General features: G+C 59.8%; 51 protein-coding genes (2 of these 51 running past the window's edge). 13 read left to right on the forward strand and 38 right to left on the reverse strand.

The window, feature by feature from the left end; translation table 11 throughout:
- A protein-coding gene (locus F591_RS27150) for a WIAG-tail domain (protein WP_040740736.1) crosses the window boundary here: on the reverse strand, positions 1–2,229 show its 5' end (the start). 4,152 nt of this gene lie to the left of the window's left edge; the window shows 2,229 of its 6,381 coding nt (coding positions 1–2,229); the start codon lies at positions 2,227–2,229; its stop codon lies beyond the left edge, outside the window.
- Between the two features lie 209 nt (positions 2,230–2,438).
- A complete protein-coding gene (locus tag F591_RS0101645; protein WP_019532839.1) occupies positions 2,439–3,599 on the reverse strand; it encodes a glycosyltransferase family 4 protein in 1,161 nt (386 codons plus the stop codon).
- A 218-nt stretch (positions 3,600–3,817) separates the two neighbouring features.
- On the opposite strand from F591_RS0101645, the gene F591_RS0101650 reads away from it, so the two are divergent.
- Positions 3,818–4,933 (forward strand): YheC/YheD family endospore coat-associated protein, encoded by a 1,116-nt coding sequence (locus F591_RS0101650; RefSeq protein ID WP_019532840.1) that lies wholly within the window; start codon positions 3,818–3,820, stop codon positions 4,931–4,933.
- On the opposite strand, the gene F591_RS0101655 is transcribed toward F591_RS0101650, so the two are convergent.
- The 9 genes from F591_RS0101655 to F591_RS0101695 all read right to left on the reverse strand — a co-directional run bounded on the left by F591_RS0101655 (position 4,888) and on the right by F591_RS0101695 (position 14,652).
- A complete protein-coding gene (locus F591_RS0101655) occupies positions 4,888–6,333 on the reverse strand; it encodes an ArnT family glycosyltransferase (protein WP_019532841.1) in 1,446 nt (481 codons plus the stop codon). The genes F591_RS0101650 and F591_RS0101655 overlap by 46 nt on opposite strands.
- 22 nt (positions 6,334–6,355) lie before the next feature.
- Positions 6,356–7,126 (reverse strand): glycosyltransferase family 2 protein, encoded by a 771-nt coding sequence (locus F591_RS0101660; protein WP_019532842.1) that lies wholly within the window; start codon positions 7,124–7,126, stop codon positions 6,356–6,358.
- Positions 7,127–7,201: 75 nt separating this feature from the next.
- Positions 7,202–8,356 carry a glycosyltransferase family 61 protein gene (locus F591_RS0101665; RefSeq protein WP_019532843.1) on the reverse strand — a complete coding sequence of 385 codons (1,155 nt, stop codon included), beginning with the start codon at positions 8,354–8,356 and terminating at the stop codon, positions 7,202–7,204.
- Positions 8,357–8,392: 36 nt separating this feature from the next.
- Positions 8,393–9,610, reverse strand: a complete 1,218-nt coding sequence (locus F591_RS0101670) for a glycosyltransferase family 4 protein (protein WP_019532844.1) — start codon at positions 9,608–9,610, stop codon at positions 8,393–8,395.
- Positions 9,611–9,664: 54 nt separating this feature from the next.
- Complete coding sequence (locus F591_RS0101675; RefSeq protein WP_019532845.1) at positions 9,665–10,459, reverse strand: carboxypeptidase-like regulatory domain-containing protein; 795 nt, start codon at positions 10,457–10,459, stop codon at positions 9,665–9,667.
- Positions 10,449–11,276: a glycosyltransferase family 2 protein gene (locus tag F591_RS27155; RefSeq protein WP_019532846.1), complete on the reverse strand. Its 828-nt coding sequence runs from the start codon at positions 11,274–11,276 to the stop codon at positions 10,449–10,451. The genes F591_RS0101675 and F591_RS27155 overlap by 11 nt, the downstream gene beginning before the upstream one ends.
- Before the next feature lie 87 nt (positions 11,277–11,363).
- Positions 11,364–12,473 carry a glycosyltransferase family 4 protein gene (locus F591_RS0101685; RefSeq protein WP_019532847.1) on the reverse strand — a complete coding sequence of 370 codons (1,110 nt, stop codon included), beginning with the start codon at positions 12,471–12,473 and terminating at the stop codon, positions 11,364–11,366.
- Between the two features lie 33 nt (positions 12,474–12,506).
- Positions 12,507–13,412 (reverse strand): NAD-dependent epimerase/dehydratase family protein, encoded by a 906-nt coding sequence (locus tag F591_RS0101690; protein WP_019532848.1) that lies wholly within the window; start codon positions 13,410–13,412, stop codon positions 12,507–12,509.
- On the reverse strand, positions 13,393–14,652 hold the full coding sequence (locus tag F591_RS0101695; RefSeq protein ID WP_026326311.1) for a class I SAM-dependent methyltransferase: 1,260 nt from the start codon (positions 14,650–14,652) through the stop codon (positions 13,393–13,395). The genes F591_RS0101690 and F591_RS0101695 overlap by 20 nt, the downstream gene beginning before the upstream one ends.
- A gap of 171 nt (positions 14,653–14,823) precedes the next feature.
- On the opposite strand from F591_RS0101695, the gene F591_RS0101700 reads away from it, so the two are divergent.
- The 4 genes from F591_RS0101700 to F591_RS33485 all read left to right on the forward strand — a co-directional run bounded on the left by F591_RS0101700 (position 14,824) and on the right by F591_RS33485 (position 17,901).
- On the forward strand, positions 14,824–15,948 hold the full coding sequence (locus tag F591_RS0101700) for a glycosyltransferase family 61 protein (RefSeq protein WP_019532850.1): 1,125 nt from the start codon (positions 14,824–14,826) through the stop codon (positions 15,946–15,948).
- Positions 15,949–15,963: 15 nt separating this feature from the next.
- The gene (locus F591_RS0101705) at positions 15,964–16,755 is read left to right on the forward strand and encodes an FkbM family methyltransferase (RefSeq protein WP_019532851.1); all 792 of its coding nucleotides are present in this window, start codon (positions 15,964–15,966) and stop codon (positions 16,753–16,755) included.
- 196 nt (positions 16,756–16,951) lie between these two features.
- A complete protein-coding gene (locus F591_RS33480) occupies positions 16,952–17,335 on the forward strand; it encodes an ABC transporter substrate-binding protein (RefSeq protein ID WP_425414337.1) in 384 nt (127 codons plus the stop codon).
- Positions 17,332–17,901 carry an ABC transporter substrate-binding protein gene (locus F591_RS33485; protein ID WP_425414338.1) on the forward strand — a complete coding sequence of 190 codons (570 nt, stop codon included), beginning with the start codon at positions 17,332–17,334 and terminating at the stop codon, positions 17,899–17,901. The genes F591_RS33480 and F591_RS33485 overlap by 4 nt, the downstream gene beginning before the upstream one ends.
- A 98-nt stretch (positions 17,902–17,999) precedes the next feature.
- Here F591_RS33485 and rfbG read toward each other — a convergent pair whose 3' ends face one another.
- Genes rfbG through F591_RS0101755 form a run of 9 tightly spaced genes read right to left on the reverse strand, consistent with a single transcriptional unit; the run spans position 18,000 to position 27,632 of the window.
- On the reverse strand, positions 18,000–19,079 hold the full coding sequence (rfbG, locus tag F591_RS0101715; protein ID WP_019532852.1) for a CDP-glucose 4,6-dehydratase: 1,080 nt from the start codon (positions 19,077–19,079) through the stop codon (positions 18,000–18,002).
- 19 nt (positions 19,080–19,098) lie between these two features.
- Entirely contained in the window at positions 19,099–20,205 is a 1,107-nt protein-coding gene (locus F591_RS27165; protein ID WP_019532853.1) for a glycosyltransferase family 61 protein, read from the reverse strand.
- A complete protein-coding gene (locus tag F591_RS0101725; RefSeq protein WP_019532854.1) occupies positions 20,202–21,503 on the reverse strand; it encodes a glycosyltransferase family 4 protein in 1,302 nt (433 codons plus the stop codon). Before F591_RS0101725 ends, F591_RS27165 begins: the two co-directional genes overlap by 4 nt.
- Positions 21,500–22,543, reverse strand: coding sequence for a glycosyltransferase family 4 protein (locus tag F591_RS0101730; RefSeq protein WP_019532855.1), 1,044 nt, complete (start codon positions 22,541–22,543; stop codon positions 21,500–21,502). The genes F591_RS0101725 and F591_RS0101730 overlap by 4 nt, the downstream gene beginning before the upstream one ends.
- 7 nt (positions 22,544–22,550) lie before the next feature.
- Complete coding sequence (locus F591_RS0101735; RefSeq protein WP_019532856.1) at positions 22,551–23,654, reverse strand: glycosyltransferase family 4 protein; 1,104 nt, start codon at positions 23,652–23,654, stop codon at positions 22,551–22,553.
- Between the two features lie 16 nt (positions 23,655–23,670).
- A complete protein-coding gene (gene rfbF, locus F591_RS0101740) occupies positions 23,671–24,444 on the reverse strand; it encodes a glucose-1-phosphate cytidylyltransferase (protein ID WP_019532857.1) in 774 nt (257 codons plus the stop codon).
- Entirely contained in the window at positions 24,441–25,616 is a 1,176-nt protein-coding gene (locus tag F591_RS0101745) for a glycosyltransferase family 4 protein (RefSeq protein WP_019532858.1), read from the reverse strand. Before F591_RS0101745 ends, rfbF begins: the two co-directional genes overlap by 4 nt.
- Positions 25,617–25,629: 13 nt before the next feature.
- On the reverse strand, positions 25,630–26,589 hold the full coding sequence (locus tag F591_RS0101750) for a GDP-mannose 4,6-dehydratase (protein ID WP_019532859.1): 960 nt from the start codon (positions 26,587–26,589) through the stop codon (positions 25,630–25,632).
- Positions 26,589–27,632, reverse strand: a complete 1,044-nt coding sequence (locus F591_RS0101755; protein WP_019532860.1) for a mannose-1-phosphate guanylyltransferase — start codon at positions 27,630–27,632, stop codon at positions 26,589–26,591. Before F591_RS0101755 ends, F591_RS0101750 begins: the two co-directional genes overlap by 1 nt.
- Positions 27,633–27,849: 217 nt before the next feature.
- On the opposite strand from F591_RS0101755, the gene F591_RS0101760 reads away from it, so the two are divergent.
- The gene (locus F591_RS0101760; RefSeq protein ID WP_019532861.1) at positions 27,850–28,707 is read left to right on the forward strand and encodes an NAD-dependent epimerase/dehydratase family protein; all 858 of its coding nucleotides are present in this window, start codon (positions 27,850–27,852) and stop codon (positions 28,705–28,707) included.
- A gap of 164 nt (positions 28,708–28,871) precedes the next feature.
- Here F591_RS0101760 and F591_RS0101765 read toward each other — a convergent pair whose 3' ends face one another.
- From F591_RS0101765 to F591_RS0101805, 9 genes are all read right to left on the reverse strand, one after another.
- On the reverse strand, positions 28,872–29,906 hold the full coding sequence (locus tag F591_RS0101765; protein ID WP_019532862.1) for a glycosyltransferase family 4 protein: 1,035 nt from the start codon (positions 29,904–29,906) through the stop codon (positions 28,872–28,874).
- A gap of 119 nt (positions 29,907–30,025) precedes the next feature.
- Positions 30,026–30,304, reverse strand: a complete 279-nt coding sequence (locus tag F591_RS0101770; RefSeq protein ID WP_019532863.1) for a hypothetical protein — start codon at positions 30,302–30,304, stop codon at positions 30,026–30,028.
- Positions 30,301–32,799, reverse strand: coding sequence for a glycosyltransferase (locus F591_RS29370; RefSeq protein WP_019532864.1), 2,499 nt, complete (start codon positions 32,797–32,799; stop codon positions 30,301–30,303). Before F591_RS29370 ends, F591_RS0101770 begins: the two co-directional genes overlap by 4 nt.
- Positions 32,800–32,829: 30 nt before the next feature.
- Positions 32,830–34,380: a glycosyltransferase gene (locus F591_RS27170; RefSeq protein WP_245580964.1), complete on the reverse strand. Its 1,551-nt coding sequence runs from the start codon at positions 34,378–34,380 to the stop codon at positions 32,830–32,832.
- A 248-nt stretch (positions 34,381–34,628) separates the two neighbouring features.
- Positions 34,629–35,045: a hypothetical protein gene (locus tag F591_RS0101785; RefSeq protein ID WP_019532866.1), complete on the reverse strand. Its 417-nt coding sequence runs from the start codon at positions 35,043–35,045 to the stop codon at positions 34,629–34,631.
- Positions 35,038–35,715, reverse strand: a complete 678-nt coding sequence (locus tag F591_RS27175) for a glycosyltransferase (RefSeq protein ID WP_019532867.1) — start codon at positions 35,713–35,715, stop codon at positions 35,038–35,040. Before F591_RS27175 ends, F591_RS0101785 begins: the two co-directional genes overlap by 8 nt.
- On the reverse strand, positions 35,712–35,966 hold the full coding sequence (locus F591_RS0101795; RefSeq protein WP_019532868.1) for a hypothetical protein: 255 nt from the start codon (positions 35,964–35,966) through the stop codon (positions 35,712–35,714). Before F591_RS0101795 ends, F591_RS27175 begins: the two co-directional genes overlap by 4 nt.
- 233 nt (positions 35,967–36,199) lie before the next feature.
- Entirely contained in the window at positions 36,200–37,171 is a 972-nt protein-coding gene (locus F591_RS33205; RefSeq protein ID WP_019532869.1) for a hypothetical protein, read from the reverse strand.
- Positions 37,161–38,402, reverse strand: coding sequence for a glycosyltransferase family 4 protein (locus F591_RS0101805; RefSeq protein ID WP_019532870.1), 1,242 nt, complete (start codon positions 38,400–38,402; stop codon positions 37,161–37,163). The genes F591_RS33205 and F591_RS0101805 overlap by 11 nt, the downstream gene beginning before the upstream one ends.
- A gap of 238 nt (positions 38,403–38,640) precedes the next feature.
- Here F591_RS0101805 and F591_RS0101810 point away from each other — a divergent pair, with 238 nt between their 5' ends.
- The 6 genes from F591_RS0101810 to F591_RS27185 all read left to right on the forward strand — a co-directional run bounded on the left by F591_RS0101810 (position 38,641) and on the right by F591_RS27185 (position 46,055).
- Positions 38,641–39,939, forward strand: a complete 1,299-nt coding sequence (locus F591_RS0101810) for a nucleotide sugar dehydrogenase (protein WP_019532871.1) — start codon at positions 38,641–38,643, stop codon at positions 39,937–39,939.
- A 57-nt stretch (positions 39,940–39,996) separates the two neighbouring features.
- Positions 39,997–40,968 (forward strand): NAD-dependent epimerase/dehydratase family protein, encoded by a 972-nt coding sequence (locus tag F591_RS0101815; protein ID WP_019532872.1) that lies wholly within the window; start codon positions 39,997–39,999, stop codon positions 40,966–40,968.
- Between the two features lie 6 nt (positions 40,969–40,974).
- Entirely contained in the window at positions 40,975–41,889 is a 915-nt protein-coding gene (locus F591_RS0101820; protein ID WP_019532873.1) for an NAD-dependent epimerase/dehydratase family protein, read from the forward strand.
- Between the two features lie 417 nt (positions 41,890–42,306).
- Complete coding sequence (locus F591_RS0101825) at positions 42,307–43,395, forward strand: GerAB/ArcD/ProY family transporter (protein WP_019532874.1); 1,089 nt, start codon at positions 42,307–42,309, stop codon at positions 43,393–43,395.
- Between the two features lie 6 nt (positions 43,396–43,401).
- Positions 43,402–44,919 carry a spore germination protein gene (locus tag F591_RS0101830; RefSeq protein ID WP_019532875.1) on the forward strand — a complete coding sequence of 506 codons (1,518 nt, stop codon included), beginning with the start codon at positions 43,402–43,404 and terminating at the stop codon, positions 44,917–44,919.
- Positions 44,919–46,055 carry a Ger(x)C family spore germination protein gene (locus tag F591_RS27185; RefSeq protein ID WP_019532876.1) on the forward strand — a complete coding sequence of 379 codons (1,137 nt, stop codon included), beginning with the start codon at positions 44,919–44,921 and terminating at the stop codon, positions 46,053–46,055. Before F591_RS0101830 ends, F591_RS27185 begins: the two co-directional genes overlap by 1 nt.
- 38 nt (positions 46,056–46,093) lie before the next feature.
- On the opposite strand, the gene F591_RS0101840 is transcribed toward F591_RS27185, so the two are convergent.
- From F591_RS0101840 to F591_RS0101870, 7 genes are all read right to left on the reverse strand, one after another.
- The gene (locus F591_RS0101840) at positions 46,094–47,608 is read right to left on the reverse strand and encodes a sulfatase family protein (RefSeq protein ID WP_019532877.1); all 1,515 of its coding nucleotides are present in this window, start codon (positions 47,606–47,608) and stop codon (positions 46,094–46,096) included.
- 293 nt (positions 47,609–47,901) lie between these two features.
- Positions 47,902–48,621 carry a glycosyltransferase gene (locus F591_RS0101845; RefSeq protein WP_019532878.1) on the reverse strand — a complete coding sequence of 240 codons (720 nt, stop codon included), beginning with the start codon at positions 48,619–48,621 and terminating at the stop codon, positions 47,902–47,904.
- A gap of 15 nt (positions 48,622–48,636) precedes the next feature.
- Entirely contained in the window at positions 48,637–49,479 is an 843-nt protein-coding gene (locus tag F591_RS0101850) for a dTDP-4-dehydrorhamnose reductase family protein (RefSeq protein WP_026326314.1), read from the reverse strand.
- Positions 49,476–50,462: a polysaccharide biosynthesis protein gene (locus F591_RS0101855; protein ID WP_019532880.1), complete on the reverse strand. Its 987-nt coding sequence runs from the start codon at positions 50,460–50,462 to the stop codon at positions 49,476–49,478. Before F591_RS0101855 ends, F591_RS0101850 begins: the two co-directional genes overlap by 4 nt.
- Positions 50,463–51,545: a non-hydrolyzing UDP-N-acetylglucosamine 2-epimerase gene (wecB, locus tag F591_RS0101860; protein ID WP_019532881.1), complete on the reverse strand. Its 1,083-nt coding sequence runs from the start codon at positions 51,543–51,545 to the stop codon at positions 50,463–50,465.
- 27 nt (positions 51,546–51,572) lie between these two features.
- Positions 51,573–53,168 carry a glycosyltransferase family 4 protein gene (locus F591_RS27190; RefSeq protein WP_051109074.1) on the reverse strand — a complete coding sequence of 532 codons (1,596 nt, stop codon included), beginning with the start codon at positions 53,166–53,168 and terminating at the stop codon, positions 51,573–51,575.
- Positions 53,169–54,035: 867 nt separating this feature from the next.
- Positions 54,036–54,602 (reverse strand): DNA-3-methyladenine glycosylase I, encoded by a 567-nt coding sequence (locus tag F591_RS0101870; RefSeq protein WP_040740744.1) that lies wholly within the window; start codon positions 54,600–54,602, stop codon positions 54,036–54,038.
- Between the two features lie 334 nt (positions 54,603–54,936).
- On the opposite strand from F591_RS0101870, the gene F591_RS0101875 reads away from it, so the two are divergent.
- Positions 54,937–55,827 (forward strand): EcsC family protein, encoded by an 891-nt coding sequence (locus F591_RS0101875; protein WP_019532883.1) that lies wholly within the window; start codon positions 54,937–54,939, stop codon positions 55,825–55,827.
- A 10-nt stretch (positions 55,828–55,837) separates the two neighbouring features.
- Here the strand turns inward: F591_RS0101875 and F591_RS0101880 are convergent, their stop codons facing one another.
- Together F591_RS0101880 and F591_RS0101885 are read right to left on the reverse strand one after the other, a co-directional pair.
- Positions 55,838–57,484, reverse strand: a complete 1,647-nt coding sequence (locus F591_RS0101880; RefSeq protein WP_019532884.1) for a b(o/a)3-type cytochrome-c oxidase subunit 1 — start codon at positions 57,482–57,484, stop codon at positions 55,838–55,840.
- A gap of 124 nt (positions 57,485–57,608) precedes the next feature.
- Positions 57,609–57,671, reverse strand: the final stretch of a protein-coding gene (locus F591_RS0101885) for a cytochrome c oxidase subunit II (RefSeq protein ID WP_019532885.1). Its footprint extends 408 nt past the window's final position; 63 of the gene's 471 nt are visible here — the last part of the coding sequence; its start codon lies beyond the right edge, outside the window — the gene reads right to left on this strand; its stop codon occupies positions 57,609–57,611.

Raw genomic sequence — 57,671 nt, forward strand, 5'->3', positions numbered from 1 at the left:
CACGGCACCCGGCGCCAGCGCTTCGGCGGTGACCGCGCCTTCTGCCAGCGCCTTCTGCGTTACGGCGCCCGGCGCCAGCGCCGCGGGAGTCACCGCTCCGGCCGCTAATATTTCCGCCGTTACCGCGCCCTCGCCCAGCGCTTCCGGCGTCACCGCGCCCGGCGCCAGCTTGTCGGCGGTCACAGCGGCGGCCGCAAGGTGATCCGAGGTGATAGCTCCTGCGGACACGTGCCTGCTGTCGATCAAGCCGTCCGCCAGATGGCCGGAGCGAATCGTTCCCTCCGCCACATGAGCGGGCATGATGCTGCCGCTGGCCAAATGCACGGGGCCGACGGACTGCGGCGCCAACTTCTCTGACGTCACCGCGCTGTCGGCCAGCTTCTCGGCGGTTACGGCGGAGGTGGCGAGCTGAGCCGATTTGACGATGGCTTTCCCGAGATGCCCTGTCTGTATAGCGCCAGGGGCAATATGGTCGGCGAGAACGGCTTCTTTGCCGATTTTATCCGTCGTAACGCTGCCTGAAGCCAGTTTGGCCGCCGTTACGGCCAGGTTGGTCAGCTTGTCGGTCGAGATCGATTCGCTCGATATTTTGGAGGTCGTTACACTGTGATTCGCCAAATGATTCGTTTGAACGGCGCCTTCCTGCAAATGCTGCAATTGGACAGCGCCTGCGGCCAGATTCTCGGCGGTCACCGCCCGGTCCTGCAGCTTGCCTGTCGATACGGACCGGTCCTGCAAATGCTCGGCGCCGACGCTGCGGTCCCCCAAATGCCCGGATAAAATCATGCGGTCCCCGATATGCGACGATCCGATGACCCCCGGAGCGATATGCGTGCCTTGCACCGCGTTTTTGGCCAGCTTGGCGGACGTCACCGCCTGATCCGACAGCTTCAAGCTGTCCACCGCACCCGCCGACAGATGCGTCGTCTCGACGCAGCCTGCGGCCAGCTGCTCCGCCTGGACGCTGCCTGCCTGAAGATGCGAGGTCGATACGCTCCGCGGCGACAAATGCCTGCCCTCCACGGCCGATTCATTCAGGTGCAGCGCCGTCACCGCGCCTTTGGCCAGCTTTTCGCCTGTTACGGATCCGCTCTTCAGGTGCGCGGCCTGGATCGATTCGTCGGCCAGATGGTGGCTTTCGATCTGCTTGGCGGCAATATTGTCGCCGCGGATCAAGCCTGGAGTCAGATGATCGTGAACGATCGATTTCAGCTGCAGATGCTCGCCGGACACGCTCCAGGGAGCCAGCTTCTCCTCCGTCACCGATTGCGGTCCCAGCTTGTCGGTCGTCACTTCTCCGTCCGCCAGCTTCGCCGCCGTCACCGCCCGGTCCCTGATTTTATCCGCCGTCACCGCGCCGTCGGCCAGTTTGGCCGTATTGATGGACTGATTCGCCAGATTGTTCGTATGAATCGCGCCGCTTTTAATTTTTTCCGACGTAATGGACTGGTTCATGATCAGTTCGCCGGAGATGGCCTCGTCGGCCAAATGCTTGGCCTGGATCGATCGTTCCGCGATTTTGACCGAATCGATCGTCTTGTCTGCAAGCTTATCGGAAGTAATGCTGTTGTCCTGCAACTTGTCGCCGCTGATGGCCCGTTCCTGAATTTTGTCGCCGGTTATCGTTCCCGTGGCGATATGCTCCCCCGTGATGGAGCGCGGAGCCAGCTTCTGCCCGTTCACGCTGTGATCGGCCAGCTTCGCCGTATCGACGGCGTAATCGGCCAGCAGCTCTCTGCCGATGCTGCCGCGCCGGATATGGCCGCCGTGAATCGCCTGGCGGGCGATCTTCTCCCCCGTCACCGATTCGTCGGCAAGATCGTCCGTATAGATATAACCGGAAGTGCCGGCCGACAGCTTGCGTTCTTTGAGCAGCTGCTTCGGCGCCGCTTCGGAGCGCGTCGGTTCCTCCGGCCTGGACGCCGCTTCCTTGCGCGCCGGAAAGATTGGCGCCATCAAGGGTTGCGGCTCCTTGGGCTGCTTCGTCTCTCCCGCAAGCGGGGCTTCCTGCTCCGCTTCCGGCTTAGCCGTCCGCTCGGGACTTGCCGGCGGCGAATCGTCCTCCTTCTCCGTGGCTAACATCGTATGATTGATGACCGCTTCGTCCTCGCGAAGCTTCCTCGCATTGTCAGGATCGTCGTCCAGCCATCTCAATTCATTGATGAACGAATCGAGCTGTTTGGGACGCAGCGGCTTTTTGCCGGAATTCCGGCGGCTTTGTTTCTTCATGCCTGCTCCTCCTCTTATATCGTTCATGGAAAGGATCTGTGGCTTGATCTGAAGATGGAATATCTTACAATAGTCATTTGCAGCATATGCATTAACCCAGAAGGAGGTCATACGCCCGCCCGAAATTAGGCGGAACTCGCTCGCCGCCGGCAGCAAACAAAAAGCGCCGTCCGCGGCCTGCAAGGCCGAAAAAGGCGCCAATAACGGCCCTAGCGGACCGCGAGGTAATAATCGTTCAGCCATCTCCTGGCCATGCTTTCCCAAGTAAAAAGCTCCCCGGCCAGACGCCGCCCGGCTCCGCCCATGCGCAGAGCCAGCTCCCCGTCAGACAGCACCTGCGCAATTCGCGCCGCCAGCTCCTGCTCCAGCCGCTCCTGCGATAAGAGATACCCGGTTTCTCCGTCCCGCACAATCTCCTTGATGCCGCCCGCATCCGCGGCAACGACCGGCAAGCCCGAAGCCATCGCTTCCACGTTAACGAGGCCGAACGCCTCCCTCGGACCGGAGGGAACGGCCAGACAGTCCGCCATCGCATACAGATCAGCCATCCGGCAATGAGGCACGAAGGGAATAAAGCGGACATGCTGCGGCATCTGACCGCCCATCCGATGCAGCTTCCGCACATATGGCGTAATCCTGCGGGAGCCGACGCGGGCACTGCCTACCACCACAAGCACCGCCTCGGGCACCCGCTCTGCAATTGCCGGCATGGCGGCCAGCAGATGATGCACGCCTTTGTCCGGAACAAGACGACCGGCGTACAGCACGATTTTTTTGTTCTGCAGCCCGAGCTTTTGCCTGACGGAATGATACAGCGCCTCCCCCTGAGGGGTCCACCTCGGATAATAGCTGGCCAAGTCGACCCCCAGATGATTGACGGCGATTTTGGACAAGCAGCCGGGCGCCTTCCGGCTCAGCTGCTCCTTCATAAAGCGGCTGTTTACTACAATGCGGTCGGCGGCCTCCAGACAGCGCTTCAGCTCGGCCGGCCGGATATGCTTGCCGGAGACGAACGTCATCGAATGGAGCATCAGCCAAATCGCGGCTTGCGGATGACGCTTGCGCAAATAACGAACGTAGCGCGGGCGGTTATCCACCTGAATAAGCTTCGGCTTGAGCCGGAGCAGCTTGCGGCTGACGGCGCGGATATAAGCCGCAGGGCTCGGCGCGGGAACGCGAATATAAGTGATCCCTCCGCGCGACTCGGCCGCCGGCAGCCTCCCTTGACGACCCACAACGGCTACCTGCAGCTGGCCGATCTCATGCAGTTGTCTGGCAAGCCGCTCGATAACGATTTCCACGGAGCTGCTCTTTCCGGAAGGAATCGCGAACGTGCCCGGAGTGATGATCGCCGCGTCCGGTCGGATCATGGCAGATACCCTCCTTTTGTTATACGACATAACCGCTCCTGTCCCAGTGTATTCATCCGGGGCCGGAAAGAACCCGGCAGGGGCCGGCGAAGGCCTATCCATTTTTTTGCAGGGCGCACCGCACCTGACTATACGCATGTACGCCTGCGGACATATCATATCCTAGCAATCCGAATGCCCTGAACGAATGCCATAGATCTGGAATGGGGTGTGCAATCATGAATCGTCCTTACGTAGGAATTCTGGTAGGCGAGAAGCTGTATCAGAGCATTCCGAGCGGCCGTACGGGGCACGAGAACCTCTCATTCTATGTCGAGTCGGCGCAGCGATACGGCTTCGTTCCCTGTTTTATCCGCATCGGCGATCTCATGCCGGGACAAACGCAGGTCAAAGCTTACGTTCCTGCGCACGGCAAATACGTTCATACCACGGTCCCGGTCCCGTCCGTTGTTCATAATCGGGGAATTTTCACCAAAAAAAGCGATGAGCGCAAGCTCGCAGCTTTGACCGCGGGCGGCTTGCGCCTGTATAACCGGCGGAACCGTTACGGCAAGCTGATGATCCACCGTCTGCTGATGGAGGACCATGAGCTCAGGCCGCACCTGCCGGGCACGGTCGCGGCCAGCCCGTCAGCGCTCCGCATGATGATGGATATGTACGACGCGCTCATCATTAAGCCTGACAGCAGCAGCATCGGCCGCGGCGTCATGAAGCTGGAGCGCCGCCAATCCGGATGGCGGCTCACTTATCCCGCTTCGGTCAGCACCAGCAACCGATCGTGGAAAACTTTGCTGTTCCGAGGCGCTAACATCCCGGCTCTGCTGCTCGGAAGAATGCGCCGCCAACGGTATATTATTCAGCAGAGGCTGCCCTTGGCGACATACCAGGGGCGCCCATTTGACATCCGCGTCTCCGTGCAGCGCGGCAGAGAAGGACACTGGAAAGTGACGGGCATGGTGGCGAAGGTCGCGGCCCGCGGCGCTTATATCACGAATGTCGCCCAAGGAGGGTCCGTCTGTGCGCTCGAGCGCATCCTGCAGGAGGAATACCCGGAGCTGCCCGCTGCGGAGATTATGAATGGCATCGCCATGTTCTCCCTGCGCATCGTCGATCGGCTGAGCGCCGGCCTGCCGGAGCTGGCCGACGTCGGACTGGATATCGCCATAACGCGGGACGGCTTCCCCATGTTCATCGAATGCAACGGCAAGGATCAGCGCTACAGCTTTCACTTGGCGGGCATGCACGAGGCCTGGAAAGCCACCTACGACAATCCGATGGGCTACGCCCGCTATTTGCTCGACCAGCTGCCCGGCGAATCGTCCCGCAGCCAGTAAACGGGATAGCCGGGAATCGGCTCGCGCTTCTCGTAATGCCGCTCCAGATACTGCCTGAGCGTTCCGTCATCCCCTTCGATATAGCCTTTCAGCGGAACGAACAGGACGGCCCCCCGCCGAATGTACTCCCCCAGCTCCCCGATCGGATCGTCCGGCCTTTCGTTGCGCAGCCGCCAGCCCTGGCGCTGCGCGGCATTGAGCAGCGAAGGGTCGTTGATGCCGGTTACGATCAGTTCGCTGCGGCCTGCGACCCGGCGAACCGCCTCCCCTTGCCGCAGCATGTCCCATTGCTGCGCATGAACGAGCGGCCCGACAGTATGCCAGCTCTGCACTGCCAGGCAGGCGGCGGCCAGGGCTGCGGCGGCCGCTCCGAGCGGACCCGGCCGCTGCGTCCAGCGGGCGAGCAGATAGCCGGCGCATAAAGCGACAGGAGGGCCGAGAAAGATCAAGTAATAATCGAAGCGGATGACGGCGACAATCGCCGCAAGCTCAAGTCCCATCGCCCCAAGCCAGAACGGCAGCGGCTGCCGCTCGCGTTCGCGCAGCAACAGCAGCGCCCCCGCGGCGCCGAGCAGCAGCCCGGAGGCCGTGAGCATTCGGGGAAGCTGCTCGGCGAAGAACAGCCGCGCTTCCTCGGAAGCGGCCGCGCTCCACATCTTCGGCCATATATGCTTGGCTGCAATGCCGGAGACAAAACGGTGCTCGGCGACGCGGCCTATCCAGGCAAAATAGAGCGCGGGCGGAATGGCGGAGACGAAGGCGAAGAGCCACAGCTGCGGCATCGCAAGCATTTTGCGGCCGAGCTCACGGCAAGCCATCAGGAACATGGCGACGCCGATGAAAGCGGCGGGAAGCTTGATCAGGGCGGTCATCGCCAGACATCCGGCCGCAAGCAGCAACAGCCGCAGGCGGCGCTCCTGCAGCCAGCGGGCAAATAGATAGAAGGCGGCGGCGGAAAAAAACAACGCGGCCGACTCCGGCATAATCGCCCGGGAGAAGAGCACGTTGACCGGCAATATTCCGTACAGCAAGAGCGCCCATCCGGCGGCGGCAGGCGTCATGTACAAGCGGCCGATGGCGTATACGAATGCCGCCGAGCCCATGAAGAAGGCGACGGGAACGATGCGGGCCAGCGCATAATCGGGACCGAACGCCTGATACAAGAGAGCAATCAGCCATGTGGTGAGCTGCAGCTCGAGCTGCGCGTAATTCGGCAGCGGCCCGTCGTAGTTGAGCTGCGGGATCAGGCCGAGGCCGTGCTCGGCGAACAGCCGGGCGATCGCTTCCGTATCCGATTGCCTCCACGACTGATACTCGAAGGGCGAATCGGACAAATATGGCAGCCTTAAGGCGAAGACAACGGCAAAAATCGATAGCGTCAGCCATGCGTGTCTGGACATGCCTTCTTCCGTTCCCTCTCCCTCATCTTGCGGTCCCGGGCGGCTTCGGCAGCGCTCTCATCTCGCCCAGCAGCCGGAAATAACCGCGGATCGTTCTGGCCGCATGCATCTTGCTTGGTCCGGTCTTAAGGTCGTACCTGAGCACCAGCGGAACTTCCCCTGCGCGCACGCCGACCCGGCTGAAGCGGGCCAGCAGCTCGGCCATGCACTCGAAGCCGCTGCCGGTGATCAGCTCGCCGCCCCACTGCGTCGATACGCGCTTCAAATAACCGATGCGGTAGCAGCGAAAGCCGCTCGAATAATCCCGAACGTGCGTGATCGGAAAAAAAAGCGTGAAAAACAGCGCAGCGCCCCGGCTGTACATGCGGCGACGCCAGGATAAGCCGCAGACCTCGCCTCCCGGCGCAAAACGGGAGGCGATCGCTACGTCCAGCCGCCCTTCATTCATCTTGGCGACGAGCGACGGGATCAGGTGCGGCGGATGCGTATTGTCGGCGTCCATCGTCACCAGCAAATCGGCGGAATCGTAATGGCGCACGACGTATGACAGCAGCGTGCGGACCGCCGCCCCGAGCCCTCTGTTTCGCTCGTGTTCCACATAGCGGACGAACGGATAAGCGCGGCAGTAAGCGTAAACGATGTCGGCGGTTCGGTCAGTGCTGCCGTCGTTCACGACCACGATTTCGAGCCGGGCTCCGAAGCGCCTCCGAAGCCCGATCAGTTGGTTCAGCAGCGGGCCGAGGCTGTCCTCCTCGTTATAAGCGGGCAGGCCGACAACAATGCGGGAATGCATAGGCTCGCTCCTTCCCGGTAAGTAATGGCACCCTATGCTTTCATTGTACGGCCGTTTGCGATTTTTAGAACGATGTCACGCCTCCATTCCGGCCCGCCTCATCATTTGCCCGAGGCGATCCAGATCGACCTCGATATCGAGCTGCTCCCGGTTCTTTCCCTGCATTTTCTCCATCTCGAACAAGCTCCTCGGCCTCGGTCTTTTGCTGCCCAGCACATAATAGTAGTCGAGCCGGGCATGGTTGCTCAGCACCCAATAGATCGCGTTGATATAGTGCGGCGAGAAGATTTCAAGCACCTGCGCCCCCGGCCGGCAGAACAGCAGATTGGTCAAGTTGGAGCCGTGGGGGGCGACGATCCTGCGGGCCGACGCGAAGATATGGATTTGCTCCTTGACCGTCCATTCGCTCGGCACAATCTTCTTGTAGCCGTATTTCGCCAGAAAGTCCGCGACCTGCTCCTCGTTGGTAACGTTGCGGTATTGGGCGTCCTCCCGGCTCACATAAATTTTCGCGAATTCGCTGTCTTGCGGCTCGTTCATATAAGCAGCGAACGCCGCGCGCACAGAGGCGATCGCCCACTCGGGATAATGGGAGCGGACGCCGATCAAGGAAGGCACCAGCAGCCGCTCGGCCTGCAGATGATCTTGACCGCTCATCACGACCCTGGCCTCCGGAGGAATGCCGATCATCGCCAGCGTCTCGTCCTGAAAGGGCAGCAGCGAAGCCGCATGCGTATTGACGACGTACTTGTCGGGCGCGATGCCGGTTTGGCGGATCAATGCGATGCGGGGAAGCACGTCGAGCATCCAATGAAAATAAAAATCGCTGGCCGTATAAGTCAGGACGCCCCACGTCTCGCGAAAGCGGCGGACCGGGGGCAGGCCTGGCTGGCGGAATACGGAATGCCGCTCCGGCTCCTCTCCCCACAGCTCCAGAGACACGTCGAACAGCAGCCGATTGTCCGGGGCGATCACGGCTCCCTTCGCTCCCCACAGTCTGCCGCCGGGGATGACGGCGACGAACGCGCTCTGATGATCTCGATCATGGAATTCCTGCGGGATTTCGTCGTCGAGCCCCACAGGCCTGCGAAAAGCGCTGCGATGCGTCTTATAAAGCTCCAGATAGGCGGCCTGAGCTTCGTTTCCGCGCGGGCTCCAAACGGCCGCCCATTCCTCCGTCGTCCGGTAATAGCCGGCCGGCAGCGGCAACGGCTTATCCGATATCGTCAACGTAAGTCCCCCCTATCTACAGCCGGAAATTTGTCGTTATTGTCCGTGCTTCATGCCGGCGGCCTGCTCGTATACGCGCAGCGTCCTCTCGAGCATGTTGCGCGGGTGCCAATATTTGCGCGCCCACGCTTGCCCGGTTGCCGCCAGGCGGCGCCTCCGCTCCCCATCGTTCATCAAGGACCGCAGCGCCTCAAATAGCTGGTCCGCGTCGGCCGGGTCCACCAGCACCCCGGTATGATCCGGCACGATCAGCTCGGAATTGCCGCCGGCGCGCGTCGCAATGACGGGCAGCCCGGCGAGCTGCGCCTCCATAATCGCCAGGGAATGGTTCTCTACTAACGTCGGCAGCACGAAGAGATCGGCCTGCTTGTACAGGCGCATAATATCGCTGCGGTTGCCCAAAAACTGCACATGCCGCTTAAGCCCCAATTCCTCGGCCAATCGCGCGAGCTCTTCCCGGGCGGGGCCGTCGCCGGCGAACTGGCAGACGAAATCGTCCCGTTCCCGCTTCAGCTTGCCCAGCGCCTCGATCAAATAGCGCTGGCCCTTGTAAGCGACCAATCTCGCAGGGCATATCATCAGCGTCTTGCCGCTCTGCCTCGGCTCCCGCGGGATGCGCTCCAGCTCCGCGATGATCGCCTGCGTATCCAGCCCGTAAGGAATGACGGTCAGCCGCTCGCCGGGCGCGCCGATGCGGTTCATATATTCCCTGTGCAGCCATTCGCTGGGCAAGATCGTTATGTCCGCGGACGAAGCTCCAAGGCGCTCCTCGTTCAGGCTGTAGCGCCATCTTATCGAGTCTTCGCCCACAATTTCCCCTGTAACGAGATACTCCTCCAGCAGCAGGCCGTGAATGGTCGCGACATGCGGCATCCCTTGCGGCTTGACGCGGGCGATCGCTCTGGTTGACAAAATATCGTGCGTATGAATGAGATCGTAGCCGTCAAGCCCGAACTGCGTCGAGACAAGCTCGAACGTATACCGCTCGGCTTCCCGATAGCGAATCCATGAGTCCGCTTCCGGCACGCACTTGTCGAAATGATCCATCAACAGCTCATGCAGCGGGAACAGCACCGGTTTTTTGGCGAGCTTACGCCGCCCGTTCAGCAAATAAAGATGGTTCATATCGGGATGGTGCGCGCACACGTCGACGCGATGCCCGCGCTGCTCCAGCCCTTTGGTCAATACCTTCAAATACGTATCCACGCCGCCGACATGCGGCAAATACCAGAAGGTCGCCAGCAAGATGTTCATAGGATTCCCTCCCGCCCGAAGAAGGCCCTTCCGGGCCCCCGATTGTTGGACCGCTCACGAGAGTGGAAGCAGCGGAATATGGATCGTGCGGCGGCCCTCCCGGGCGGCGACAACGATCGTCTGCTCTCCGTAACCTTCCGCTCGCGCTGTCACGATGCATTCGCCGGGCGGCAGGCCGCCGAACGCGTACTCTCCTTGCCGGTTCGGCTTCGTCTCCCGAGCCGGCGCGCCGCCGCGAACGATCAGCCGCACGCTCCCCTCGCCGACCGGCCGCCCGGAAAACTTGTCGTACAGCATGCCGCTGACCGTGCCCGCTGCGGCGGCCCGCGCCTTGCCGCCTGGCAGCGGCGGGGCCTGAAGCGGACTCAGCAGCTCCCGGTCGGGAATGCGATAGGCGGGGTCCAACGCGAAGACGATCCGATCCCACAGTTCTTCATCCATATAGTAAATCATTCTTCCCGGCTCGAAGTCGAACAAATGCTGATACGGATTAATCCAGTCGGGCATATCGGGAATGACGATATCGTCGAGCAGGAAGGCCAGGCTTCTCACGTCCTCGTTCAGGCCGATCTCCTTCGGAACGAACGTTGCGCTGGAGACGACCTCCAGCTTTCCTCTGGCCAGCGGCCCGATCGTCGCCTGTATCGTGAATTCGCCTTCCTCGACCTCTGCCTGTCCAACCAGCTCGCCGTTCACAAACAGGCTTACCGTGAGCCGCTCCGGCCAAGGATACCGGCGTCCGTAAAGCACAAGCGGCGACGGCTGCCGGATGCCGCGCAGCGTCGCGACAAACCGTCTGGACACCCATCCGTCCATGTAGCGTCCCGTAAATTCGTCTTCATGACTCATCCGCGATCCCCTCCAGCTCCGACGGCGTCAGAGCGATGAATTCATCGTCCGCCCAGCGGCTCCAGAAAAGGCGGTACGATTGCTGCTCCTCCGCATGCCACGCCGCAGGCTTGTCTGCCAGCGTCATGCCCCGCGTCGACCCTTCGTCATGGATCGCTGCCGCCCGGCCGCAATAGACGACCCTCCAGCCGGCCTTCCTTGCGCGAAGACAGAAATCGACATCCTCGTAGGACAGCGGATAGTCCTCGCTCAACAATCCGATGTCGTCCGTTACTTCGCGGCGAACCAGCATAACCGCTCCGGTCACGGATACCGCGTTGTAGCTGAGGCCGGCCTCCGGCGCATCGGCAGGCTTGCCCCTGTGCAGATGAATATGCCCCTCCTCAAGGGACAGCGCGCCACCGCCGTGCTGTATCGTCCAATCCGAATAGAGCAGGCGACAGCCGACAATGCCGACCCTCCGCCCCTCCCGCATCGTCTGCAGCATCGCATCCAGCCAATCCGGTTCGTGGAAATAAATATCGTTGTTCAGCAGCAAGAGATGCTGCCCGGCCGCTGCGCGCAGCCCGGCATTCACCGCCCTGGCGAAACCGCTTCGCCGGGGCAGCTCGATCAGTCTGCTGCCATAGGCCGCAGCAAGCGCGCGCAGCCGCTCCTTCTCCTCCTCCCCGCTGCCGTCGTCAACGACGATCAGCTCGCAATCGATCCCCTGGACGGTGCGGGCGAAGCTGCTGAGACACCGCTCCGTCAACCTGGAGCCGTTCAGCGTCGGGATGACGACGCTGACCAGAGGACGGGCCACCGGTTGCTGTTCCATAACACTCCCCCCTTGCTGTTTCTCCTTCTATAAATATATTATTCGGAGAAACGGCAAGAGACACGGCACCCGTTCCCTCGGCCAGCATCAAACGAGACGAAGGCCTGTCAGCCGGCAAACAGCCGCCGCGATATCTTCCGCCGCCTTCCGCCGCGTCAAATGCTGTTCGACATAGCTTTGCAGCATCGCTCCTTTGGCAACCGCCTCCTCGTAATGGTCGAGCACGTGCTGCATCTGCCGCTTCAAGCCGTCCAGCGAAGGCTCGGCCCACAGCTGATCGGACCGGTAACCGTAGTAATACGGCTGCGGCGGCACGGGAACGAGACGATAGGGCACAAGAAAGCTGTTGCGCTCATCCAGAAAATCCAGATGCCCGCCCCAGCCGGTCGCGATGATCGGCAGCCCGCGGACGGCCGCATCAAGCATCGGATAGCCGACCCCTTCCCCGCGGGTAGGCAGCACGAAGGCGTGGCAGCTGCGGTACAAAGCGTCCATCTCGGCCTCGCTCCGAATCTGGGTGTCCACATAGACGGGAGCGGTGTCGGCGGGAGCCTGCAGGCGGGCTTTCAGCTCATCGATCTCATGGCCGAGCTTTGCCGAGCCGACCGTTTTGATCACGAGGGCGACGTCGTCTCTGCCGGCGAACTGCTCCCAGAACGCCTGCAGCAGCACGTCGCAGCCTTTGCGCTGAATCCACGAACAGACGGACAAGAAGCGGAAAGGCGGCAGCTTCGCCACATAACCGGGAACCGCGTCCGCAGAAGCCGGATTCGGGCGCGACAAGCAGGGACGAATATGGAAGAGAGGCGCCTGCACGCCGGATTGCCGGAATACGTCGATATTGTGCCGGCTCGGCAAAAATACCGCGTCGACGGCCTGAATTTTGCGCGTCCATTTGGGCGGAATGCGCGACGTCTCCCAATAGGTGAAGCCGATCGATATATCGGCCCCCGTCTCCCAATAATCCGGAAGGTCATGCGAAATACAGACAGTTCGTCCGCCCGCTTCCGGCTTCTCCATCAAGGTCCGAAGCACCTGCTCCTCGCCTGCAGGCAGCTCGACGGAAAGCAGATTGTTCGGGTCCGGTTCGATTTTGACATCGACGCCCAGCTCGTGCAGCCCCAAAATATATTCTCTGGCTGCCTTGCTGTATCCGGTAAAGTCCATAATGCTCCCGTTCCAGACGATTTGCGTCATGATCCCCCCCCTTTCCGCGGCATAAAAAGATCTTCACCCCAGGCCCAGCATGCGCCGGATGCCTTCTTCCAGCTCCGTCGCCGGCTGCCAGCCCGGCAGCCGCGCTCCCCGGCTCCAATGGACCATCGCTTCGCGCGGCCGGTAAGGCAGCGCGCCCCAATCGACCGCCAGCTTCCGGCCCGACACCCGCTCGAAGACGGCGATCAGCTCCTTCAGCGTAACCGGCTTGCCCGAGCTGACCGCATAATGCTCCAGGCCGGCGGCGCCTGCGCTCAATAGACGCTCTGCCGCAACCAGATACGCCTCCGCCACATCGTCGATATAGACCATATCCATCCACTGCCCGCCCGGCGACAGCGGAAGACGGGCCCCATCTTCCCGGTGCAGCAGGGCAGGCAGCAGCTTCGGCCGGAAATCGCCGGGCCCGTACGTATCGTACAGCTTCAGCGTGATGGCCTTCAGCGGCGTCGTCTCCGCATAGTATACGAGCAGGGTCTCGAACGCCTGCTTCGTGGCGGCGTACAAGGTAGCGGGATTGTAATCGCTGTTGCCCCAATGCTGCGATGCCGTCCCCGTATTGACGAGGCAGTGAACCCCGCTAGCCGTCATCGCCTCTACTAGCTGGGTGCCGAATACGATATTGCTGCCGAGCATCGGCACGATATGCTCAGGCCTGTGCTGCAGGATGCACGAAGCGGCCAGATGGAACACAACGTCCGGGCGAACCCGGTCCACCGTCTTCAGCAGCGCCTCTGTCGAACCGTCATGGATGTGAACCACCGCCCGGGGCAGGATGTCCTGCAGCGGCTCCAGCTTCGACTGCCGGCGGACGATCAGATGGACGTCCCAGCCTGAACGAATGAGCCGTCTGGCGACATGCGAGCCGACATATCCGCTGCCGCCCGTAACGAGCGCCGTCCTAGCGCCGCCCCGGCCCATCGGCAGCCTCCGTCACGGCGATTCTCGGAATGGCGGTAACGAATTTGCCGCCCCAATCGCGAATGCCGCCCATCTGCTCCATAATCTCTTCCTTCAAATTCCAGGGCAAAATAAGCACATAATCCGGCTTCGTCTCCATGATCGCCTCCGGCGGCTTGATGGGAATGCGGGAGCCTGGCAAGTACAGCCCCTGCTTATGCGGGTTGCGGTCCACCGTATATTCGATATCGTCAGCCCCGATTCCGCAGTAATTGAGCAGCGTATTGCCCTTGGCCGGAGCGCCGTAAGCGGCAATGCGCTTGCCGGATCGCCGCGCCTTTATGAAAAATCGCAGCACGTCCAGCCGCGTTTCCTTGACCTTGCGGTGGAAGTCGGCATAGCGTTCGAGCTGCAGCAGGCCGAAGCGGACCTCCTTCTTCACCAGATCGGCGACATGGCGCGTTGCCGGCTTGCCCGTGTCCCGCCGATGCTTGGCGAAGATGCGCAGCGAGCCTCCGTGCGTAGGAAGCTGCTCGACATCGAAGACCGCCAGCTCGTGGAACTCGAAAATGCGGATGAGCACAAGCAGCGAGAAATACGAGAAATGCTCGTGATAGATCGTATCGAACTGATTGCCCTGCATCAGCTTCATCAGATGGGGAACCTCGATCGTGATGACGCCATCCGGCTTGAGCAGCAACTTGAGCCCCTGCACGAAATCGTGCAGATCGGGGACATGCGCCAGCACATTGTTGGCTACGATCAGGTCGGGGCGAATGCCCTCGGCAGCGAGCCGCCGGGCTGTCTGCACGCCGAAGAAGGCGACATCCGTTCGAATCCCTTTGCGCTCGGCTGCGCGGGCGACGTTGGCGGCCGGTTCGATGCCGAGCGCCGGAATACCGCGCTTGCTGAAGTATTGCAGAAGATAGCCGTCATTGCTGGCAATTTCGACGATTTGCGATTGAGCGCCGTAGCCGAAGCGCGGGATCATCATCTCGACATATTGCCGGGCATGGTCCAGCCAGCTGTCCGAATACGAGCTGAAATAAGCGTAATCGCCGAAAATCGTCTCGGGAGGCTCGAACGCCTCCAATTGAACGAGAAAGCATCGATCGCAGACGAAGGCATGTAGCGGGTAATAAGCTTCCTTGTCCTTCAGCGCTTCCGGACGCACATACGAATTGGCGAGCGGAGACATGCCCAAATCCGCAAAGCGATGCGTCAGCGGATGATGGCAGAAACGACAGCGTGACGCGGACACATCCATCACCTTTTTTCATGAAAGAATATCAATGCAGTATATGGCCGCAGAGCGCAGCTTGCCACTGACAAGCATAGAAAATAGATGGGCGAGGCAGCCGCCCTGTCAATCGTTGGGGTTCAGGAATACTATGCATGATAGATTGATAGACTGCGCTGCGAGGTGAAACGGATGGACGATTCCGGGAAGAAACGTCAGCCTCCCGACGGATACTATCTTGAGACCAGGGAATGGGTCCGGCAATCCGCAGCCGGCGCCTCCCTGGAGCAGGACTTGCTGATGCCGCTCTATGAGGACGAAACGGTCCTGCTCGCGGAGCCTGAAGGCATCGACCCGCCCCAGTGGCAGGGAGAGTTTCCCGTTCGCCAGGCCTTCGTCGCCATCGTTCCGAACGGGCGGGTGTGGGGGCTGAACGGAAGCGTGATCAGTCCCGACAACAAGCTGTTATGGGACGTATCGGATGCCAGGCCGCCGGAGAGCAACGAGGTATTCCACGCGGCGGAGCTGCCCCCTGTTGTCCGCAGCGAGGAAACGGTGGCGACGCTGGCCTGGATTTCCTACAACAATTATGCACACTGGCTGTTCGATATTTTGCCCCGCCTTCATCTGCTGCAGAGGAGCGGCATCGCCATTGGCCAATATATCGTAAACGGCGGACTGGCCCATCCGTACCAGCTGGAGACGCTGAGGATGCTCGGCATACCGGAAAGTCAGATCGTCTTTACCAGCGATACGTTTCATTTGGAGGCCAAAAGGCTGGTCGTCGCTTCGATTCCGAACCGGCTCGGGTATCCGGGATGGGTGTTCGATTTTTTGCGCCGATCATTCCGGGACAGCCAGAAGATCGCTCCGCTGGCCGGATACGATCGAATTTACGTCAGCCGGGAAGATTCCGCATACCGGCATGTAGTGAACGAGGACGAGGTAATGCAGGCGCTCGGCCCCCTCGGCTTCCGCAAGGTCGTGCTCGGCCCTTTATCATTCAAAGACAAAATGAGACTCTTCGCCTCGGCCCAGGTCATTGTCGCTCCGCTTGGCGCCGGGCTGGCCAATGTCGTGTTCTGCCGCCCGGGAACGAAGGTGATGGAGTTTTCCAACCGCTCCTTCGTCTCCACCGATTTCTGGAAATTCAGCCGATACGCCGGCTTGCAATACTATCACATGATTTGCGAGGAAGAAACCGCGCAGCTGCCGGATTTGCCGAAGCTGCATTTGGATTGGCACATCTGGACGAGAAACATTCGGGTCGATCCGGCCAAGCTGCTGCGCTTGCTGGCGCATGCCGGCATCCGCTAAAGGAGATGAACAAGCATGAGCTTGAATGAGATGGTGATTCATAAAAACGGAGCCCAATTTAAAGTGAAGCCCAAAAACGATTGGGGCATGTGGGTGTGGCACGAAATGCTGAGAAACTCCTGGGAGGAGGATACCTTTGCCATCTTCGACCGTTTCCTTCATCCCAAGCGCCCTTATCTCGATATCGGCGCCTGGATCGGTCCGACCGTGCTGTACGGCGCTCAAAGGGCGAAGCATGTATTCGCCGTAGAGCCCGATCCCGTCGATTTTCAGGAGCTGCAGGAAAACTTGTCGTTAAACCCCGATATCCAGCCGAAGGTAACGTGCATTCATGCCGCCGTGTCTGCCGTGTCCGGAACTGCGCGGCTGTATAAGCGGGACGCCTTCGGCAGCTCCCAATCCAGCCTGCTCTCCACCCTCTCCGACGAATATTACGATGTTAGAGCGGCTACGATCGAGGAATTGCTGGCGGAGCACAGCATGCACGACGTTAACTTCGTCAAGATGGATATCGAGGCGGGGGAATACGTGTTGGTTCCGGCCATGCACGCTTATTTGAAGAGCTGTCGACCGACGCTGTATTTATCGCTCCATCCCCAATTTCTGAACGATCATCTCCGCTCGGCAGCGGCGCAAGGCGCAGGAGGGGAGGCGCCCGGCGATCCGCGGGCTTTAACGGAAAATGTGCTGGTTCACCTCGATTTCTACAAATATATATACGATACTGCCGGAAAGCCGGCAAGCAAAGACGACATCTTGAAGGTGCCGCAGTTCGGGCAGTTCGTGTTCACGGATAAACGGTGGTAGTCCGCCAGGCAGGGCTGCACGTCGGGCACAACCTCCCGGAATGAGCTTCGCAGCACAACGATCGCGAACAATCGCCGGGATTGACATCCAGCAGCGAATCTACTAGAATGAAACTCGGATTGTTAATGATAATCATTATCATTGATTCGCATTGCCCGAAATGCCCGAATGGCCCGATAGGAGGACATATGTACCCATGAACGTTAAACCATCCTTCATGACGAGTATCGCCTTGCTGCTATTGGTCGTCATTGCGAGCGCGTGCGGCAAGGCTGCGGACTCTTCCTCTTCTCCGGGAGCCAACACGCCGCAGCCGGCCGCCAACGAGACATCCGGTACGCGCACTTACGAGTCCGAGACAGGTCCGCTCGAAATTCCGGCCAATCCCCAGAGAATCGTCGCCCTCGACTATGGGACGAACGTTTACTCGCTGGGCGGCAAGCTGGTCGGCGTGGATGAGTGGACGATGGGGAACAAGCTGTTTTCTGAGCAACTGAAAGGGGTGGCCGTCGTCTCGGAGACTAATCTGGAGAGCGTCATGGCGCAAAACCCCGACCTGATTACGCCGGCGCGCACATGAAAAATCTCGAGGAGCTCGGCAAAATCGCACCGACTGTCGTGTACACGTGGGGCAAGCTGGACTACCTTGAGCAGCAGCGGGAGATCGGCAAGCTGCTGAACAAGGAGGCGGAAGCGCAGCAGTGGATCGACGCTTTCAAACAGCGTACCGCAGCGATGGGCCAAGAGATTAAAGCCAAATTCGGCGACGATGTGTCCGTGACGGTGTTCGAAGCGGGCCCCAAGGAATTCTATGTGCTTGGCAACAATTGGGCGCGCGGCACCGAGATTCTGTACCAGGCGATGGGCCTGGCCATGCCGGAGAAAGTCAAGCAGGATGCGCTTGGCCCCGGCTACTACACGCTGTCGCAGGAAGTCATGCCCGAGTACGCCGGCGATTTCATTGTCCTTAGCAGAAGCGCGACAGGCACAAACGAATTTATGAACAGCGAGATCTGGAAGAGCATTCCGGCCGTCAAAAACAACCGCGTCATCGAGATCGATACGGAGTCATCCAGCTACAGCGATCCGATTACGCTCGATTATTTGATGAACATCTTCAGGGACGGTTTCCTTGGCAAGCAATAAACCGGCAATCAATGGCGCGCACAGCCGACCGGCTGTGCGCGCCATTTGCGGTTTCAGGAAGCGGCGCGGGCATGCCGCCCGCCATATCCATATATCGCTTACGCATCGTATTCCGCAATTTGCGCCAGACAAAGCTCTCTGGCGTCTTGACCAGCTTGATACGCCTTCGTCCACTCTACCGTCTTGCGGATCGCCTGATCCAGGCGCCATCTCGGGGACCAGCCGAGTTCGCTTTTCGCCTTGGAGCAGTCCAGCTTGAGCGCGTGCGCTTCGGGCGGATGCTCCCCTGGCTGAACGGAGTAAGCGGTGCCCGCCCCCCACATCTCGCACACCTTGCGCACGACGCTTTCGACCGGCTGGACGTCCTGATCGTCGGGGCCGAAATTCCAGCCGCCCGAATACGCAGGGCCTTCCTCGTACAGCCGCTGCGCCAGCAGCAAATATCCGGAGAGCGGCTCCAGCACATGCTGCCACGGCCTGGTAGCCCCGGGATGGCGAAGCTCGATAGGCTCGCCGCATGCCAGCGCGCGAAGGCAATCGGGAAGCAGCCTGTCCGCCGCCCAGTCGCCGCCCCCGATCACGTTGCCCGCCCTTGCCGAGGCGACGGCGACGCCGTGGGAGGCATGTGCCGCCGGAGAAAAATAGGAGCTGCGGTAACAGGCGGCAATCAGCTCGGAGCATGCCTTGCTGCTGGAATACGGGTCGTGCCCGCCCAGCGGATCGCTCTCCCTGTAGCCCCATGGCCATTCCTGATTCTCATAGCATTTGTCGGTCGTCACATGGACGACGGCCTTGATTCGCCGCTTCCCGTTGGCAACGATCCGCACCGCTTCGAACAGATGGACTGTCCCCATGACATTCGTCTCGTACGTCTGCACCGGCATCCGGTAGCCTGTTCTGACCAGCGGCTGGGCGGCCATATGGATCACGATGTCCGGGTTCGCTTCGTCCATCGTCCGCACAAGGCGTTCGAGCTGCCGAACGTCCCCTGTAACGGTTCGCGTACAGCCGCCTACCCTACCGGCTTCGAACAGGCTGGGGCGGGTCGGCGGAGCTAGCGAATAACCCGTCAGCACGGCGCCTAACGAATGGAGCCACATGCTGAGCCAGGAGCCCTTAAATCCGGTATGTCCAGTCACAAATACACGTTTTCCTTGCCAAAATTGCCTGTCGATCATCCTCTATCACCTCGCAATGCTACGAAGTCGCCGGCGGCCGTCCTGCACAATCCAGCGTCTGCAGCAGCCTGGCGACATCGACGACGATATCGTCCAGCTGCGGCGCCTCCTTGGGCGGATATTGCGCGTCGCAGACCAGGTTGTAGTAATCGAGCCGCATATGATGGCTGAGTATCCAAAAATGAGTGCTCGTCGCCGAGTTTCGGGCCAGCAGCTCGACGACCTTCGTCCCCGGGCCGCAGAAGACCAGATTGGCCAATCCCGCGCCATGCGGAGACACGATCCATTCGGCAGAATGGAATAGGCGAACCTGCTCCTCGAAGGGCAGCGAACCGAGCACTACTTTTTTAAACCCTCTCGCGATTAACGGCTGCAATACTGCTTCCTCGTTAACTACCTTCCGCTTGGGGGAATCGTCCCGGCTTATATAAATGCGCGCGTATTCGCCGCTTTTCGGCAAGCGCGACGGCAGCAGCCGGCTGCGCACATAATCGCAGGCCCATTTCGGGCAGATGCCGAGCCTTGCGGGCAGGGCGGGAACGACCAGCTTGGCGGCGCGGCAATGAAACTGATTGTTGCCGATTTGAACGATTCGGCTCTCCGGGATGCCTAGCAAAGACAGCGTATCGAGCTGGTAGCGGAGAGGAAGGATGCCGAAGACGTACTTGTCAATCGTCAGGCCGCTCTCCTCCAGCAAATGCAGGCGCGGCAATATATCGATAAGCCAATGATAGTAGTTGTACTGCAGCGGCGAGACGAGAACGGCCCACGTTTCCTCGAAGTCGGCAAGCCGCGGCAACGGGGAACGGACGGGAAGACTCCACCACTCGGGAAAGCCCGCATCCATGAGCAGCTTGTTGTCCGGCGTGACGACTTCCCCCGACCACACCTCCGCATGCATCGGCGCCCCTCCCCAAATGCGACCTTCGGGCATCACGGCAACGTAAGCCGGGCGATACCGGAACTCCGCAGGCCAGCGGAAGGCAAAGGGCCCCTTCGGCTGCGGCGGGCAAACGGTCTCGGCCGGATACACTTCCCGATAACTGCCGCCGCTGCCCGCGCCGGATTGCTCGAACCATTCCTTGGCCGTCTCATATACGCCGTCCGGAGGAAGTGCCGGCTTCATTGGTCTTCCTCCTTATATGCTTCGGTGGACGTATCCTTGTACGCATCCATGCGTGTGTCCTTGTACGCACCCATGCATATATCCTTGTACGCATCCATGTTCGTGTCCTTGTACGCATCCTTCGCAAATTGAACGATTTGCCGGGCGATCCGCTCCCCGTCGAAAGCCGTCCGCGCATACCGCCGCGCCTTCGCAGCCAGCCGCTTGCGGTATCGGCTGTCGTCCATCAACGCTTGCAGCGCCTGCCTGATGGAGCCGATCTCCTCCGCGTCGACCTTGATTTTGATCACGGTATCGTCCGGCAGCTCCGAGAACCAGCCGATGTCCGACACGAGGCAAGGCTTGCCGGCCGCCATGGCCCGGACCAATGCGGCGGATGTCTCTCCCATATAAGGATATCGCAAATTAATGACGACTTCGGCGCTGAGCAGCAGTTTATCGAATTCGCTTCTCGGCGCGTAGCCGGTAAGGATGACATACTCGTTCAGCTGAAGCTCATCGACCAGACGCCGCGTATAATCCCAGTCGCCGACGATGAAATATTTGAATTTGTAATCGTTCCGCAGCTCGGACAGCGCATAGAGCACCTGGTGAATGCGCTTGTTTGGCGTAATATAGCCGAAGGAGGCGAGCATCGTCTCACCCTCCTGCAGCCCGTATTTGCTGCGGATTTGCCGCGCGATCGGTTTGACGCGCCTTGACTCGAGCGGCCGGGCAAAATGAATGCTCATGCACCGGACGTCCGGCCTCACATCCATGACCATTCGTTTCGTATACTCCGAATGAACGAGTATTCCTTTCGCCGCTTCGATGGCCCTTCTGTTCAAAGGATGGTTCTGGGGCGTGCGGTATTGCAGCGGCGGCAGCGGGCCTGCCAAAATGCGCAAGCCTTCCTCATATCCCTCCTGTCCGCCGTTATATCGCATCTCCTCCAGAAACAGCTCCTTGCTGTTCCTCACATCGAGACAATATCCCGCAAGCAAATAAAACAGCACAAAATCGTGCAGGATGACGACGCCGGGATACTGCAGCAGCACGTCGTATATCGCGGCATGGTAGCCGGGATTGTTGCCCAGGTTGTAAATGATCGCATCGTATTCGCTCAGCCGGGCGAGCTGCTCACGATCGGAATAATCGACCACGCGGCAGGTTTGCCTGATCTCAGGGCTCGCCGGCTCGTATCCGTGCACCCAAACATCCACCTCGCATTCCCGAACGAGGAAGCGGAGCAGCTGCTCGGAGTAATCGGATATGCCGCTGCGCTGCGGGCTCAATGGGCTGAAATAAGCAAGCTTCATTGCAACAACCTCGCAATCGCATGATCCCAATCGATATGGAGCTGCTTCATTAATTTCCCTCCCTGCTCTCCGAGCCGCTCAGCGAGCGCCTTGTCCTCATAGAGCCGGTCCAGCGCCTCGGCGATCGCCCGGGGATCGGGAGCGACGACGCAGCCGTTTATGCCGTGCCTGACAAACTCCAGCGGTCCGCAGGAATCGGGATGCGTAATGACCGGCTTGCCGGAGAAGAAGGCCTCGAGCGTCACATATCCGTAATCCTCCTGGAACGGGCCGTAATATACGCAAAGCGCGTTCGCATAATATTCCGCCTTCGCGTCTTCGCTAATATAGCCAAGCAGCTTGACCTTGTCCTGAAGCCCGTAGGCGTCGATGAGCGAGCGGAGCATGCCGCCGTAGCGCGGGTCTCCCTGTCCGGCGATCACGATGCGAACGGGCGTCTTCGTATACCGCGCGGCTTCCACCAGCAGATGCTGCCGCTTCAAGGAATCGAGCCTGCCCGGCATAAACGCGTAGTCGCCGAAAGCGGCGCAGCGAAGCTGCTCATACCCGCCGGGAGGATGGTATAAGGGAAGCGACGCAATGCCGTTGTACTTGCGCAGCCGGTCCGACACCGTCGCCGAGATCGTGTACAGCCCCCGATGCTCCGGGAGATAGCGGTTGTCGCAGCGGACGATCGTCCGGCGCACCTGCTCGCCCCGCTCCATTTTGTCCAAATCGCCGTATTCCGTGCCGAACAGCTCGTAAGCCTGGCGATGCTGGTGCAGCAACCAGAGCACTTTGTTGTCATGCTGCGTGTAGTAGATAGGGAACTTGAGGCAAATGACCCGATCGACGGGAAGTCCGTTCACTTCCGTCAAATCGATCAGCCGCGCTGCCCGGATGCAGTTCAAGATCGTCCGGGCGGGGTACCACTTGAACGGCATCGTCACGATCTCCGCCTCATGCCCGCGAACGATGAGCTGATGCTTCAAATTTTCCGCCAAAATCTCCGCGCCTCCCCGGATAAAAGGCACCTGCACCGTCGCAATCGCCACTCTCATTTATGCGTCACCTGCCGTTTTGCAAGGATTGGATGAGCTCCAAAAAGCGCTTCTCGAGCACCTTCGGCGCAAATCGCGATTGATAATTGCTCCAGCCTTGATCCGCAAGGCTGCAGGCCAGCTGCTCATTCGTTGCAACGGCATGAATGGCGGAGGCGACAAGCTCTTCGTCGAACCGGTCGAAAATGAGCTGATTGTCGCCGAGTGTCTCTTTGATCGCCGTTGCGTCGCAGGCGACGACCGGCAACCGGTAATACTGCGCCTCGATGAGAGGAACGCCGAACCCCTCGTGCTCGCTGAGACACAAAAAAACGCGGCTGCCCATAAAATATGCCTTCAGACTCGGACAGGACACTTTGCCGGTCAGTACAATAAGCTCCTGCAGACCGTATTTTTTGATCCACAGGCTCATTTCCGTATTGTAGCGCTTCAGCTGCTTGTCCGTGTCCCCTACAACCCAGAAGCGCACCCGGCTGCCGAACATCCGCTTATACGCGGCAGCGGTTTGAACAATCGCCTTGTGTCCCTTGTTCGGAGCCATCCGGCTAATAAACAGGACGTTGATCCGATCCCCGTCAAGCAGCTTTTCCAGCGTCTCATGGTCGGGGGCGACCCGCTCCATCCGCTCGATATTGTGAAACGGGGGAACCACGACCGAACGCGACGGAGCGACGCCTTTCGCCACGACTTCCCGGCAGTTATACTGCGAATCGCCCAGCCAGAGGAAATCCTTTCGCTTGACGAGCCTGTCGGTCTGTTTTTCCGCTTGCTGCAGGATGCTGTAATAATGGTCGCTGTACGGCTTGAAGAAGCGGGAAGGCGTAATATTGTGATAGCGAATCACGACCTTGCAATCGGCGATGTCCAGCAGCTTCTCGCCCCGCTGCCAATAGTTGCTGTGATGGTAAATGAACAGATTGCCGCTGTCCAGCACGAGCGAAATAAGCTGATCCAGCGTCGCATGACGGTATTCCGACGGATCGAGATAATTGTATTCGCCGTAGATATAAACCTCGTATCCGCCTCGCTTCAAGGCATGATACATCCCCTGGATGTCATGTCCGATCGCGTCGCCGTCGATAATCGTTTGATGAGCGATAACAATTTTCATAGGATGCACCCCGCCACTACCATTTTTTCCAGGGAGGCGTTCCCGACCTCCACAGCTGATCCAAATACTTTTTATCCCGCAACGTGTCCATCGGATGCCAGAAGCCCTGCCATTTGTAAGCCATGAGCTGCCCGCCGGCAGCCAGCCGCTCCAGCGGCTCCCGCTCCAGCACCGTCGCGTCGCCTTCGAGATAATCGAATACGCCCGGCTCCATCACGAAAAATCCGCCGTTCACCCAGCCGCCGTCGCCTGCCGGCTTCTCCTGAAACTGCTCGACGCTGCCGCTGCCGCCGATCTTCAGCGCTCCGAAACGACCTGCGGGCTGCGCAGCGAGCAGCGTGGCGAGCTTGCCGTGGCGCTCGTGGTAACGGACCAGTTCCCCGATGTCGATGTCCGACAGCCCGTCGCCATACGTCAGCATGAACCGCTCGGCGCCGATGTAAGGCTTGATCCGCTTCACGCGGCCCCCCGTCATCGTATCGAGCCCCGTATCCACTAGGGTGACCTTCCAGGGCTCCGCCGAATGGTGATGGATGATCGTTTGATTCAGGTTGCCGAAATCGAAGGTGACATCGGATTCGTGCAAAAAATAGTTGGCGAAATAATCCTTGATGCTGTAGCCTTTATAGCCGAGGCAAATGATGAACTCGTGATAGCCGTAATGCGAATACAGCTTCATAATATGCCAGAGCATCGGCTTGTCTCCGATCTCGATCATCGGCTTCGGCTTCAAATGCGATTCCTCGCTGATGCGGGTGCCGAAGCCTCCTGCCAAAATGACCACCTTCATGGCTGCTGTTCCCCCCTTTCCGCGCCGCTATGGAGCATAGCGACAAAATCGGCCTTGAAACGGGACAGGCCAAAACGCGAAATAGCGTGCCTCCGCCCCTTCCTTCCGGCCTTCTCCCGCTTGCCGTCATGCTCCGCAAGCTCCGCTATTGTGCGTCCGAGCGCGGCAGCGTCCCCGTTCGGAACGAGATAGCCCGTATCTCCATGGGCCACGATCTCCGGCAGGCCCCCCGACGCATAGGCGACGACGCAGCGGCCGCAAGCCATCGCCTCGAGCGCGATATTGGGAGACGCATCCGCGACGAGGCTGGGAATCGCCACCAGATCGACCGCCGCCAGCAGCGGCTCGATATTCGGCAGCGCTCCCAGATAGCGCCACTCGACAGGCGCGATGCGCCGGGCTTCGTCCAGACACTGCTGCAAGTAATCCGCTTCGACCGCGTTGCCGGCGGCAACGATGGCGATCTTCCCCCTGTGACGAAAATAAGCGGATGCCTGCAGCAGCTCCAGCAGCCCTTTCCCCCGGTAAACCGAGCCGAACCAGCCGACCGCGACATGCTCTTCCGTCCACCCGAAGCAGAGCCGAAGCGATCGCCGGTGCCGGCGAATCGCTTCGGCAGGCGGAATGTCCGTGCCGTAAGGCAGCACCTGAACCGAATCCGGGCTCATCCCGCAGGCGGCGAGCGAGCGGCGAACCGCCTCGGAGGGCGCGAGAATGCGGTCGGCGTATTGACGTATCCGCATAAGCAGCGGGCTTAGTCCGGGATGGCCGGGCATGATCTCTTGAATGTACCAGCACAGCGGGACACCCTGTTGCCGGGCAACGATCGCCGGCATCAGGTTGATCGCGCTGCCCGCGACGATCCAATCAGGCCGCTGCGCGCAGACGAGCCGGCTGAGCGGGCTGCCCGGGGCGGCCTGCTCGAAAGCGCGGCAATCCTCATCCAGCCGGGAAGGATCGTGCACGAAATTCCACAGCACCGGATACTCGGCGATGTGCACTTCCATCCCCGTCCGGGCAGCCCGATCACAGGACAATCCCGGCTGCGGGCTGACCCAGACGACCTCCATGCGCTGCTCCAGGCACGACAGCCCGGCAGCCAGCAGCACCTTCTCCGCGCCTGTCACCATCTCCGGATCGGTGTGATGATTGACCAGCATCACCTTGCTCATAACAGGGCGTCCCCTAGATGCGCGCGCGCCAATAGTCGAGCAAATCCTGCAGCGTCTGGTCGAACGGGATGACGGGGCGCCACCCTGTCTGCCGATGGAATTTCTCATAATCCCCCAGCAATATTTCCACATCCGACGGCCGCATCCGGCTCGGATCGGTCTGAACGCGAATCTGCACCGTGCTCTTCTGAAGCAGCTTCGCCAGCACATCCTCGATCGTATAAGCCGAGCCTGACGCAATGTTGTATACTTCGCCCGGAACGCCCTGCTCCACGGCCAGCCAATACGCCCGCACCACATCGCGGACATCGGTGAAATCCCGCTTCGCCTTCAGATTGCCCACATGGATGACAGGTGGCCGAATCCCTTTCTCCACCTCGGCGATTTGCTTCGCGAAGTTGGAGGTCACGAACGCTTCTCCCCGGCGCGGCCCCGTATGGTTGAACGTGCGGGTTCGTATCGTTTTCAGGCCGTAGCTTTGATAATACTGGTAAGCCAAGTAATCTTGCCCGACCTTGCTGACCGCATACGGACTGAGCGGACGCAGCGGATTGTCTTCGCGGATCGGCACCTCGCCGGGGAGCACATGGCCGTATTCCTCGCTGGAGCAGGCGATCTGCACCGTGGCGTCGACGTCGTATTTGCGAAGCGCTTCGAACAGATTCAACTGCCCGATCTGATTGACGATCAGCGTATCGGCCGGCGAATTCCAGGACGTGGGCACGAAGCTTTGGGCGGCCAGATGAAAAATGTAATCAGGCCGAATCGTCCGAATCATCTCGTTCACGGATTGGGCGTCCCTCAGCTCGCACTCCACCAGGCGAAGGCGGTCCTTTATTCCCTCGATATGCTCCATCCGGCTTCGGAGCCGGTACGTTCCATACACCTCCGCATCCGGGTGATTGAGCAGAAGCCATTCCGCCAAGTGGCTTCCCGCGAATCCCGTCACTCCGGTAATCAAGATTTTCTTCATTATTGACCCTCCTCGGATTTCAGACTGAATGTCCTGATCTCCTGTTCTCTGTCTTTGGGACTAATCATAATGACTCCATCCGTCACGGCGATGATCAAATTGTCCAGCCCGATGGCGGCAACAGACTGTCTGTCGCTGTACACGATGCAGTTATGCGTATCCACCAGCCGATGGCGCCCGACAACGATATTGCCGTTCGCGTCCGGTTCGGTAATTCTCGCCAGCGCCGACCAGCTCCCCAGATCGTCCCAGCCGAACGACACCGGCAGCATGTACAGCTGCCGCGCCTTCTCCAGGACGCCGACATCGATCGATTGCTTCTCGAGCCGGCCGTATTCGGCGCGGAGCACTTCCGATTCTCGATCCGTGCCGAGCGCCTGCCCGATCTTGCGCAGCCCCTCCGCCAGATGCGGCATATGCTCGCCGATCAAATCGCGGATGACTGATGCCCTCCAGACGAAAATGCCGCTGTTCCAATAGTAGTCCGGCGCCGTATACCATAACTGAGCCGTAGGCAGATCGGGCTTTTCCGTAAAGCGCTCGACCGGCAGCATGCCTTTTGCCCCCCCGGCGGCGACTTTAATATACCCGTAGCCGGTCTCGGGCCGGGTCGGCTTGATGCCGAGCGTCACGATGCACGGCTCCCGCCGGGCTTGCCGATATGCCTGCAGGAGAGCGTCCTGAAACGCCTGTTCGTCCGCGATATAATGGTCTGCCGGAATCGTGATCAGCACGGGGTCCAGACCTTGCCGCAGAAAATGCATGGCGGATAAGCCGATACAAGCGGCCGTATCCCGGTTCTCGGGTTCAATCATCATTTGCCGTCGGGGAAGCTGCACCTGCTCGCAAACGTAATCGGCATATTGGGACAGCGTGACGATATGAATATCCTCGGGGCTTATAAACTTGCTCAGACGCTTAACGGTCTTTTGCAGCATCGATTCGTGATCGAGCAGCGATATGAACTGCTTGGGATAATGAGACTGGCTTTTAGGCCATAATCGGGTTCCGCTGCCTCCAGCCAGGACGACTGCTTTCAGCAAGACGGCCCACCCCCTATCAATGATGATTTCTTTTAAGTTATGTGCTAGAAGACGCCGCAGACACGGCCAGTACCCGGTTCTTGCTGACTTTCAGGAAGCGCTCCGCTCTTTTTGCAGAATGGTAGTGGCTGGCCGTAATGAGCCGCAGCGGGAAAGCCTATAGCAAAACGATTTTTCAAGCATAGAATAGTAGAAACCGCGCCAGGAGGGGAGATTCATGGCAAGATCGAAGCGAATTGCGGTTACCGGCGGCAGCGGCCAGCTTGGCGCTGCGGTTATCCGCGAGCTGCTGGAATCCGGCTACGAAGCGCTTAGTCTGGACCGAAATCCGGCGCAAGCTGCCGCCGTCCCTGCCGTTGCCGTCGACTTGAACCGATATGACGAATTGGCGGGTGCGCTGCGGGGATGCGATGCCGTCATTCATTTGGCAGCCGACCCGAGCCCTTACAGCAGGCCTGCTCACCTCGTTTTTTCCAACAATGTCAGCAGCGCGTACAACGTGTTGGAGACGGCGGCGGCGCTCGGCATTCCCAAGGCGGTGCTGGCTTCCAGCGAATCGGCATACGGCTTTCCCTGGGCGGTGCGCCCGCTCTCCCCGCTCTATCTTCCCATTGACGAGCGGCATCCGCTGCAGCCGCAGGAAGGCTACGGTTTATCCAAATGCGTCGCCGAATCGATCGGGGAAATGTTCCACCGGCGGACCGGCATGCAGGTGGTCGCGCTGCGGCTGTCCACGCTGATCGGCGAGGACAATTTTGCGTCTTTACTCGCGCAAATGACGGGCGAGCCGTCGGCAGGCAAGCGCCTGTTATGGAGCTATATCGGCCTCCGCGACGCCGCGGCCGCGTGCCGCCTTGCCTGCGAAGCGGACGGGCTCGAAGCCGTCAGCCTGAACATTACAGCGGACGATACGTGCGCCGGCATGCGTTCGCTGGACCTGATTCGCACCTATTATCCGGAAGTGACCGACCTTCGCGCAGCGTTCCTCCGCTATGAAGCCTTGTACAGCAACGCCGCAGCCAAGCGGCTGCTCGGGTGGAGTCCGACCTGCCGCATCCGAAGGCTGCCGGATTGACGGACAGCTGCGCGGGCGGAGCGCCGCAATGCGCAGCCTGCGCAAGTCCTGCGCGGCAGCGCGCGGGAGGCCGCATGCAGCATGGAACGCTAAGGGCACGGTGCGGCCGCACGTTAACGCAAGAACCTGCGCTTTCATGCGCAGGTCCGATCGCGGCTTGCCAGCTACGCCCTTCCCATGTATTCGCAGACCGCTTGTTCGAACATAAGCACGCTTCGCTCCCAGGTCCATTTCTCCGCTTCCTTCATCCCGGCGGAAGCAAGCCGCTCGCGCAGCGGAAGATCGTCGATCAGACGAAGGATATTCGCCCCGAGCCTGCGCTCATAGCCGTAGGACAGCAGGCAGTTGTATTCGTGCCGGCAATAATCCATATTGCCTCCCGAGTAAACGGCGGCGACAGCGGCCCCGCATTTCATCGCTTCCAGCGGCGGGAACGGACATGCCTCATGAACGGAGGCAGCCGCAAAAATATGAAGCCGATTATAGAGGCGGCACAGCTCCTCGTCGTTCTCCGGCATATGAAAGCGGAAATGTCCCGAAGTCATCATCTGCATCAGCACGGGCGACGTCTGAATGTCGCGCGGCGGGCCGATCAGATGCAGCTCCGCCTCGGGCCTGTTCGCTTTAACGAACAACAGTTCGGCAACAAGCTGCTCCTGCTGACGGTGCCAGGCGTCCCCGCCGTCCGGCTTGCGGATCACAGCCCCGATCTGCGGCCGCGCCTCCCCCTGACGCAAGCCGAGCGGGCGAAAGACGCCGCTGACGCCGATCGGAATTCGTTTCGGCTCGATGCCGTGATTCAGGTATACAAGCTCCTGCTGGTACTTGGACAGCACGACGAGATTGGAAGTGACTTGATAAGAGGGAAAAGAGACGGCCTGATTCGGCAAAAACAGCGGCTCGTAGCAAAGGCTGAGACGAACGTGCGTGCCTTTGCCCCGTTCGCTCGCCGCCTGCACCGGCCCGACCGTCGTATAGAAATTCGATACGAGGACATCGGCATGCGGAATATCGCTCTCCGAAATCGCATCATTCGGCGTCCGCAGCACCCGTACGCCGAGCGGAAAGTCGATGATGCCGGAGGCGGGCATCACGACGCTGACGTCATGCCCCCTCCGCGCCAGGCCTTCCATGATTTCCACCAGCATTCGCTGCGCTCCGCCCTTGACCAACGTAATTATAGCGAATACAAACCGCATGGCTTCCCCTTCCTTCTTCCGGAATGTGAACGATCCATGCTCTTATGATATGCACCCGCTTCGCCGGCCAGATAGACGGATAACGCTGCCGGGAAAAAATAGACGGTTGCACCAACCGGCTACCTGACTTCGAACAACCGCTTCAGCACAGCCATATCGGGAATCGCATAGCGCTCCGGCAGCTTGGCCAGTGCTGCCGACAGCCAATTGGCTTCCCCGTCCCGGGAAGCGGGGAGCAGCGACTGCTTGCCAATGAAGGAAGAAGCCGCATTCGGGTCCGGCTCCAGTGTGCCGAGAAATACGCGATCCGGCATGACGTAATCGTCCGGCAGCATCCGCTCCACATCGTCCCATATTTGCAGATCGACATGTTCATAGATATCGAAGGAAAAGATCAAGACCGTCCCACCTTCCTCATCGCTTCTTCGTATACGGCCAGCGTTCGTTCCAGCAAGGTGACGGAGGACCACTGCTTGGCCGCCCACGCCTTGGCCCGGCCAGCCAGCTCCGCTCGCCACCGGCTATCCGCCATCAGCCGGACAAGCTGCCGCGCCAGCTGCTCTTCATCGCCCGCCTCGAACAGCAGCCCGGTCCGTTCATGCTCGACCATCTCCGGGATGCCGCCGGCATTCGAGGCGACGACCGGCGTGCCGGAAAGCTGCGCCTCCATGACGGTGAACGGCAGGTTATCCTGCAGCGAAGGCAGAACCATCGCATCCGACTGCCTGAGCAGCGCCGGCACATCGTCGCGGTCGCCCAGCAGCTGGATGCGTTCCTCGAGACCGTACTCGCGGATCAGGCGCTCCAGCTCTTCGCGCAGCGGGCCGTCGCCCAGCAGCCAGCAATGCCAGCTCGCATCATCCTTCAGCCTGCGGAGCGCGCCGAGCAAGGTGCGGTGCCCTTTGACCGGCACGAGCCGGGCCGGGCAGCTGATCGTGAACGGGGCGCGCTTTGCGGCCGGCATGCCTGGCGGACGGGCGGCCTTCGCTTCGAATTCGCCGATATCCATGCCATACGGAATGACCCTGAGCACGTCCGAAGGCACCGCAAACTGCGACATTTCCCGAACGAGCCATTGCGTCGGCACGATCGTGGCGTCAGCCGACACGCAGCCGTAATACTCTTCGTCGCAGACGTACTTCCAGGCGAGACTCTCCTTGCTGCGGATGTCCCCGGAGAACAGATGCTCCTTGGCGAGCAGCCCGTGAATGGTGGCGACCAGGGGAACGGAATCCGGCTTCACCCGCGATATGGCTCGGGTGGAGACGATATCCTGCGTATGAATGATATCATACTGGCCCAAATCGAACAGCGCCGCCGCCACTTCGTAGCAGTAGCGCTCAATGTCGCGATAGCGAACCCATGGGTCGACATGAGACAGAAAGCGCTGATAGAAGCGAAGCACCTTGTCGTAAATGACCGACTTGATCGGCCATTTGCCGATCTGCTTGCCGCCGTCCACCAAATAATAATGGGCCATATCGGGATGATGGGCGAGCACGTCCACCTCGTGCCCCAGCTTCTCCAATTCCTTCTTCAGCAGTCGGACGTACACGTCGACGCCGCCGACATGCGGCAAATACCAGTATGTGGCCAGCAATATTTTTTTCCTGGCCGCGTTAAACATGGCGCCGGCGGCAAGGGGGGGCGAGGGAAGGGAAGCCTTCGGCAGCTCCGAAGCCGGGACGGTGGACAGCACGTAGACGCAGCCGGACATAAATTTCTTCTCATTCATGCCGGAGACGGCGCCTACGGCGATGCGCAGCCCTTCCGCTCCGCTCATGACCGCCAGGGAATGTCCGAACACCTCGGGCTCGTACCCGTTGAATTCGTGAATGCGGCGGCCGTCCAGATCGAGCAGGTAGGCGGCGCCGACCGCCGAACCGGCCAGCAGCTTCACCGAGCCCTGGCCGTCGGGATAAGGCGCGATGCTCGTGCCGAGCTCCTGCAGCCCGAACCAGCCTTCTTCTTCGAGCAGCGTGCGATTGCGGGAGAGCGAGACGACCTTCAATTGGCCGCAGCGCGTATCCTTCTTCCCGCTCGCTTTGGGCGAGCCGACAATCAGCTCGGCCGCTCCGTCGCCGTCCATATCCCAGGCGCCCACCCGGCTGCCGAATTCGTCGTAAGAGCGCTGCCCGGCCGCTTCGTACAGTAGCCCCTTGTCGCGGGAATATACGAGCACCTTGCCGTTGCGGGTGAGGCCGTCATTCGACGAACGCGGGCAGCCGACGACGAGCTCCGCGTGCCCGTCCCCGTCGACATCGCCCGCCGCAAGCGACTCGCCGAGGCCCTCCCTGGCAGCGCCGACGAATTGCTGAAGCACGCTCCCGTCGGCGCCGGAGTATATCGTCACCTTGCCGTCGCGCTCCAGGCCGTTCGGATCGATATTGTGCGAGGACGCGGCGATGTCCAGCCTCCCGTCCCGGTTCCAATCGAGCACGGCGAGCGCCGTTCCGAGACGCGCGTAATCTTCGCCGCCGCCCCAGCGGTAAAGCCGCTTGCCGGTGACGCCGGAGAAAACCGCAATGGAGCCGCATTCGGTCCAAGGCCCGAAGCTGGCGCGCGGGGCGCCGACGATGATCTCCTGAATCCCGTCGCCGTCGAGATCTCCCAGCGCCAGCGATGCGCCGAAGCAATCCCCGTACCTGTCGCCTTCCAGCGTGAATAAGAGCTGCAGATCGTGAGAGAACACATATACCCGTCCCCGGTAGTAATGGGGGATCGGATTCACCCCGCTCTCATCCTCGACATACGTCGCCGTGCTGGCGCTGACGATCCACTCCTCCAAGCCGTCCCCGTTCACGTCGCCGGCCGCGATCCGGTCGCCGAAGCGGTCGTGCTCCCGCTCTCCCTCCAGCCTTTTCCATAAATAAAACGGTCTCTCGTTGCCCAAGCCTCGTTCCTCCACTTCCAGACGAAATTGTTAAAGCGTGATGTCGATCATCATCGGCGTTCCCGCCGTTACGGCGATTTTCCGGGTATGCAGGCCGCGCGCCGCCGTTCCGAAGCTCAGCTCGTAGTTGCCGTACTGCGGGTTGTCGAAGCGGAAGACGCCTTCGTCATTCGACGTTCCGCTGCGCAGCACGACTCCCGACAGGTCAAGCAGATGCACATTCGCCCCGGCCATGCCGCTGCCCGTTGCCGATTCCTTGATGGTGCCCTGCAGCGTGGCAAAGGGCGGCATGGCGGGCGCCTCGGACGTGCGCGCCAGACGGCGCTGTCTTTGCACGAGCCGGTCTGCAAAACCGATCCGCTGCGCCGGCGCCTTCCTGCCCTCGAGCGCTTCCTCGTACACCTGACACGTCTGATCGAGCATCATCCGGTCGTTCCAAAAGGTCAGCGCATGCAGCCGGGCTTCCTTCGCTTGCCGCTCGCGCAGCGCCTTATCGACCGTAAGCCACAGCAGCTTCTCGTATAAATCCGCGGCATCTCCCGGCACGGCGAGCAACCCGTTCCTGCCCTCGTCGATCATTTCCACAATCCCGCCCACGCGCGAGGCGACGACCGGCTTGCCCAAGCTTTGCGCCTCCATAATGGAGAAAGGCAGATTGTCCTGCAGGGAAGGAAGCACGACGATATCGCTTGCGGCGAGCAGCTTCGGCACATCCGAACGCTTGCCGAGCAGCATGACATGATCGCGCAGCCCGAGTCGTTCCACCTGCCGCTCCAAATCGTCCCGCATCACCCCGTCGCCGATCAGCCAGCAGAGCACGTCCCGGCGCTTCTGCACCAGCCTGCTCATCGCTTCAAGCAGGGTGGCCTGCCCTTTGATGGCGACGAGCCGCGCCGGGCAGGCGATAATCGTCTTCTCGCGCTCGCGCGGGGCAAGGCTCTCCTTGGCGTCCTGCAGCAGCAGGCTGCCGAATTTTTGCTGATCGAGACCGTACGGGATGAAATGCGTATGCGGATGCGCAATGCCGAACGCCGACAGCCGGCCCCCTAGCCAGCGGCTGGGCAATATGAGACGGTCCGGCGACATCGCCCCGAAAAATTCCTCCAGCTCCAAATAATCCTGCTCCAGCCGCGAACGCGCCTGTATCTCGCGATTCGCCACCCACTCGGCCGCCAGGCAGCCGTGAATCGTCGCAACGAGCGGAACGGCCTCCGGCTTGACTTTGCGCATGGCATAGGTCGAGATAATGTCCTGCGTGTGAATCAGATCGTACTGCTTAAGATCCATGAGCCTGCAGGCCCGCTCGAAGGCGCGCTTCTCGGTTTCCCGCCACAGCATCCACGGGGTGAGCTTGACCCTTCTTAGCTCGTATTCGTGCGCTACCGCCTTCTCCGCCTGCTTTAGCAGAGACTTCTTGTCAATAGACCAGCTGCCGTTCATGACATAAAATCGGTCCAGCTCCGGGTGCTGCGCCATAATGTCCACTTGATGCCCCATTTCCTCCAAGCGGCTGCGCATAATCTTCACATAAGTCCACACTCCCCCGATATGCGGAAAAGCCCAATACGTCGACAGCAACACTCTCAATCCCAAACATCCCCTCTCCCTATGAACCTTCTTCTGCTGTATTCAATGTATTCGCACAACGACGCTTTGGCTTTCCGCTTCTATCGAATTATTGCGCCGCAATTTCATAGAAAAACCACTAGAATTCGTCTAGTGGTTCCATCCTCATCATTCGACGAAGCCCGCTGGCGAAGGTTCAGCACCGCAGGCGACAGCCGATGACGAATCATCATTCGTCATCGGCGCTAAACAGCCATTGCTGCTTATGTCCATTTCCGTTCGTCGGCTTTCGACGACTCGATCTCTTCGATAACCTCTTCTTCCCCGATCATTTCCGCTTCGTCCTCTTCTTCATCGTCCTGCATCGCGTGGCCGATCATCTGCAGGTCGAAATCCGGCATTTGGAAAGCTTTTTTCTCGGATTCGCCCATCGTCTCGAACACATCCATCGGCTCCGTACCCGGGCCTGTTCCCGGTCCCGTCCCCGGACCCGTGTACAGTCCCGAGCCCGGCGGCTTGTTCAGCCAGCGGAAGAACGGTTTAACCGTGAACACTTTGTTCTTTTCCATCGTATCGAACCAGGCCAGCAGCTCATCCGGGGACAGACCGGTGGGGATCATGTCCTTGTAGATCGGCGGCACTTTCGCCAGCTTGGCTTCAAGCTTTTTTTGCTCATTCATCTTTCTGTCCAACTCCTTCGTAAAGTTTTATCGTCTCCAGGGCGAGCCGTTCTTCGTCGTCAAGAATGTACGGCTCCGTCGTCAGCTGTCGGCCCGGTATCCGGAACCGGGAGCGGTATTCCTTCTTCAGCCATTTCGGCACGATCGCCACGTCGGCCGACATGACGCCAAAAATCTCCTCGATGGCGAGATACCGCGTCCGGGGAGAATCCGTCTCCTCCAGCAGGCCTTGATCCTGCATCTCTTCGCTCAGCAATCCGTGAATGGTGGCGATCAAAGGCTTGCCTGCCGGCATGATGCGCGACATGGCTCTGGTCGAGACGATATCCTGCGTATGAACCGCGTCGTACTCCCGAACATCGACCAGATAAGCGGCCGCCAGCTCGAACGTATAGCGTTCGATATCCCTCCACTGGATCCAGCTCTCCACTTCTTCATAATGCGTGTCGTAATAAATTTGCACCTCGCGGGAAACCGCATCGCGGATTTTCGATTTGCGGATCGTGCGGCCCGGATCTTCGTTGACGTACAGCTTGATCATCGAAGGATCGTGCGACAACACGTCTACGCGATGTCCCTGGCTCTCAAGCCCGCTCTTCAAAACATCGATGTAACGATGAGCCGCTCCGCGGTTCGGCACTCCCCAGTAGGTTGCAAGGAGAATGTTCACCTCCTCCCCCCCTTCCGCCTGATCAAGATCGCCTCGTATTCCCTATCGATCTCTTCCCTGGATTTTACGGCTACCCCGATCTGCTTGAGAAATGCCGCAAGCAGCTCTTGATCCGGCAAGGAATACGATTTGGGAAGGCGTTTGACAACCCGATTCCACACAGCTTTGTCCAGAGGAGTATGCTCCCCGAAATCAAAAGGGGTGAAATTGAAAATCGCCTTGTAAGGGGAGGGTCCGTCGTGCGGGATCATCTCGGCAATCCTCCTTCCCGGGTAGAATGGCGTTACGCTCCTAGTATATGTCACCGGCTAGCGATGGTTTGGACAACTATCTTTCAGCCATCCGCTTATTTTTGCAATCTTTGGGAAAAGCGCCCGGCTTGCGTAAACTGCCTGCCTTGGGAAGGGATAGCTGCGGTGCTCCAGCCACTCTTGAAGGTCGAAAAAAGCGGCCCCCGCTTGCAGGGGCCGCTTGGCGCTATGCTTTATTCTCCATGCGGATCTTGAGCATCCGCCCCATCGGGAGCCGCTTCGGGAATGGTCGGCTCCGTCACCTCACTGGCCAGCTCCGCAAGCGTGTCCGCGTCCAGCGTCGGGGCATCGACCAGCGGCACGATCTCCTCTCCCGCCAATACGTTCAGGAAAGCGGCATCGGGAATCAAATACTGGTTCGGCACGCTTTCGCGAACGTTGTCCCAGACCGCAGGATCGACTTGAATCTGGGGCGTGGGGATGTCGAAGGCGAACACGGATTGATACAAGTCTCCGGGCACGCCCTCCGGCTGAACGGGCGGCGCCGGCGGCGCGGGGTCCGGCGCCGGGGCGGGCGCGAGCTCAGGCGCATGCTCAGGCGCGGGCGCATGTTCAGGCAGCGGCTGCGGAGCAGCGGCCGGCACAACGAGCGGCGCAGGTGCGGCCGCCATCGGAGCAGGGGCCAGCCATGGCGCCTGGCCGCCAACGACCCGCAGCCGCCGAGACGAAGGCCGCGGAGCCCGCATTCTTTGGCGAATCGCGCGTCTCCTGCGGAGTTGGCGCTTCCTCGGCTTCGGCCTCCAGTTCCAGAGCCGCCGCCGTCTGATCCGTTTTTTTCTAAGCTTCCTCGTTAACGGTTTCGTTTGTTTGCCCGCCTTTTTGGCGCGCTGCCCCGCCGGCCTGGCTGACGGGCGCTTCCTGACCTCGGGGACGGCGGCTTGGGCCGACGACTGGCTACGCCTCCTCGTGCCAGGCCCCCTGGACTGCGCCGGCAGGCTGCGCTGCGTCGCCGGCCGAACGGCCGCCGGGCGCTTCCGGGTCGCGGGGACGGGCGAGGCGGCCAGCGCCAGGCGATGTCTCCTCGCGCCGGTCCCCTTGGACTGCGGCAGCGGGCTGCCTGCAAAGAGCGCTTTGACCCGCCGCAGATTGACCAGCGGGATGGAGCCGGAAGCCCTTCCTCGCGGGCTTAACCTTTTAACCGCCATGGACACTCCCTCCTCTTCGGACGCTATTGGCTCCGGTTACCGATTCGTAAACCGCCAGCGTCTGTTCCATCATATGAGATATCGACCATTGGCGCAGCGCCCATTGCTTGGCCTGCTCGCCGAGCCGCCTTCGCAGCAGATCGTTCTCAAGCACGCGCAGCAGGTTCTCGTACAGCGGCTCGCTCTGGCCCGCCGGAGCGACCAGGCCGGTCTGCCCGTGCTTTACCATCTCCGGAATGCCTCCCGCATCCGAGACGACGACCGCCTTGCCCGCCAGCTGGGCTTCCATTACGGAGAAGGGCAGGTTGTCTTGCAGGCTGGGCAGCACGAACACGTGAGCTTTCTTCAGCAGTGCCGGAATATCGGATCGGGCTCCCATAAACAGCACATGCTCCTCCAGGTTCAGGCTGCGGCATAGCTGCGTCAGCTCGCCGATGAGCGGCCCGTCGCCCAAAATCCAGCATACCCAATCGCTGCGCACCTGCTTCAGTCTGGCCAAGGCGTGCAGCAGCGGCTTGTGTCCCTTCACCGGCACAAGCCGCGCCGGGCAAATGATCACCTTCTTATCCTGCGGCGCTCTTATGGTCGTCCATTCCTCCATCCGTTCCATGAACGCGTCGATGTCCATGCCGTACGGAATCACCTTCAGATGCTTGCCGGGAACGCGGAATTCGCTCATATCGAGCCGTTTCAGCCAAGCCGTCGGCACGATCGTACGGTTGCTTGAGATCGCGCCGTAATATTCTTCGGCGGCGGCGTATTTCCAGCGCAGCGTATCTTTCCCGGTCACCTCCCCGGAATAGATGAATTCGGTAGCCAGACATCCGTGGATCGTGGCGATCAGCGGAGTCTGCTGCGGCTTGATGCGCCACAGCGCTCGCGTCGAGACGATATCCTGCGTATGAATCAGATCGTATTTTTGCAGTCCGAAGCTGGATGCCGCCGTTTCAAAGCAGTACCGCTCGATATCCCGCCAGCGAATCCATGGGTCGACATGCGGCATCCGCTGCTCGTAGAAAGCGTAGACCTTCTCATAAATTAGATCTTTGAGCTTCTTCTTCTGAAGCGTTCGGCCGTTATTGGGCATGTAGTATTTCTCCATATCCGGCGTATGCGCAAACACGTCCACCCGGTGGCCCATCTTCTCAAGCTCCCGCCGCAAAATATCGACGTAGGTGGAGACGCCGCCGACATGGGGCAAATAAAAATAAGTCGTGAGCAGTATGTTCATATCCCCATCCCTTCCATAGGAGAATTTTCCATACAACGTATGTACCAACCCATCCTTTCGTAAGGGACAGTTAACTATTAAGTCAAATAATATCTGCATTTCTGCTTCCCTCCTGCAATACTCGCCCAGCACAGCCTGTATGACATTCTACTATTTCCTTCTTAAATGGTTGTTAATCTATAACAAGAAAAGAGAAGGCCGCGTACGATATACAAGCATTGCGAAAGGAGTGAAAAAAATGGAAAAAGATGTGACGATCAGCGAGCAGATGAAGCACCGGATTGCCATTATCGGTCTAGGTTACGTCGGTCTTCCGCTGGCCCGGTTATTTCTCGAGCATGGGCATATCGTTTACGGAATCGACGTGGATCATAGAAAGATTCAGGCGCTGCTTGCCAAGCAAAGCTATCTTTCCGATTTTACGAACAAGGAGATTCGCAAGATGTTCGCAGGCGACCGGTTCCACGTCAGCGATTCCTTCTCTCTTGCAAGCCAGGCGGATGCGATAATTATTTGCGTGCCGACTCCCTTGGACCAAAATCGCAAGCCTGATTTGACTTATGTCCGGGGGGCGGTGAAGCATGCGCTGCCCCATCTGCGCAGAGGCCAGCTCGTTGTGCTGGAAAGCTCGACCTACCCGGGAACGACCGAGGAGGAGCTGCAGCCTATGCTGGAATCGGCCGGCTTTACCGTCGGGCACGATATTTACCTTGCCTATTCTCCCGAACGGATCGATCCGGGCGCCCAGCGCTCTCCGATGCAGGACATTCCGAAGGTGCTTGGAGGGGTCAGCGAGCGGTGCAGAACGTTTGCCGAGCAGGTATACGGCAGCGTATTTTCGCGGGTCGTTCCCGTTTCGTCGCCAAGAGTAGCTGAATTCACCAAATTGCTGGAAAACTGCCAAAGGCTCGTGAACATCTCCTTCATGAACGAACTGGCGATCATGAGCGAGAAGATGAACATCAATCTGTGGGAAGCGATCGACGCCGCCAGCACCAAGCCGTACGGCTTCACTCCGTATTATCCCGGGCCGGGCATCGGCGGCCACTGCATTCCGGTCGATCCGCTCTATTTGTCATGGAAAGCGAAGCAGTACGGGATCGATCTGCAGTTCATCGATATCGCCCATCGAATCAACGAGCAGATGCCCGAATATGTCGTGCACAGGGTGCGCCAGCAGCTGTCTGCCAAAAAAGCGCTCAAGGACAGCAGCGTCTTCGTCATCGGAGTCACTTATAAGAAGGATGTCAACGACCTGCGCGAATCGACGGCGCTTCCGATTGTGGAAGGTTTGCTGAAGCTCGGGGTCAAGGTAAGCTACCACGATCCGTATATTCCGACGCTGACGCTCGGAGAGCGGAAGCTGGAGGGCTCGGATCTCACAAGAAGAAATCTGCAGCAGCATGACGCTGCGCTCATCTTGACCGATCATTCCCACATTCCTTACGAATCCGTGGCGTCCAGCGCCCGGCTCGTCATCGATACCCGCAACGCAACCAAAAACGTGGCTGACCGACGCAACATTGTTCTGATTTGACGCTTTCGGTTCGGGCGAGGACGATAGGAAACGAAAAAAAGGCGGTGTGCAAATAAAATGAATATTTTGGTAACCGGCGGAGCGGGCTTTATCGGCTCCCACCTTGTCCTGCGCCTGCTGGAGCTGGGGCATCGCGTCACGATTCTGGACGATCTGTCGACAGGCCGCCAGGAATATTTGAACGAAGCGGCGAAGCATGACAGGCTCACGGTGCTTCACGGAAGCGTCACAGACCCGCTTGCGCTGCGCAGCGCGATGGAAAACTGCGATGTCGTCTACCATCTGGCTGCCGTTCTCGGCGTGAAAAACACGGTCGAAAACCCGCTGAAGGTCATCGAAGGCAATATCGACGGCACCCGAGGCGTGCTGGAGCTGGCTTACGAGCAGGGGACGAAGGTCGTCTTTGCCTCGACGTCGGAAGTATACGGCAAAAACAGCCAACTTCCCTTCAGGGAAGATTCGGACCGCGTGCTGGGCGCTCCGTCGATCCACCGCTGGTGCTATGCGACAGCCAAGGCGATCGACGAGCATCTGTGCTTTGCCTACGCCGAGAAAGGGCTGCCGGTAACGGTCGTCAGGTACTTCAACGCGTATGGGCCAAGACAGGTCTCCTCGCAATACGGCAGCGTCATTCCGCGCTTCATTCGGGCGGCGCTGCACGGCGAGCCGCTCGAGGTGCACGGCGACGGCACGCAGATCCGCTGCTTTACGTTCATTAGCGATACGGTCGCCGGAACGGTCGCCGCCATGGCCCCGCAGGCGAACGGCCTGGCGTTCAATATCGGCTCCGAGAAGCCGATTACGATCAACGAGCTGGCTGTCAAGGTGCGCGAGCTGGCCGGCTCCGAATCGCCGATCGTGCAGGTTCCGTACGAGAAGGCGTACGGCCCGGGATACGAAGATATGCCTGCGCGCATTCCCGATATTTCCCGCGCCAAGGCGATTCTGCAATACAAGCCGATGGTGTCGCTGGATGAAGGCTTGCGCATTTCCATCGAGTGGTTCAGACAACAGATGAAGGACGGGTGATCGGACATGAGAGCCATCGTAACCGGCGGGGCGGGCTTCATCGGCTCCCATCTGGCGGAAGCGCTCGTCGCGGAAGGGGCCGACGTTCACATCGTCGATAATTTGCGCACCGGCTTCACGGAGCATGTGCCGCCGGGCGCAACGCTGCACCAGCTCGATATTCGCAGCGCGGAGGCCGTTCAGCTGTTTCGCAGCGTCAAGCCGGATGTGGTGTTTCACCAGGCCGCTCAAGTCGATGTCCAGCGCTCCGTCGCCGATCCGGGCTACGACGCCTCCGTCAATATCGCGGGGACGGCCAACATCCTGCAGGCCTGCCTTCAGGCGTCTGTCAAGAAGCTGATCTACGCGTCTTCCTGCGCCGTTTACGGCGAATTGGAGACGGGCTTGATCAAGGAGGGCGATCCGACCGAGCCGATCTCCTTCTACGGCATTTCCAAGCTGACGCCGGAAGCTTATCTCCGCGTCTTTGGCCTGCTGTACGGGCTGGACTACACCGTCTTGAGATACGCCAACGTGTACGGCCCGAGACAGACGCCCAAGGGGGAAGGAGGCGTCGTCGCGATCTTTATCGACCGGCTCAAGCAAGGACTGCCGCTGGTCGTCTATGGAGACGGCGAGCAGACGCGCGACTTCGTCTACGTAGGGGACGTCGTCCGGGCGAACCTGGCCGCCGCAAGCCGGGGCAGCGGGCGCACCGTGCAGGTGGCAACCGCCTCGGCAACGACCGTGAACGAGCTGGTGCAATGGCTCGCCAACATCCACGGCGCGCCCATTCAGCCGGAATACCGGCCGGAGAGGCCCGGCGACATCCGTCACAGCTGCCTGGACAACCGCTTGGCCAAAGAGATACTGGGCTGGACCCCCCGATATGACGTGTATCGGGGGCTTAAGGAAACGTACGATTATACAATGAGATCATAGGCTGCGCGGGAAGCGAGGTCGCTTGCTTGAGGCGCTGCCCTTACAATCAGGCCGTCCGGAATATTGCCGGGCGGCCTATCTTGAAAATTTGGCGGTATACGCCGACAAATTTTCAATACCGCAGGTGACGGCCGATGACGACAGGAAGCGCTCGTCATAGGCGGCTATCTTGAAAATTTGGCGGTATACGCCGACAAATTTTCAAAACCGCAGGTGACGGCCGATGACGACAGGAAGCGCTCGTCATAGGCGGCTATCTTGAAAATTTGGCGATATACGCCGACAAATTTTCAAAACCGCAGGTGACGGCCGATGACGACAGGAAGCGCTCGTCATAGGCGGTTTTTAATCATTAGAGGATAAAATACGGTATTCAGGTTATACTAGCCTCAAATTGTTGTAGCTCAGGTGATCTGCGTGACGAACCAAGCGGGCCGCGTCATCGGAATTCTCAGTGCGTACTCTGTCATGATTTTGGCCATCGGGTTAATGAATCATGTGATCGTCGTGCCGCCGCTCCTGCAAGTGGCGAAAAGAGACGCCTGGATCAGCGTCCTGGTCGTCATGCTGCCGTACTTGGCATGGGTTGGCCTGCTCCATCGCATTATGAAACGGACCGGTCAGGAGCCGCTCTTGCTGTGGCTGAACCGGCATTGGGGGCGGATCGCGAGCGGAACGGTTCGCGCCTTTTTCATCATTTACCTGTTTTTGATTGCGGTTATGACATTAAAGGATACAACGATGTGGACGCACACCTCCTATTTGCCCCGCACTCCCGAGCTGGTCGTGTCTGCGTCGCTGGTCTTGCTCAGCGTCTTCGCCGTTCATTTTGGCATTCGAACCATCGCTATCGCTTCGGGCATCCTGCTGCCGTTCGTGATCGTCTTCGGGGATTTTGTCATGAGCGCCAATCTTCCGCAAAAAAATTACGCCTTGCTCACGCCCATGCTGGAGCACGGCTTAAGCCCTGCCCTTCGCGGCACCGTGTACGTTGGCGGCGGACTGGCCGAGCTGTTTATTCTGCTGCTCTTTCAGCACCGCTTAAAATCCGATGTTCGCCCCTGGTCGCTGTATTTGCTGGCGAGCTTCCTGGTCCTGCTCGTGCTGGGACCGGTGACAGGAGCAATCAGCGAATTCGGTCCCTACGAGGCCGCGGAGCTGCGCTACCCGGCTTACGAGGAATGGCGGCTGGTCAAAATCGGCAAGTACATCCGTCATGTCGACTTCCTGTCGATATACCAATGGCTGTCGGGAGCTTTCGTCCGCATCGCCTTATCCATGTTTTTGCTGCTCGAGCTGCTGATCGTAAATCACAAAAAATACCGTGCCGCCATGGCGGGGCTGCTCGGCCTCGCCTTGGTGATTCTGGTCGAGTTGCCCATTAGCGACATGCAGTATACGGCCTTCCTCAAAAGGTATTACTTGCCCGGATCGCTGTGGGGCGTTACCGGAATGCTGCTTATGCTCTCCCTGCTGACAAGCATGACTACGCGAAAACAAAGGTGAATTGCCATGAAGTTTCGTTGGCTTCGGCCATTGTTCCTGCAGCGGAATCACGCTCCGCCTCCTTTGCAGCCCGGTTCTCCCCCGGATGAACCGACAGCATGGACTCCGGAGACAATTCGCCTTCTGTTCCGCAGATCGGCGGATTTTGTCATGAAACGTTACGAGCTCGGAAACGCTGAACAAGCGCAGTCGGTGTTCTTCATGTACTGCGAGGGTCTGACCGATACGCGGCCGATCAACGAATATCTCATCCCCGAGTTAACGCGCCTGATCAATGAGCAGTTCGGCCTGGAGATGGACAAGAAGCTGCGAATGACCCGCATCCAGCGTACAGCCGACATCGTCGATCGCGTATTTTCCGGGGAGCTCGTCCTGTACTTCGAACGGCTGAACGTCATCTATGCGGTCGATACGGCCGATCCGCCCCATCGCCAGCCATCGGAATCGAATACCGAAATATCGATTAAAGGGCCGAAAGATGCGTTCGTGGAAGAGCTGACGACCAATGTGGCGCTGATCCGCAAACGGCTTCGCAGCAATTCCTTATGTTACGAGCAATTGACGATCGGCAAGCGGAGCCGCAGCAGGGTGGCCTTGCTTTACATTGAAGATATTACGCGGCCCGAGCTCGTCGATGAAGTCAGAACGCGCTTGCAGCATATCGAGATCGATCTGATGTTCAGCAGCAGCCAATTGGAAGAAATGCTGGCGGACTCTTCGCGATCTCTGTTCCCACTGCTGCATTACACCACACGCCCTGATTTTGCGGTCGATTGCTTGACCAGGGGCCGATTCGTCGTCATCGTCGAAGGAGCGCCGACCGTGGTCATCGGTCCGGCCAATTTGACGCTGCTGCTGAAGACGCCGGAAGACTTCTATGTGCCGTTTTACATGAGCACCTTCGGCCTGCTGTTGCGTTTTATCGGCCTGGGCATCTCTTTGCTGCTCCCGGGCTTTTGGATCGCGCTGGCGTCTTTCAATATGGAGCAGCTCCCTTTCCCTTTTGTAGCGACGATCTCATTGTCGCGCATGGGACTTCCTATGCCCGCTCCGCTCGAAGCATTCCTGATGATCGCGCTCTTCGAACTGTTCAGGGAAGCCGGCGAGCGGCTGCCCAAGGCGGTCGGGCAAACCGTCGCCGTAGTCGGCGGCATCGTCGTCGGCGATGCCGCCATCCGGGCCGGCCTCGCCTCCACGACGTTTCTCGTCATTGCCGCCATTTCCGCCGTTTCCAGCTTTACGCTGGTCAATCAATCCTTGGTAGGCACCGTCAGCGTCATCCGTCTGCTTGTGATGCTGTGCTCCTCCACGCTCGGCATATACGGATTCACTTTATCCGTCATCGCCATCGTGGTGTATCTGTCCTCCCTCGAGTCGTTCGGCATCCCGTATCTTGCTCCGTTGTCGCCGATTCGCTGGCGGGATGTCGTCATGGCCTTTGTGCGAAAGCCGTGGTACAAGAAGAAGCGTCGCCCGGAAATCATGCTGACCCAAGACAAGACCCGTCAACAGGAGGAGTCATAATGTCCCGCGCAGGCAAAGCGTTGGCCGTTTGGATCCTGATATCGTTCACCCTGACCGGATGCTGGGACATCAAAAATATACAGGACATCAACTACTTGACCAGCTTGGGATTCGACAAAGTCGGCCAGCAATATCGGGTCTACGTGCAAATGATCGACTTCTCTTCTGTGGCCAAATCGGAGTCGGCCAAGCCGACCGAGCCCATTCCGGTATGGGTCGGCATCGGCAAGGGCGAGACCATCGTCGGCGCGGTGAACGATCTGTACCGGACCGCGCAGCTGCGCGTATTTTACGGCCAAATCAACTCGATCGTCTTAGGCGAGAACATTCTGAGATCGGATCTGAAAGATGTCAAGGAAGTGCTGGACCGTTATTACGAATTTCGCTATACCCCATGGCTATTCGGCACCAAGGAGCCGATCGACAAATTGTTTGCCGTCACCCCCTTCTTCAATCTTTCGCCGCTGATGTCTCTGCTGCATCAACCGCAGGAAATTTACAAGCAGCAGTCGCTGATCGCTCCGCTTACATTGCGGGAGTTCGTGGCGGAAATTCGCGAGCCGGGAAACGCTGTCTTTATCCCCTCCTTATCCTTGAGGAATCTCGATTGGGAAGTCGAAGGCCAAAAGAAGCCGATGATGGATATGGACGGCGTGTTCGCTTTTCAAGAAGAAAAGTATAAACAATGGATTGCGCTGCCGAAGGTTTTCGGTTTGCGGTGGGTCGAACCGAAAACCGAGCGGAGCCCGCTGCTGATCCGATCCGAAGGGCGCTCCCAAGCGTCTGTGTCGCTGGAAAAGCCCGATATCCGCATCCATCCGGTCATTGTAAACGATCAAATCGCATTCAACCTGGACGTCAAACTTTCCGGATATATCAGCGAAGCTCTTCAGCTTATGCCGGAAACGACGTTGGAGCAAAAGGCAGCGGAGGCCGTGAAGCGGCAAATCCAAGATACCTATGAGGCTGGTCTGCGGTCCGGCATCGATACGCTGCGGCTGGAGCACGCCCTTTACCGGCAAAACAACCGCGAATGGAAAAAGCTCCGCGGGCAGGGAGGAATCAAGCTGACGCCGGATTCGGTTCATATCCGCGTTAAAGTGAAGCTGAGACATTCCGGGAAATTGAAGTATTAACGTCAGGCGAGTCCGCCCGGCTCCCGGCGGCTCCCGCCTTACCCTAAAGCGGCCAAGCCCTGCTTGTCATAGAAGAACGGGCCGCGGGTCCAGACGCAGGCGAGATGCATGAGCAGCTCCGCCGTCATGCGTTCCCTTACGGCCGCATGGCGGTCGTCCTCGTACAGATTGCGCCATTCCAGCGGGTCTTCCGCCAGATGGTAAAGCTCGCCGCGGAACTGGCCGGTTCGCTCGATCGCATCGTCGATCGTTCCCGGCATGTACAGAATCAGCTTCCACTCCTTGGTGCGCCACATCAAGGCGGGCGCCGTATGCACGCCATCCGTGCTCTTGGCGTGGAATTCGCAAAACGCGCCCTGGCGCTGCCGTTCCCCGAGCAGGTCGAGTCCGGGCAGCTGCGGGTTGCGCGGCAGGCCGGCAGCCTTGGCCAGCGTCGGCACAATATCGACCAGCTCCGCCGGCCGCTCGTCCACCGTCCCCCGCCTCTCGGCAGGAACGCAGGAGCCGGACAGAATCATCGGAACGCGGACACTGGCATCGTACAGACAGTATTTGCTGAAGCGGAAGCGCCGTTCCCCCAGCATCTCCCCGTGATCGGAGACGAACACGATCAGGGCGTTGTCCAGCCTTCCCTGCTGCTGCAGCTTGTCCAGCGCCCGGCCGAAATAATGGTCCAGCCATGTGCAGTTCGCAAAATAACGGAGCGTCGTCCGCTTGCGCTCCTCCGGCGTCATCCTCTCCCACACCTGCCGCTTGTCGGCATAATTTTGCCGGGTTCGCTCGTTGATCTCGTCCGCTGCCGCCAAATGCGTGCCGCTTTCGTACTCCCAGGGCGGCTGGGGCAGCTCGGGAATATCGCGCAAATCGTACAAATCCTCGAACTCCTTCGGCACGTTGAAGCCGGCATGCGGCTTCAGGAACGACAAATACAGAAACAACGGCCGCTGGGGATCGAGCCCTTCGTCAATAAACTTCAGGCATTGCTCCGCCACCCAGCCGTCCCGGTGATGCTCCATCGGCACCTGGCTCGTGCAGCCGATATAGCCGTTCGCATTCTCCTCGCCGCTGCCGTAGTGCCTCGTCTCTTCGTAGTACGCGCGGAGCCCGTCCGGCTCAACGTCGCCCATCATGACCGCCCCCCGCTCGTAATGTCCGCTGTCGCGCGCAAGCCCTACCGCTCTGACCTCGAAGCCTCGCGTCGGCGGCTCCGGATTGCGCAGCCCATGGTTCCAATGCGTTTTGCCGAATCCGGCCGTCTGGTAACCGGCCTTGCGCATCAGCTCCGGCAGCGGATCGCTCGGCAGCTTGTCCTCGTCGTACAAGCCTCCGTAATTCGTCCGCACACCGAGCTGGGACGGATAGTAGCCGAACATCATAGAGCTGCGGCTCGGCACGCACATCGGCGCCTGACATACCGCCTGGCTGAATACGATGCCCTGCTCCGCCAGCTTGTCGAGAGTCGGCGTCAATATATGTCTGTTATATTTCCCTATGCAGTCCCAGCGCTGCTGATCGGTCATCAAAAAAATGATATCAGGCCTAGATTCCGCCATGCCCCGTCCCCCCTGCTTCGTGCAACTAAAAAATCCATCTTCATTATACGTCAGTTTCAGGCGGAGCAGCATGTCCGATCCGGACACAAACCTGCTTGATCCCGACATGTGCTGCCCGAAGCACGGCGCAGACTTCAGCCGCCGGTATTGCGAACAATATCGAGCCGTTTCCGAGCGGGGATTGACGAGCCTTGCGCAGGGTCATGTGGACGATATTGCCATGCCTGACGGCATGCCGGGAGGGGGCCGGGAAGGAGCGGGCATTCGGCTGTCGCCAAGCTGCAGCGCCAGTTTCAGCGCCCGCTCAATGAACGGATGTAGTCGGCCATTCGACCGGCATATTTGGCCCTTGTCGCGGCAAGCTCCTGCTCGATCACGGGCCGGTGGCGGACCGTGCCCATTTGGCTGTGCCAGCGGTACTGGGTCAGCGGCTTGTCGATATAGTCGAAGCGGCAGCCTGCCAGCATCATGCGGTACCACAGGTCGACGTCATGCGTGTACGGCAGCGCGCTGTCGAACAGCCCGACCTTCTCCAGGAGCCGCCTGTGCATGACGACCGTGCAGCCGTTGACCGGATTGCATGTCAGCATGGCCGTATAGAAGGAGATATCATCCCTGTACGGATGCGTTACATGTCGCTGCGTAATCTGGCCGCATTCGTCGATCAGATCGAAGGCCGTATAGCTGATCATCGCTCCGGCGGCCTGCATGCGCGGAATTTGCACGGACAGCTTGCGGGGATAGAAGCGGTCGTCCGAGCTGAGCCACGCAATATATTCGCCCGAAGAGGCGCGGATGCCGTGGTTCAGCGCGCTGGCCGTCCCCCCGTTGCTTTTGACCAAATACACAATCCGGTTCAAATAAGGAGCGATCTTATCGGCATGCTTGGTCGCGCCGTCGTTCACGACGATAATCTCCACTTCCGGATACGTTTGCGCGAGCGCGCTGGCCAGCGCCTCCCCGACGTACGGGTCGTTGTAAAACGGGATGATGACAGATACGAGCGGATGCATTCGGCTCCCTCCTGTTCAATGCGCGGTCATCCAGTCCTTCAGCTCCTTCAGCATGACGTCATAGCCCGGAACGCGGTAATTCAGATCGGTGCGCGAGCATTGCAGCGTCCTGTCGAGCACGATCGCGCCGTCCGGACGAATGTCGACTCCGGTTATGCCAAACGCGCTTTGGAATCGGCGCAGCAGCTCGTATTTGCTGACGGTCTCCGGAGCCGTCAAATGGACGAGCCCGCTCAGATGTTCCCCCTGCTCCAGCGCATGATGAACGAACTTGGCCAGCTCCAGCGTCGTCACGCCGTTCCACAGGACGTTGATGTAGCCGTTCACCGTGCCCTGCTGCTTCATAAACCACTGCAGCAGCCCGATGCCCTGCGCGCGGATTTCCGGGCCGACGATCGAGGTGCGCACGGTCAGATGGGGCGGCTTCCCGACCTCGCCCAGCGCCTTCGACCTTGCATATACGGTCGCGCCGTCGGGAATGCGGCTTTCCGAATACGGCCCGCGATCCCCGAGAAATACGCAGTCGGTGCTGATATGAATGAGCCTGCCTCCCGTCCGCTCGGCCCATGCCGCCAGCCGGTGCGGCAGCAATCCGTTGATCAGATACGCCTCCGTCTCGCGCTGCGCCGCCGATTCGTTCAGGATGCCGATGCAGTTGACGATCGCATCGGGTCTGAGCGCCTCCGCCAGCTTCGCTCCCGCCGTCCAGTCGCCGGCGTCCCAGTACAATCCTCTGCTCCGCCCAACTTCATACCGCTGGCGGGTCGTATGGAACAGCTCATAGGACGTATGCTCGGACAAATACTGGAGCAGCAGATGGCCGGCCATCCCGTTGCCCCCCGCAACCAGCACCCTCACGGCAGGAACCCCGCTCTCTCCAGCATGGCGCGGATTTCCCGGCCGCTCATCAGCGAGTCGCCGGAGCAGTAGCTGCCTGTCGGCACCCGCGGGTAACGGGCGTAGTAATCCTGCAGTCCGGCGATATTCAGCACAGGCAGAATAACCATGTATTCTTCGCTGTAGGCGACCGTATTTTGCGACTCGTATTCGGAGTACAGGATTTCGTGAATTTTCTCGCCAGGCCTCACCCCGAGCTCGACGATGCCGACATCGCTTAGCCCCATCGCGCCGATCAGCTCGGCCGCCAGATCCATAATCCGGCACGCCGGCATTTTCATCACGAACGTCTCGCCGCCGCGCCCCTCCTCCGCCGCCCGCAGCAGCAGTCCGACAGCTTGCTTCAGCGTCAGGAAGAAGCGGGTCATATCGACATGCGTGATGCCGATCTGACGCTTTTCCACCAGTTCTTGATGGAACACGTGAATGACGCTGCCGTTGGTGCCCAGGACGTTGCCGCCGCGAACGCAGACGAAGCGCGTATCCGGATACATCAGGTTGGCATGCACCATCAGCTTCTCGCCGATCGCCTTCGTCATGCCGTAGAAGTTGGCGGGATGAGCCGCCTTGTCCGACGAAATGTAGACGACTTTTCTCACGCCCGCCTCCGCTGCCGCCTCAATGACATTTTGCGTGCCGGTCACGTTCGTCTTGAGCGCCTCGTACGGCTGATCCTCACAGACCGGAACATGCTTCAGCGCAGCCAGGTGAAAGACGTAATCGACGCCCCTGCACGCTTCCGCAAGCGCCTGCCTGTCCCGGATGTCGCCGATCCGGAAACGGAGGCGCGGATCGTCAAACGCCCGCTTCATCTGAACCTGGTGCAGCTCGCCCCGGGAAAACACGACGATCTCCCGAGGATCGTGCGTCATAAGCTGCGAGACCAGCTCGCGACCCCAGGAGCCCGTGCCGCCGGTGACGAGTACCGTGCTGTTCTTGAACATCTATATCCCTCCCAACACATATTTGACGACCTTGGCGGATACGTGGGGATCGAGATAGCCTTCAGGACACAGCCAGTCGTTCGGCAAGCCGGTCATCTGCCTGACCCCGGCGACAATGCGCTCGGGCGACAAGCCCGTTACGACGTTGCTGCCGCATTCCACCGTCTCCGGCCGCTCTGTCGAACGCCGCATCGTCACCGCAGGTACATGGAAAATGCAGCATTCCTCCTGCACCGTTCCGCTGTCCGTCAACACGCACCGCGCATGCCGCTCCAGGCAGGCGAAGTCGAAAAAGCCGAACGGCTCGTGAAACTCCACCAACGGGTGAACGGCGAGCCCCGGAATGCGGTCGATGCGCGAGCGGGTGCGGGGATGCACGCTGCAGACGATGCGCAGGCCGAAAGCTTCGGCTACCCCGTTCAGCCCGTTTATCAGCGCCAGCAGCCGCTCCGGACGATCGACGTTCTCCGTCCTGTGGGCGGTTGCCGCAAAGTATCTCCCAGGCTCCAGACCGAGCGTTTCCAGAATAGAGCTTGCCGCGATCTGCGGCTCGTAGTGCGTCAGTACCTCGTAGATCGGATTGCCGGTCACGACGATGCGGCTTGGCGGATGCCCTTCGCGAAGCAGATTCCTTCTGCTGTGCTCCGTATACGGCATATTCACGCTCGCAATCGCATCGATGACCCGGCGGTTTTTCTCCTCCGGCACCTCGAGATCGAAGCAGCGGTTGCCTGCTTCCATGTGAATGACCGGGATACCCAGGCGCTCGGCCAAAATCGCGCACAGGGCGCTGTTCGTATCGCCGAGCAGCAGCACTTTGTCCGGCGCTTCCCGAAGCAGAAGCGGCTCGAGGCCGGCGAACATCGCCGCCAGCTGTCCGCCGAGGGATTGGTTCCCGCTCTGCAGAATATAATCCGGGGCGCGCAGGCCGAGCTCCTGGAAGAAGCGGCCGCTTAGCGAAGGAGTGAAATTTTGTCCCGTATGCACAATGATATGCTTCCCGGCCCAGCGGTCCAGCTTCGGCATGATCAGGCTCAGCCGGATGATCTCCGGACGGGTGCCGAGAATCGTCATCACCTTCATCGCTCCAATTCCTTTCATCCCCGGATTTTACAGCGCCCTTCCGGCCGGAAGCCGCCGCAGCTCGTCATCCTCCACCGGCACGACGCGCTCCGGATCGTATCCCCGCTCAAGCAGACGCTCCATCGAGCTGAACGGAAAGCGGCGGCCGCCCGCAAGCAAATAGACGGTCGTATCCTCCCCCCGCGCCAGCATCACCGCCGGCCGGTGCCGGTCCGTCAGCGGGGCCGGGCGGATCGGCGTCCCCGTCTCAAGCGCATGCAGCTCTTCGTCGGCTACCGCGTTCACGTCCTGCCAGCTGTATCGGTAATAAGCCAGCGCTTCTTCGGATGCGAAAGGCCGCTTCTTGCCTCCTTCGATCAAAAACACGGCGTTCGATTGATGTCCGCGATACAAAGCATACTCCTTCAGCTGCGGCGTCCGTCCCGTTCGACGCGCCGCCGCCGCGTCCAGACTCGCCTGCAGCCGCCTGAGCAAGCCGCGCAGACGCAGCCGGTACCGGTCGATGCCGTAGGCGCTTGCGGCGGCCCGGATGTTGGCGGCGCCGGCCGCTTCTCCGTCAGGAGCTTCCAGCCACTCCAGCGCCTTGGCCGTCAGCCCGCGGGTATCGCCTCGCTCGACCAGCCAGCGCCCGTTATCCGTCCCGAGCAAAATCTCCTCCAGCCCGCCCGACCGGTAAGCAATCACGCCTTTGCCGAAAATCAGGCCCTCCAATGCGACCATGCCGAACCCTTCCGCCACCAGGCTCGGGACGACGACGAGATCGATCGCCGGATACAGCGATTGAATGCGGGATTCGAAGTCGAGCCGGTAAAACCGGCCGGCATGCCCCGATGCGGCGATCAGCCGTTCGCAATGCGATATATATTCGGCGTCGGTCGAAACGCCGGCAATCGCAAAGCGGACGTCGCTCCTTAAGTCCGCCAGCGACGCCGCCATGCGCACAAAATGCTCCAAGCCTTTCTCCTGATGCAGGCTTGAGGCGATAAACCCGATCAGCGGCTCCCGACCGTGCAGGCCGAGCCGCCGACGCAGCGCAGCGCGGCTTTCCGCCCACGAGGCCGGCTCCAGCTCATCGCGGTGCCAGGTCGGCGGCAGCAGGGCGAGCTTGTCGCCGAAACCGGCTCTCCGCAGCGGCTCCAGCACCGTCTCCGAAATGCCGACGATGAGGTCGGCGCAGCCGTGAATCAAGGCGGCCGCCTGCGGAGTGAACGGGGTGTCGGCCATCGTCTCCGCGATCAGCCAGACGACGGGAATGCCCAGCGCCTTGGCGGCCAAGGCGGGATAGACATGCACGCAAGTATTGACCAGCACCAGATCCGGCTGATACTGATGCAGCAGGTCTGCTGTTTTGGAGTGCGCCCTGGCCTCAACGATCCGCTGAACCTCGCCGGCCGTCTCCGCCTCGGGCCGGTACATCTCCCAAACGAGCGGTACAGGGTGAATGACGGAGGGAATGCCCTTCTTCGCCGCTTCTTGCCGCAGCAGGCCGTCCCTCGGCACGACCAGCATGCAATCGGCATGACGCCCAAGCTCGCAAGCCAGCGTCAGCAAATATTTTTCTGCTCCGGTAATGAAGCTGTCGCCGCATACATGGGAGAACAGCATCAGTTTCGCTCTGCTCATAGCTTCGCCCGGCAAGCCGGGAACCGCCCACCTCCTTGAAATCCATATATCAGCTATCAGCGTGTATGCCGCTTCCGAACTTCCGACATGGGTCGGAAGCGGATCGTCCATGTTCCATGGGACAATATCAATATATTGATTGGACCATGGCAGCGGCACGACATTTCCCCCAGTCGAATCGTACAATTTCGGCGGCGGAGCGCATGCAAAAGCCTGACGGCCGGCGGCCGCCAGGCAGCAAGCGTTTTACGGTTCAGCGCGTCTCGCCCCGCAATATTCCCGAATCACACAGACCGATGCTCGCCCCTAAATGGGGCCGTGACCGTGCCGACATGCGGATTTATGCGGATTTTTGGCAATCCCGATCCGGCTTCCCGACATGGCCACAGCAGTTGACGTCCGCCCGACAGCTGTCGTTGTATAGGACTACGACGGAGATACTCACCTAGCCGCCCCAACTCCGCGCGCTATGCGTTCGAAATCCGCGTCGGCGTTCGGACTCTGACGCAAGTGACAAACGCTATTTTGCTGAATCGTACCCTGTTTAAAATGTAACGCAGGCTAGGCAGCGCTATTTTGTCAAAAGCACGGAATCGGGTAGCCAAACATGCCCAATAAGGCTGGCTGCTAGCGTTACCATTTCAAATCGATCGTTTCGAGCGAAATAAGCTCTGTGGCTAGCGTTAGCTGAAGGTATGGAAGAAAACGGTCTTTCGACGTCCATTCAAGGAAGAGCGACCGCGGTTTAGCGGTTGTTTTTCTTGGTACAGAATGTCGCACCTCGCTTTATCGCTTTAGCAAAGCAAAACTTTCTGTAGCATTCAAAAAAACAGCAGCCCCCGTCCTCCCGGACAAGGCTGCCGCTTATCAAGCTTGATATCCCGTTCGCTTCCAGCAATCCATGGTATGATCGTCCACCATCCCGGCTGCCTGCATGTAAGCGTAGCAGATCGTCGTGCCGACGAAGCTGAAGCCGCGCTTCTTCAAGTCTTTGCTCATCGCGTCGGACTGCGGCGTGCTGGCCGGCACCTGCTTCAGGCTTGTCCACCGGTTCACGATCGGCCGCCCCTCCACGAAGTGCCAAATGTAGGCGTCGAAGCTGCCGAATTCCCGCTGCACCTTAAGGAACGCCCGGGCATTGCTCACCGCCGAGCGAATCTTCAGACGGTTGCGGATCAATCCCGGGTCGGCCAGCAGCGAGGCGATTTTGTCCTCGTCGTACGCCGCAACCTTCACCGGGTCGAAGCCGTCGAACACTTCGCGGTACCGCTCTCTCTTCTTCAGCACGGTATACCAGCTAAGGCCTGCCTGCGCCCCTTCCAAAATGAGCAGCTCAAACAGCTTGACGTCATCGTGAACGGGCACTCCCCATTCCTCGTCGTGGTACCGTATATAGAGCGGATCTTCATTCACCCAGCCGCAGCGGCAAATCATGTGCTTCATCCTCCCGATGCTTTTTTGCTTTGCTTTTTCCTTATTATATACCAGGAGTGCACTTCGTCATAGAGAAAAAAAGAACAAATGTTTGCATCGCAACCTGCTGCCGGCGGCTGTCGGAGCTTGGCCGAGATGGCCGTCACACGCGCCAAACAGACCAATGGCCATGAACGCCGGAGGTTAAATGCGCAGCTTGCGGCATAAGATATGGAAATAGGAGGAGTCGTTCGGTCTGCATCCCCCCGCCGCTTTTTGCGTATATAAGCGGTAAAAGCACCTGTCCACGCGCCAAGCGGAGAAGGATCATTTTCCGGGAAATGAGGAATCAGACATGGAGTACCGTCAAACCGTATACGAACAGCAAATGACCAAGCTGCTGGCCGCCTGGGAGCGGGCGCTCAGGAAGCCTCCGGGACTGCTGGAGAAAACGTCGAGAGCCGTGCAGACCCGCATCAATCAGGCAATACCCGAGAAGGTTCACGATACGGTTACGGCGGCCGTCAAGGGCATCGTGCAGACGGCTCTGTTCGGGATGGATTACATGCCCAAAAGCAAGCCGGTCCGCGGCATGTCGCTGGCGCTCAGGGACCATAAAGCGGAAGAGCTTATTTCCTTGTACAAAAAGGTGGCCGCGGCGGAAGGCGCGGGAACCGGCGCCGGCGGCCTGCTGCTTGGACTGGCCGACTTCCCGATTCTGATCGGCATCAAGATGAAATTTTTGTTCGAGCTCGCCCATGTGTACGGCCACGACACCCGCGATTACCGGGAGCGTCTGTTCATTCTTCATGTGTTCCAGCTCGCCTTCTCCAGCCAAAACAAAAAGCCCGCGCTCCTGCAGGCGATCGCCGAATGGCCGCAAACCGCCGCAGCGCTCCCTCCCGCAGACACTTATGCGCGGCATATCGACTGGCGGCAGCTGCAGCAGGAATACCGGGATACGATCGACTTCCGCAAGCTGCTCCAGCTGCTTCCCGGCATCGGCGCGGTGGTCGGCGCCTGGGCGAACTACGGCCTGCTGGAGGAACTCGGCGAGACGGGGATGAACTGCTACCGCATGCGCTGGCTGGCGGAGAAGGCAGGCCGGGAAGCCGCTCCCCCGCACCCGCAGTCCGGCGCCAGCTGGCTGAAGCCCGGCGCTGCAAAGTCCCCGTCGCCGGCGGAGAGCGGACCGGGCTGCAGCGGCAGCACGGGCCAGCACGATGAGCGGGAAGAACGGCGATGAGGCGCGCGTCTTACCAGGTAACGAAGCCTTTCGAGCCGACGCCCGGATTGTTTAACAGCTCCATCACCGGCACCGTATAAGCGATGAGCACCAGCACGGCCAGCACGCCGACCCAAAGCCCCCAGCGCTCGAAGATGGCCGGCGTCCGCTCCGCTTCTGCCGACGCTTCCGCGATCGGAAACTCCTCATGACCTTTGGGCGCTCGCAGCAGCATGACGATGTTGGCGATCATCATCAGCACGCCGATGAACAAAATCGTGCCGCCAATCGCCATGGCAACGTAATATGGCATCCACAGCACCGTGTCCGGGTGGTCCATATACGTCGTGTAAGCCGTGCGCCGCGGCGCTCCGAACAGGCCGACCGTATGCATCGAGCCCGACATGAAGAACATGCCGATGACCCAGATGAGCGTCTGGACGATGCCCAGCTTATGCATCCGCGCAGTCAGCTTGCGTCCGGTGACCGCAGGAATCAGCCAGTACACGATGCCGAAGAACGTCAGCGCGACGCTCGTGGCGACGGTCAGGTGAAAGTGACCGGTTACCCACAGCGTGTTGTGCACCACAGCGTTAAGCTGATGGCTGGCGTTGATCAGACCGCCGGCGCCGGCCGGAATAAAGATCAGCATGCCCATGAACGGCGCGAAGAAGCGGACGTCGCTCCACGGCAGCTTTTTGAGCCAACCGAACAATCCTTTGGCACCGACCGACCGGCCGTGCATTTCGAAGGTAGCAAACAGCGAGAACGCCGTCATGAGCGACGGAATGACGACCATGAACGTCAGCACGACCTGCAAGTATTTCCATCCGCTCGAAATGCCCGGCTCCATCAATTGGTGGTGGAATCCGACAGGAATCGAGAACAGCAGGAACATGATGAATGCCAAGCGGGCCAGCGCATCGCTGAAGAGCCGTCCGCCGATAATTTTCGGAATGACGACGTACCAGCACATATAGGCCGGCAGCAGCCAGAAATAGACGAGCGGATGGCCGAAATACCAGAACAGCGTGCGGCTCAGCATGACGTTGACGGTTTCGACCCAACCGAACGACCACGGAATTAACTGGAACAGCACCTCCACGGCAACGCCGAGCGTGGCGATCAGCCACAGCAGCATCGTCGCGACGGCCATAAAGGCAAACAACGGCGTCCGTTCTCCCTTGTGCGTCTTTTTCCAGTAGCGGTACTGCGTGAACAGGCCGAAGCCGCTCATCCAGCTGCCGACGACGACGAATACCAGGGCGATGTAAAACCACGGCGACGCCTTCATCGGCGCGTAAAACGTATAGAGAACGGTCGCTTTGTTGAGCAGAATGAGCACGGTCGCAAGCAGCGTGCCCGCCGTCATCAGCCCGTAGCCAAGCCAGGCCAGCTTGCGCACCACCGGCAGCAGCCAGCCGAGCGTCCGGGCTGCACCCGCATACAGAAAGCCGATAATAAAATACGTAGTGAACACGAGCGCCATCAGTACGCCGTGAGCAGTCAGCAGCTGGTAATAGCCGATGCCGTACGGCAGCGTCACCATTCCGCCGCGCACGAGACTCTGCAGCAGGCCGGCTATGCCGCCGAGCAGCAAGGCCAGGAAAGCGAACAGCACATGCGCCAGAACTACCGCCGAATCGCGGCGCTCAAAGCTTTGAAATACGTTGGTCAATGTCGAACACTCCTTTACGTTGCCGGGCCGGCCGTTTTTTCTGTCATCGTACCGACTTCCGGCGTCGCACCTTGTGAAATCAATCACAACAACTTATCATATCTCCGTCTTTCCGGTTCTTCCTCTACTTGACGATAATCGTCGTCATCATATTTTCGTGAGCCACTCCGCAATATTCGTTGCACAG

The organism is Paenibacillus ginsengihumi DSM 21568, from assembly GCF_000380965.1.
Classification (GTDB): Bacteria; Bacillota; Bacilli; order Paenibacillales; family NBRC-103111; genus Paenibacillus_G; species Paenibacillus_G ginsengihumi.

What these genes read in the sequence shown, in the direction of transcription:
- F591_RS0101735 (WP_019532856.1), bottom strand. Translation starts at nt 23,654, where the DNA reads ATGAAAATTGTTATCGCTCATCAAACGATTATCGACGGCGACGCGATC.
- F591_RS0101760 (WP_019532861.1), top strand. Translation starts at nt 27,850, where the DNA reads ATGGCAAGATCGAAGCGAATTGCGGTTACCGGCGGCAGCGGCCAGCTT.
- F591_RS27165 (WP_019532853.1), bottom strand. Translation starts at nt 20,205, where the DNA reads ATGAAGCCGGCACTTCCTCCGGACGGCGTATATGAGACGGCCAAGGAA.
- F591_RS0101685 (WP_019532847.1), bottom strand. Translation starts at nt 12,473, where the DNA reads ATGACGCAAATCGTCTGGAACGGGAGCATTATGGACTTTACCGGATAC.
- F591_RS0101750 (WP_019532859.1), bottom strand. Translation starts at nt 26,589, where the DNA reads ATGAAGAAAATCTTGATTACCGGAGTGACGGGATTCGCGGGAAGCCAC.
- F591_RS0101855 (WP_019532880.1), bottom strand. Translation starts at nt 50,462, where the DNA reads ATGTTCAAGAACAGCACGGTACTCGTCACCGGCGGCACGGGCTCCTGG.
- F591_RS0101725 (WP_019532854.1), bottom strand. Translation starts at nt 21,503, where the DNA reads ATGAAGCTTGCTTATTTCAGCCCATTGAGCCCGCAGCGCAGCGGCATA.
- F591_RS0101690 (WP_019532848.1), bottom strand. Translation starts at nt 13,412, where the DNA reads ATGGGCCGGGGCGGCGCTAGGACGGCGCTCGTTACGGGCGGCAGCGGA.
- F591_RS0101820 (WP_019532873.1), top strand. Translation starts at nt 40,975, where the DNA reads ATGAGAGCCATCGTAACCGGCGGGGCGGGCTTCATCGGCTCCCATCTG.
- F591_RS0101645 (WP_019532839.1), bottom strand. Translation starts at nt 3,599, where the DNA reads ATGATCCGACCGGACGCGGCGATCATCACTCCGGGCACGTTCGCGATT.
- F591_RS0101840 (WP_019532877.1), bottom strand. Translation starts at nt 47,608, where the DNA reads ATGGCGGAATCTAGGCCTGATATCATTTTTTTGATGACCGATCAGCAG.
- F591_RS0101815 (WP_019532872.1), top strand. Translation starts at nt 39,997, where the DNA reads ATGAATATTTTGGTAACCGGCGGAGCGGGCTTTATCGGCTCCCACCTT.
- F591_RS33205 (WP_019532869.1), bottom strand. Translation starts at nt 37,171, where the DNA reads ATGGCGGTTAAAAGGTTAAGCCCGCGAGGAAGGGCTTCCGGCTCCATC.
- F591_RS0101870 (WP_040740744.1), bottom strand. Translation starts at nt 54,602, where the DNA reads ATGATTTGCCGCTGCGGCTGGGTGAATGAAGATCCGCTCTATATACGG.
- F591_RS0101745 (WP_019532858.1), bottom strand. Translation starts at nt 25,616, where the DNA reads ATGAGCAAGGTGATGCTGGTCAATCATCACACCGATCCGGAGATGGTG.
- rfbG (WP_019532852.1), bottom strand. Translation starts at nt 19,079, where the DNA reads ATGATCGACAGGCAATTTTGGCAAGGAAAACGTGTATTTGTGACTGGA.
- F591_RS33485 (WP_425414338.1), top strand. Translation starts at nt 17,332, where the DNA reads ATGAAAAATCTCGAGGAGCTCGGCAAAATCGCACCGACTGTCGTGTAC.
- F591_RS0101830 (WP_019532875.1), top strand. Translation starts at nt 43,402, where the DNA reads ATGAAGTTTCGTTGGCTTCGGCCATTGTTCCTGCAGCGGAATCACGCT.
- F591_RS0101655 (WP_019532841.1), bottom strand. Translation starts at nt 6,333, where the DNA reads ATGTCCAGACACGCATGGCTGACGCTATCGATTTTTGCCGTTGTCTTC.
- wecB (WP_019532881.1), bottom strand. Translation starts at nt 51,545, where the DNA reads ATGAAGGTGATGACGATTCTCGGCACCCGTCCGGAGATCATCCGGCTG.
- F591_RS0101700 (WP_019532850.1), top strand. Translation starts at nt 14,824, where the DNA reads ATGGACGATTCCGGGAAGAAACGTCAGCCTCCCGACGGATACTATCTT.
- F591_RS0101730 (WP_019532855.1), bottom strand. Translation starts at nt 22,543, where the DNA reads ATGAGAGTGGCGATTGCGACGGTGCAGGTGCCTTTTATCCGGGGAGGC.
- F591_RS0101670 (WP_019532844.1), bottom strand. Translation starts at nt 9,610, where the DNA reads ATGAACATCTTGCTGGCGACCTTCTGGTATTTGCCGCATGTCGGCGGC.
- F591_RS0101765 (WP_019532862.1), bottom strand. Translation starts at nt 29,906, where the DNA reads ATGCGGTTTGTATTCGCTATAATTACGTTGGTCAAGGGCGGAGCGCAG.
- F591_RS27155 (WP_019532846.1), bottom strand. Translation starts at nt 11,276, where the DNA reads ATGGAACAGCAACCGGTGGCCCGTCCTCTGGTCAGCGTCGTCATCCCG.
- F591_RS27190 (WP_051109074.1), bottom strand. Translation starts at nt 53,168, where the DNA reads ATGAGCAGAGCGAAACTGATGCTGTTCTCCCATGTATGCGGCGACAGC.
- F591_RS0101675 (WP_019532845.1), bottom strand. Translation starts at nt 10,459, where the DNA reads ATGAGTCATGAAGACGAATTTACGGGACGCTACATGGACGGATGGGTG.
- F591_RS0101875 (WP_019532883.1), top strand. Translation starts at nt 54,937, where the DNA reads ATGGAGTACCGTCAAACCGTATACGAACAGCAAATGACCAAGCTGCTG.
- F591_RS0101705 (WP_019532851.1), top strand. Translation starts at nt 15,964, where the DNA reads ATGAGCTTGAATGAGATGGTGATTCATAAAAACGGAGCCCAATTTAAA.
- F591_RS0101660 (WP_019532842.1), bottom strand. Translation starts at nt 7,126, where the DNA reads ATGCATTCCCGCATTGTTGTCGGCCTGCCCGCTTATAACGAGGAGGAC.
- F591_RS0101650 (WP_019532840.1), top strand. Translation starts at nt 3,818, where the DNA reads ATGAATCGTCCTTACGTAGGAATTCTGGTAGGCGAGAAGCTGTATCAG.
- rfbF (WP_019532857.1), bottom strand. Translation starts at nt 24,444, where the DNA reads ATGAAGGTGGTCATTTTGGCAGGAGGCTTCGGCACCCGCATCAGCGAG.
- F591_RS0101785 (WP_019532866.1), bottom strand. Translation starts at nt 35,045, where the DNA reads ATGAATGAGCAAAAAAAGCTTGAAGCCAAGCTGGCGAAAGTGCCGCCG.
- F591_RS0101805 (WP_019532870.1), bottom strand. Translation starts at nt 38,402, where the DNA reads ATGAACATACTGCTCACGACTTATTTTTATTTGCCCCATGTCGGCGGC.
- F591_RS0101845 (WP_019532878.1), bottom strand. Translation starts at nt 48,621, where the DNA reads ATGCATCCGCTCGTATCTGTCATCATCCCGTTTTACAACGACCCGTAC.
- F591_RS0101795 (WP_019532868.1), bottom strand. Translation starts at nt 35,966, where the DNA reads ATGATCCCGCACGACGGACCCTCCCCTTACAAGGCGATTTTCAATTTC.
- F591_RS27185 (WP_019532876.1), top strand. Translation starts at nt 44,919, where the DNA reads ATGTCCCGCGCAGGCAAAGCGTTGGCCGTTTGGATCCTGATATCGTTC.
- F591_RS0101810 (WP_019532871.1), top strand. Translation starts at nt 38,641, where the DNA reads ATGGAAAAAGATGTGACGATCAGCGAGCAGATGAAGCACCGGATTGCC.
- F591_RS33480 (WP_425414337.1), top strand. Translation starts at nt 16,952, where the DNA reads ATGAACGTTAAACCATCCTTCATGACGAGTATCGCCTTGCTGCTATTG.